The following is a 57,671-nucleotide window of genomic DNA, read 5'->3' as shown; positions in this document are numbered from 1 at the left end:
ATTTCCTAGTACATACGTACGCCCATAATCAGCTTCATAATCCTCAATGATAGGTCCAAAATCTAAAAATAATATATCGTCATTTTGCACACTAATATTAGGTGGATTTTCATCGTATGGATGTAAGGTGTTTTCCCCAACCCTTACGATTCTTTTGTGCCAGTATTTTTTAATATTAAATACTTCTTCGGCTAGATCATAAATTTTAGTATTAAGTTCTTTTTCTGTAATTCCTGATTGGATCAGATTTCTTTTTATGATCTCTTCAAAAAGTTCAGCTGCTATGGCTTCAGCTTTTTGTAATTCTGCTCGCTCTTTACTCATAAGTGAAAGATAGTTTACAACACTTTTATTTAAAAATGCTTTTAATGTTTTAAAAGATTGGTTTTAACTAAAGTGTTGATAATTAGGTTTTTTATTAAACAAAATGTTGTAACTTTCTGAAACCAAAAAGCTTAACCATGAAAATAAAACTACTTACCTTACTTTTATTAGTATGCAGTATGAGCTATGCTCAAACGAGGGCAAACGACGCTACTGCAGAAATTTGTGATGATCTATCTAATGATGGTGTCGAATTATTTGATTTTACCTCTTTAGAAAACGATATTTTAGGGTCACTTAATCCATCTGATTTTACGATTACGTTTTACAACAATATGTCTGATGCTTCAAATGGAGTTAATTTTTTTACTAATCCATCGAGTACTCCTGTAAGTATTCAAAACTCTCAATACTTTGCAAGAGTATTTGAGACTGCTACCGGAAGTTTTGATGTAGTTTCAGTATTTGTAATTTTATATCCAACGCCTTTGCCTACGACAGTTCAGGCAGTAACTGTATGTAGTGCACAAAATCCAGGTAGTGGCTTTTTAACCTCACGTGTTGATATAATTAATGAGATTAATGCCATAGCATCAACTAGTCCTATGATAGAAATATTCTTATCTCAGCAAGATGCAGATAATGATATTAATCCCATTTCCTCAAATGCGAGTATTCCCGTAAGCCCAAATGGTACCAGCATTTTTCTTAAGCAATATGGTGATCCTAATTTTCAATCCGATTGTTGGGTTATTGAAAATATAACCGTTTATCCTAGATTGTGTAACGCTACAAGTTCTCCGTTACCTGATTTATTCGAATGCCTAACTCCTGGTAGTAACACCAGCTGCTTCGATCTTTCTCAACAAGACTCGTTGATATTATCAAATTCAAACCCAGTTAACTATTCTATCTCTTACCATCTTTCACAAGTTGATGCAGATAATAATTCAAATCCAATAGCCTCACCATACTGTACAAGTTCTATTGATTTAATATTTGTTCGTTTTGAAAATATAGATGTAAACACAGTTGATACTTCTATGACATTTAATGTCATAGGTGTTCCCGAACCGCAAAATTATACTTTTCCTACTGTTGAAGGTTGTGATAGAACTGGATCTGGAATAATTGATTATGATGCATTCGCCATTTTAACGGAAGTACAATCACATTCTTTACCCAATGGCGTTGCCTCGGCCAATATTTCCTATCATTTATCTCAGCAAGATGCGGATGCTTCCATAAATGCAGTTGGCAGTCATGCTGGTTTTACAGCTTCTAATACTCTAAATACCATATTTGTAAGAGTAGAATATGACCCTAGTTTGTGTTTTTCTGTATTTCCTGTTAGTGTATCACAAACAAACAATTGTTTAGCAATTAATCCTCCAATTGATCTTACCGATTGTTTGGACTCAACAACTGGTTTAAGCTGCTTTGATTTGACATTAAATGATAGTGTAATTCTTGCAGGACAATCATCAAGTTCATTTACTGTAACCTATCACAATTCACTGTCAGATGCGCAGTCAAATGTAAATGCTATTTCAAATACAAATAATTACTGTGTAGCTACCGATCAACAAGTATATGTAAGATTAGAGGATAATCTTACAGGAAATTACGGTGTTGATTTTTTTAATCTTACAGTAGCTCCCACTTTAATAGATAATAATCATAACCTTCCTGACTTAGTAGAATGCGATGACGATCTTGATGGTGTCATTGACTTTGATCTAACAGAGAGTTCATCCCTTTTGTCCTCTTCAAATAGTGTTGAATTTTATTTAAGTTTAAATGACGCTCAAAATCAAGTGAACCCAATTGCTACACCAAGCTCCTATACTGTTGCAGGTATAGCATCATCGGCTTCTATTGATATTTTTATCAGAGAATTTATTCCATCAGGTTGCGATATTGTATATCCTATTGAATTAATTGCCAATGCAAATTGTAATTTTGCTTATAGATGTAGTGATGCTGTGGCCTTGTGTAACCAACTAGGGCAAGCGCAACCTAATGTATTCGGAAATATTTTTGCCGAAGCTGGTAATTATTATCCATTTTCACAATCATCGGGTCCTAGAAATCCATCTTGGTATTACATTCCTATTGAAACTAGTGGCTCTCTTACACTTGAACTGTACCAAAACACTTCACCTACCTTCAATGGTCAAGGATTAGATATTGATTTTGCAATTTATGGGCCGTTTACCAATCCTACTCAAAACTGTGGTTCCTTAACAGCAAATGACCTAATTGATTCTAGTTTTAGCCTAGCAATGCCGGAAATTGCTACAATTCCAAATGCTCAAGCTGGGGAATTCTATTTATTACTAGCCAGTAATTTTACGCAACAACCTGGGTTTTTAAAATTTGAAATAGCCTCAAGTTCAACGGCAACCGTAAGTTGTGACGGAATACAAATGAGATCAATACTTGATGTTAATGCAAATGGAGTAGTAGATAGCACAGATGTTCCTTTTCCTCTTGGAACGTTTGGGTGGGAATTGAACTCTAATGGATCTATCATGAACATTGCTACACCCGATGGAGAATTTGAAATATATGACATAGATCCTACCAATAGTTATGATCTTACTTACGATATTTTTTCAGCTTATAATACTTCATATACAGTAGCTCCAGCTTCTTATACTAATCAAACCATACCAAATGGCAGTGGTTTAACAACTCGTGATTTCTTAATAAGTGCAGTTAATAGTTATGAAGATGTAGCTATTTATATTATTCCTAATCAACAACCCAGACCTGGATTTACTTATACTGAAACCATTGTTTACGGTAATTTAGGTCCATTACCTGTTTCCATAGGGCAAGTACAAGTAGATGTCGATCCCTTAAATACAATTATTTCAGTGAGTGATCCTAATGCTACGGTTACGGGTAATCAAATAAATCTTAACTATTCAAATTTGTTGCCTTTTGAGTATCGAACTTTTGAAGTAGCAATGCAAGTACCTGTTATTCCAACCGTGAATTTAGGAGACATTTTATCTAATGACGCAAGTATTACACCTGTAGCCAATGATCTCACGCCTAATAACAATGTAATAAGTAGTAATCAAGTCGTAATCGGTAGTTATGACCCTAATGATAAAATGGAAAGTAGAGGACCGACAATCAATCTACAAGAATTTACAAACGACGATTATTTTTATTACACGGTTAGATTTCAAAATACAGGAACAGCTAGTGCTATAAATGTTAGAATAGAAGATGAGCTAGATGCTCAATTAGATTGGGAATCACTTGAAATGATATCATCCAGTCATCATTATTCTATGCAGCGTGTTGAAAAGGATGTGACTTGGAGATTTGACAACATAATGCTGCCAGATTCATTGTCAAACCCAGTTGGAAGTAATGGTTATGTTTACTTCAAAATCAAACCACAATCCGGCTGGACAAATGGAACGGTTATTCCTAATACCGCAGAGATATACTTTGACTTTAATCCTCCTATAATTACAAACACTTTTACGTCAACCTTTACAGTTCCTTTAAGTGAACCTCAAGTAGATCAACCGCAGTTCACTGTGTTCCCTAATCCTGCAACTAAACAAATAACGGTATCTTGGGAACGTTCTTTGGATAATGGTTTAATGCGTATATATGATGTTAGTGGAAAGGTCACGCTTTCGCGAAAGCTAAACAACCAGCATACAACAGTTAATATTGAGGAGTTAAGTGCAGGAATGTATTTCATCGAAATAGAGCATAACGGCCAGAAATATCAATACAAGTTGATTAAACAGTAAATAGGAGAGATATATAAAAATCAAAACCAGCTTAATAGCTGGTTTTGATTTTTTACTATTCAAACGTCTTAGTACTACCTGCGGTAAGTCGTCTTATTTCAGATAATTCTTCTTTAGTTAGGTCGCGATATTGTCCCACAGGAATATCAAGACTCACGTTCATGATTCGTATTCTTTTAAGCTTAGTAACTCTATAACCCAAATATTCACACATACGGCGTATTTGTCTATTGAGTCCTTGCGTGAGAACAATTCTAAAGCTTTTTTTTCCTAATTGTTCTACTTCGCATTCTCTGGTAATCGTATCAAGGATAGGAACACCACTTGCCATTCTTTTTATAAAACGGTCGGTTATCGTGTGATTTACATGAACTATATACTCTTTTTCATGACCGTTACGAGCTCTTAAAATCTTATTTACAATGTCGCCATCGTTAGTCAAAAAAATAAGCCCTTCACTCATTTTATCTAATCTACCTATAGGAAAAATACGAGTAGGATAATTTATATAGTCAATAATATTGTCCTTTTCTACACGAGTATCTGTCGTACAAACAATTCCTACCGGCTTGTGTAATGCTATATATACTGGTTTTTCTTTTTTACTACTTACTTTTTCACCATCAACGGCAACTTCATCACCAGGCAGTACTTTTGTTCCCATTTCAGGTACTTGACCATTAATAGTAATGCGTTGCTGTTCTATTAGTTTATCGGCTGCACGTCGTGAACAAAACCCTTGTTCACTGAGATACTTATTTATTCTTATTCCTTCCTCTTGTGACATGTTGCAAAGGTAGTGAAGTGCTATAATTAACTTTTGCTTGAGAGTCTAATCTTAGCTGGTTTGTAACATATTTACGTGATTTAATACTGATAAAATAAAAAATGCATCAATCAGAAACACAAACAGCGCATGGTTCCAACCAACCGCAAAATTATAGACCTAGCCAACAACATGATCAGGTTAATTTATTCAGTACCTTGTTTTTAGTAAAGGGAATCTTAAACTTACTATTGTCCTTATTGTTTTTGATTTATATAGGATTAGGAAGTTTTATGACTTTTATTCCAATAGAAAATCAAGAAACTCCTTTTAACCCGGGAATTATTTTTACAGTTGTTGGTATTATTGGATTAGTAATTTGTATTGTATTTGGGATCTTAACTATAAAAGCCTCTAATAATCTTAAAAAGAGAAAAGGATATACCTTTATTATAGTTATGGCAGTATTAAATGCACTTACAGGAGTTCTGGGTATTTTACTGTGTGTATTTACTATTATTGAAATTAGTAAACCTCATATTAAAACAACTTTTGAAGATAGCTAGTTATAAAATTAAATCACTTTAATTCTATATGGAAAACCGTATAAAAATCTATTATAAACCATCAGTTTTATACAACAATAGAATGATTGCGCTATTGTTTATGGGATTGGGATTAGTTCTATTTATAATCTCATTGATTTTTGATGATGCTAAGGATATAAGCTGGTTTAGTATAGGTTTGGGTGAATTTATTGTTGGTATATTAATGTTTGCATACCATAAATACGAGGTGTACAAACAGTATTTAACCCTTACAGAAACAAGTATAAAAAAGAATACTCTATTTGGTAAAGAAGTACAATTTAAAGATGTTAATCAGGTTAAGGAGTTTGCAAATGAGATTACTGTTATCTCGAAAAGTTCTCAAATTGTAATAGATACTGAAGTTATACAACCTGAATCATTGAAAAGATTAAAAAAAGCATTGCATAACAAAGGATTGTCAATAAATAAGATTGAGGTAAATTAAATTGCTCTTTTATTAATATCAGCTATTATTTTCAGATGATGATGAGTATGAATACGCAAAAATCTTAAAGTTTGTTTCTTATTTAAATCTTTAAATAGTGGATGATTAAAATGAGCTTTCTTGTGAGTGTTTTCACTTTTTGACAACAAGACTTGTATTGATTCTAGTCTTTTCAATAAGTCATCTTTTGAAATCTCCGGTAAGGGAACAACTTGTTTTGGAGCCTTACCTTTACCTCTGGGAATGTAACCAGTAAGCAATATTATTTTTTTCCAAAAATTAATTCTAGGGGAAAAGTCTTCTGGTTTGCTGGAGATGAGAGTTTCTAGAACGCCTTCAATTACTCTTAAACTATGATCGAGGTGCCAGTAGGTACCTTTTTTTGAAACACTAGCCGCAACTAAATTACCTTTATCCAGCTCTGTTGCTATAGTCTTTAATTGATCTTTAATACTCTTCATTAAAACACATTTAGAATAATAAAATCTTTATCTTGAAAATGATAAGGTTCACCAGACTTCTTATTTCTTATTGCGACTCCTAGAGGAGATTTTAAACTCAATGCAAAATAGCGTTGCTCATCTACCATTACCGCGCCTAGACCAGCGCTTATGTAGAAGATGCCGTTATGTAAAATGACTAAAGATCCAGTGGTAACTACATCCTGCTTTTTAAAAGGATCTATTTGTAAAAGTTCATTGAGTAAACGTATACTAGTAACCAATTGTGAATCAATAAGATTTTCTTGATTATGAATCATAGCACGGCCAGTCTCATATTTATCGCCTGCGCTACTTTTGGTTTCGTTGTTTTTTGCGTCTTGTAAATCTGATAGCTGTTTAGTCAATCTATCAATTTGTTCACCTATAAGCATCATACACTTATGATGAATTTTTTCCTTAGTTTTTAAATAATCACCTTCATTCATGTAAAGTAAATATACTCAATTAACCCTTAAATGAGAAAAGGCCAGTGATTAAGCAATCACCGACCCTTTCAATCTACCAACCAAGGTTTTAAATATCTTCTATGGTCTTAGTACAAAATCAATTGCGTGTACTACACCGTTAATACCTGTTACGTTAGTAACAATTACGTTAGTTTCAGTATTAGTTCCATCTGTAATTACTACACCATTTGTAGTATTGATAGTAAATGTTCCCATTGTAATTGGGTCTACAACATCACCATCCATGATTGCCTCAGCTCTTACAGCTGCGCCAGATACTACGTGATACAATAGAATATCACTCAAGTTATTTAATGCTAATACATCATTAATATTATTAAGTCCATCATTAGGATCTGCATCAATTAACGCTTGGAAAGCATCGTTTGTAGGAGCAAAAACAGTGAATGGTGGAGCAGGAGTTGCACTAGCATCTGTAGCAGATAATGCCGCAACTAAACCTTCTTGTGAAACTGCTGTAACTAAGTTACCGAAAGCTGGATTGTAGACAGCAAGATCAGCAACTGTAGGTAAAGGAATAACTGCATCCATTACGTGCACCACACCATTATCAACTTCTATATTTACTTGAGCAGTGTCAATAGCTGCATTATTTACGGTAAATGCTGATGCATCGATATAAGCATCCAGATTATTACCACTAGCATCAGTCGCCGATGTTTTTACATAACCATCAACTAGATCACCACTTCTATTAACTGATCCTAAAACATGATTAAGAAGTACGTTTCTTAAAACATCTGTTGGTACCGCATCTAGACTTGCAAATCCGTTAGCACTTAAAAAAGTAGCAAACGCCGTATCAGTTGGAGCAAATACGGTAAAAGTACCATTACCATCTAGAGTTGCATCTAGACCAGTTCTTTCTAGGGCAGCTCTTAATGATGTGAAGTTTGAGTTTGAAACAGTTAGGTCGTAAGCACTGTTATTTGAGTCAATGATGTTATCGTCATCATCGTCACAAGAGGTTAAGGTAAGTGAAGCTATAGCAAGAAAGCTAAATAGCAATGATTTAAGGTTTAAGCTTTTCATGAGTATTGTTTTTTATTTCACTTCAAAGAAACGAAAAGGTTTTCGTTATTTGTTTAATTATCTGTTAAAAAGATTAAACAAATTATAATAGAATGAAATTGAACCACTATAAAGAGAAAAGATACTAGAATGAGAACTGCACAAATAGTTGCATTATTTTTGCATCATGGCAAAAGTAGTAGTAGGACTTAGTGGTGGCGTAGACAGTAGCGTTGCTGCACACTTGTTAAAGGAACAAGGTCACGAAGTAATTGGTTTATTCATGAAGAATTGGCACGATGATTCTGTGACTATAAGTGATGAATGTCCTTGGTTGGAAGATTCAAATGACGCTATGCTAGTAGCGCAAAAATTAGGAATACCTTTTCAAACGGTAGATTTAAGTGAGCAGTACAAAGAGCGTATTGTAAATTATATGTTTGACGAGTATGCAGCTGGTCGCACGCCTAACCCAGATGTGCTTTGCAATCGTGAAATCAAATTTGATGTCTTTTTAGATATAGCTCTGGAGTTAGGAGCCGATTTTGTAGCAACTGGTCATTACTGTCAAAAAAGGACTAGTATGCTAGATGGTAAAGAAATTCACCACTTAGTCGCCGGTGCCGATCCTAATAAAGACCAAAGCTATTTCCTTTGTCAAGTATCTCAGGAACAACTAGCACGTACTCTTTTTCCAATTGGTCACCTGCAAAAGCCCGAAGTTCGTGAAATAGCAGCCGCCCAAGACTTGATTACGGCTGGTAAAAAAGATTCTCAAGGACTTTGCTTTATTGGTAAAGTGCGTTTACCAGATTTTCTACAACAACAACTCAAACCTAAAGTAGGAGATATCGTAGAGGTGCCAGCAAGTGTGAGCTTGCAAAAGTCGCAGGTGCCAGTTACCACTCTCGATAGTGACGATGAGGTTGATGTAATTACGCTTTCGCGAAAGCGTACCTATCAAAAAACCGATGGTAAAATAGTTGGTTCACATCAAGGAGCTCATTTTTTTACTCGTGGACAGCGCAGAGGTCTAGGAGTAGGAGGAACTCAAGAACCTTTGTTTGTGATTGAAACAGATGTAGAAACTAATACTATATATGTAGGTCAAAGTAAAAGTCATCCAGGTTTGTACCGTCGCGGTTTGTTTGTAAAAGAGAATGAAACGCACTGGATAAGACCGGACCTCGAAATAGCAGTAGGCGATAGTATGCCGGTGATGGCTCGCATACGTTACAGGCAAGAATTAGAACCTGCGATTTTGTATAGAAAAGAAAACGGATTGTACGTTATCTTTGATTATGAGCAAAGTGCCATATCTGCAGGACAATTCGTAGCTTGGTACTTAGATTCAGAATGTATAGGATCTGGAGTAATCGCATAATATGAAAAAATGGTTGTTAATCTTATTTTTAATAAGCTATGGGCTAGATGCCCAAGACTGGCACGCTTGGGTGTATTTTACTGATAAGCCTAATGTTACTAGCTCCATTAACAACCCATCTACCATATTAACAGCTAGGGCCATAGCACGTAAAGCTAGACATGGTATTGTAATTGATCAACGAGATGTACCTGTAAATCAACAATATGTAGCAGCAATTAAAAATGCTACGGGTATTTCATATAAGGCTCAATCAAAATGGTTTAATTGCGTACACGTTACTGGTGCCGAGTTAGACTTAAGAGCTTTAGAAAATTTGAGTTTTGTTGATAGAGTAGTGTTTGCAGATCCATCAAAAAGTATTTTATCCACATCTCAAGATAAATTTACTCGTATGTCCAGTGCTCCCTTTAATTATGGGAACGCCTCAAATCAAATAGTAATGATGGGATTGGATAATTTGCACAATCAAGATTACACAGGAGATGGTGTACATGTTGCGGTGATGGATTCTGGTTTCCCTAATGTAGATAGTATGTCTGGTTTTTCACAATTAAGAGGTCAGAATGGTATTTTAGGAGGTTATGACTTTGTAGATAGAAACGCTACATATGCTGATGATCATTTTCACGGTACTTGGGTATTAAGTACAATGGCTGGTCATATAACTGGTCAATTTGAAGGAGCCGCTCCTAATGCAAGCTATTGGCTTTTTAGAACTGAGGAAGCAGCTCAAGAAACGCCAGCAGAATTATCCTATTGGGTAGCAGCTGCCGAACGTGCTGATTCTCTAGGAGTAGATGTGATCAATACTTCATTAGGTTATCTGGCATTTGATAACGCTTCAGAAAGCTTGACTTACAATGATATGGATGGTCAAACTAGCTTTGCTTCACGTGGTGCAAACGTAGCTTTTGAAAAAGGAATGTTGGTGATTACAAGCGCTGGAAACTCAGGAAATTCGACTAATCATCCCTATATTTCTTCTCCTGCTGATGCACAAGGTGCAATCGCAGTAGGTGCTGTTGACGCGAGTAGTCAACGTACAGTATTTTCAAGTATAGGTCCTTCATTTGATAATCGAATAAAACCAGATCTTGCTGCTCAAGGTGGTAATACGGCTATAATAGATCACAATGATAATTTAAGAACTGCAAACGGTACAAGTTTTAGTAGTCCATTACTAGCTGGTGGCGTAGCTTGTTTACTAGAGGCATTTCCTAATTTGACTCCACAGCAAATAAGGAGTGCACTAGAACAAAATGCTAGTCAATCTAACTCGCCCGATAATCTTCTGGGTTATGGTATTCCTGATTTTGGCTTACTATTTCAAACTCTTTCTCAACTAGATCAATCTACCAAGGAAGTTAAATGGCACGTAGTGAATCAACACCTTTATTTAGATAAAGAATTATACCCCAAAATTCAAATATATTCTATTCAAGGACAGCTGTTAATAGATGCTGAAAATTCTGGTAGAATAGTTTTAACGGCTTTATCTAAAGGGATTTACCTTCTTAAAGTTGATGAGAGTGGTAAGTGGTTAAAAATCGTAAATAGATAAATTAACTACAACAGATTAGCCATTTGCAATTGTAGTTGCTGCGCTTTATCGCGGGCAGCTTTTTCAAAATCCTCATTTGAAGACGCGTATATTATTCCTCTGGAGCTGTTTATAAGCAATCCTACATTTGAAGACTTTCCATATTTAACGACATCTTCAAGAGAACCACCTTGTGCACCTACACCTGGTACAAGTAGGAACGAATTTGGAATGATTTTTCTAATATCGGTAAGGAACTCAGCTTTGGTAGCTCCTACAACATACATTAATCTATCACTATTATCGTATTGAGAGGCAGTCTGTAGTACTTGTTGATACAACGGCACACCATCAACTTGCTTAGTTTGAAAATCAAAAGCTCCCTCATTTGAAGTAAGAGCAAGGAGAATTGCGTATTTATTATTGAACTGTAAAAATGGTTCAACCGAATCTTTACCCATATAGGGTGCAATGGTAACACTATCAAATTCTAGATCTTCGAAAAAAGCTTTGGCATATCTTGTTGAGGTATTCCCAATATCTCCACGTTTAGCATCGGCAATCGTAAAATGATTAGGATAGTTTTCATTAAGATAATTAATTGTTTTTTGTAAAGCTTGCCAACCTTTTACACCATAGGCTTCAAAGAATGCAGTATTAGGTTTATAGGCTACACATAAATCATGTGTTGCGTCTATTATCGCTTTAGAAAATTCAAAAATAGGATCTTCTTTTTCTAATAAATGCGGTGGGATTTTATCTAAATCAACATCCAACCCTATACATAGGAATGATTTCTTTTTGTGAATTTCGTTGGTAAGTTGCTCTAGAGTCATTAGTTATGGTTTTTGATAAAGTCTGTTGAATTGATTTGCCTTGGTAGAAAGCATTGTATTAAAAAAAGTAAAGGATGGGTTATAGCCCATCCTCACTCATTTTCATTTTTTCTGTATTATCAACTAATTGTAATTCGTCAATAATTTTTTGAATATCACCGTTGATGATGTTATCAAGATCATAAAGCGTCAAATTAATTCTATGATCGGTCACACGTCCTTGTGGATAATTATAGGTTCTAATTTTTGCACTACGGTCACCGCTACTTACCATACTTTTACGGCGTTCAGAGTCGGCTTCCATTTTCTTTGCAAGTTCCATTTCATAAAGCCTAGATCTCAATACTTTCAAAGCTTTTTCTAGGTTTTTATGTGAGGATTTTTGATCCTGACAGCTTACAATCATTCCGGTAGGTTCGTGGTGTAATTTAATGGCACTGTATGTAGTGTTTACCGATTGTCCACCAGGTCCTGTTGAGGTAGTACGCTCAATACGAACCTCAGTCATATCTAGTTCTACATCAAACTCCTCAGCCTCTGGTAATACCATTACGGTTGCAGCACTTGTATGAACCCTACCTTGTGTTTCAGTTTGTGGTACTCGTTGTACACGATGTACACCAGCTTCAAACTTAAGAGTTCCATATACGTCCTCACCATTTACTTCAAAAATGATTTCTTTATAACCACCACTTGTACCTTCACTCACATCCATGACACTAGTACTCCAGCCTTTGCTAGAGCAGTATTTCTCGTACATGCGGTATAGGTCACCTGCAAAAATACTAGCTTCATCACCACCAGTTCCTGCTCTTATTTCCATTACTGCGTTCTTGGCATCTTCAGGATCTTTAGGAATAAGCATCATGCGTATTTCTTCTTCAAGCCCAGGAATAGCCTCTTTTGCTTCATCATGTTGCATTTGAGCCATTTCTACCATATCTGGATCACTTCCATCGGCAAGAATTTCTTTTGCCTCATCTAAATTTGCTACAAGCGTCATGTACTCCTCGCGCTTGTCCATCAATTTTTTGAGGTCTTTATATTCTTTAGTAAGTTGTACATATCGTTTTTGATCTGCGATTACATCAGGTTGAATGATCAAATCATTTACCTCGTCAAAACGATTTTTTACTATGTTTAATTTATCTATCATGGTCTATCTCAAGTCTTGCGAAAATAATCAAAATTCGCTCTAGTTGTAGTTATTACGCTTTCGCGAAAGCGTAATATTTAATACTCAAAAGTTCCAAACTCACTTTTTATGGTAAGTTTTTTCTTATCTGCTGCTTCAACTCGTCCAATAATCTGAGCATCCACATTAAAGGATTGGGAAATTTCAACGATTTGTTGTGCGATATCCTTATCTACATACAGTTCCATACGATGTCCCATATTGAAGACCTGGTACATTTCTTTCCAATCTGTGCCAGACTCTTCTTGAATCATTTTGAATAATGGTGGCAATTGGAACATATTGTCTTTTATGACATGTACGTTGTCTACAAAATGTAAAATTTTAGTTTGAGCGCCACCGCTGCAGTGTACCATCCCGTGAATGGAGGATTTATTTACATCGCTAAGAATTTTTTTGATAATAGGAGCGTAGGTTCTAGTAGGTGATAATACCAATTTCCCTGCGTCCAATGGACTGTTTGCTACTTGATCGGTAAGTTGTTTACTGCCACTGTAAACTAAATCTTCAGGAACTGCAGGATCGTAACTTTCCTTAAATTTTGATGCTAGGGTTTTATTAAAAACATCGTGTCTTGCACTAGTAAGTCCATTTGATCCCATACCACCATTGTATTCACTTTCATAGGTGGCCTGACCGAAACTCGCTAAACCTACTATGACGTCTCCAGGTTTAATATTTGCGTTGTCAATAACATCCTTGCGATTCATGCGTGCTGTTACTGTGGAATCCACGATAATGGTGCGTACTAGGTCGCCTACATCTGCTGTTTCACCACCAGTAGAGATAATTTCTACGCCGTGTTTTTTAAGGTCTTTAATGAGTTCCTCTGTACCGTTGATAATAGCGCTTATGACTTCGCCAGGTATGTTGTTTTTGTTTCTACCGATAGTACTAGACAGTAAAATATTATCGGTTGCACCTACACATAATAAATCATCAACATTCATTATAAGAGCATCTTGTGCAATACCTTTCCATACAGTGATGTCTCCAGTCTCTTTCCAATACATGTAGGCTAGGCTGGATTTTGTGCCAGCGCCGTCTGCGTGCATGATAAGGCAATGATCATTTGATCCCGTTAAATGATCTGGTACTATTTTACAAAAAGCTTTTGGGAATAATCCTTTGTCGACATTCTTAATAGCATTGTGAACGTCTTCTTTACCTGCACTTACACCACGCTGTGCGTATCTTTTAGAAACATCTTGACTCATGTTGCAAAGGTACTATTAGTTAGGTTGTTTTTTAGTATGAGATCTTCAAGTAATTTGATAGATATAAAACAGTTATTAAGAGAAATATGATACCACTACCTTATATGACTTTTATAAAAAAGCCCCAGAAAATTTCTGGGGCTTTTAGAGTTATTAAAGAATTATTATCTAGTAAATAATAATTCTCTGTATTTAGTTAAAGGCCAGATCTCGTCGTCCACCAATAACTCTAATTTATCACAGTGATAACGTATAACGTCAAAGAATGGCTTTACATTATCGCAGTAAGCTGCGGCCGTTTTTTCAGCATTCTTTTCGTTATTTGCTTTTTTACGAGCATCGGTCATGTCGGTAATTCCTGCATTGATTTTTTCAATGTGTTCTGAAATTGACTCGATAATGTTCATTTGCTCTTTAGCAATCTTCTTGAAATCCTTACCGTAAATTTCTTTTAAACCTTGAACGTTTTCAATTAAGGTGTTTTGATACTTTATAGCAGTAGGAATTACGTGGTTGCGTGCAATATCGCCTAGAAGTCTACCTTCTATTTGAATGCGCATTGCGTATTCTTCTACCTCGATTTCATATCTAGCTTCACTTTCAACTTTGCTCATGATATTTAGTCTTTCAAACAGCTCAAGTGACTGTTTTGAGACTTTTGCTTTTAAGGCAGTAGGAGTAGTTTTATTATTACTTAAACCACGCTTTTTAGCTTCTTTCTCCCATGCATCACCATATCCATCACCTTCGAATCTAATCTTTTTAGAGTCTTTAATGTATTCTCTTAATACATTAAAGATAGCCTCATCTTTCTTAAGTTTTTTATCTTTAATTAAAGAGTCAACTTCTTGTTTAAATTCGATAAGCTGGTCTGCAACGATAGCATTAAGTACTGTCATTGGATTTGCACAGTTTGCAGTTGATCCTACGGCGCGCAATTCAAATTTATTTCCTGTGAATGCAAATGGTGAAGTTCGGTTACGATCAGTGTTGTCTAATATTACTTCTGGTATTTTGCCTACAACATTAAGTTTAAGGTCTGTTTTTTCTTGAGGAGAAAGTTTACCATCAGTAACTTTTTCAAGCTCGTCTAAAACGTTAGTTAATTGAGAACCGATGAATACTGATATAATAGCAGGTGGAGCTTCATTTGCACCCAGTCTGTGATCGTTAGAAGCACTAGCAATCGTTGCTCTAATAAGTTCTTCATGTTTATAAACTGCCTTGATGGTGTTTATAAAGAAAGTTAAGAACTGCAAGTTTTTCATAGGTGTCTTACCTGGTGATAATAAGTTTACACCTGTATTTGTAGCAAGAGACCAGTTATTGTGTTTTCCGCTACCGTTTACACCTGCGAAAGGTTTTTCATGGAAAAGAACTGTAAAACTGTGGCGAGCACTTACTTTTCTCATCACGTCCATTAGAAGCGAATTGTGATCTACTGCTAGATTTGCTTCTTCAAAAATAGGTGCTAATTCAAATTGATTAGGAGCTACTTCATTATGACGTGTTTTCACAGGTATACCTAAAAGCATACATTCAGTTTCAAGATCACGCATAAAATTCATCACTCTTGAAGGAATAGATCCAAAGTAATGATCATCTAATTGTTGTCCTTTGGCACTTGCATGACCTAAAAGAGTTCTACCAGCTAGAACTAGATCTGGGCGTGAATTTGCAAGAGCACTATCGATTAAGAAATATTCTTGTTCCCATCCTAAAGTTGCAGTAACCTTAGATACGTTCTTATCAAAATATTTACAAACGTCCGTAGCTGCTTGGTCTATCGTTTGTAACGATCTAAGTAAAGGAGTTTTGTAATCCAGAGCTTCACCCGTATAAGCTACAAAAACTGTAGGGATACATAAAGTGGTACCCATGATAAATGCAGGAGATGTAGGATCCCAAGCTGTATATCCACGAGCTTCAAATGTATTACGAATACCACCATTTGGAAACGATGATGCATCTGGTTCTTGCTGTACTAATTGTCCACCACCGAATTTTTCAATCACTTCACCATCCATTTCCAATTCAAAAAAGGCGTCGTGTTTCTCAGCAGTTGCACCAGTTAATGGTTGAAACCAGTGCGTGTAGTGCGTAGCACCATTTTGTATAGCCCATTCCTTCATACCTGTAGATATGTGGTCTGCTACCTCACGGCTTATTTTAGAACCGTTAGTCATTGCGTCTAATACACTTTTAAAAGCTTCTTTAGTAAGGTGCTGTCTCATAGCAGCCTTATTGAAAACATGCTTTCCAAAAATCTCGCTACGTCTTGCTGGTTCATTAACTTGAACTGGTTTGCGATTCAAAGTTTCTTTGATCGCTTGAAATCTTAAAGTGGACATTTTAATAGATTTAATAAAAAATACAACGCAAAAATACTATAATAATATAACACACCCCTAAAAAATTAGGGGTGTGTTATTAACAAGACGTTATTTAATTGTAATAACCCTATTTTTTATAGGGATTGGTAGGCAAGGTAAATAAACAATACATAAAGGGATAATAAAATTATTCCCTTAATTCTTGTAAGAGTAAACCACTTAGGTAAATAAGCTAGTGGTAAAAGAATAAGTGCAAAGCCTAACATCCAAAATATATCATTGGACATTAAACTGGGAGCATCTTCTGGGACATTAATAGGAGTAATTAAAGCTGTAATACCTAACACTGAACCTATATTGAAAATATTTGAACCGATAAGATTACCTAGCGAGATTGCTTTCTCTTTTTTGAGAGCAGCAATGATGGATGCAGCAAGTTCTGGAACACTAGTACCTACAGCTACCATGCTTATGCCTATTATGCTTTTAGGTATTTCTAATTTTTCAGCGATGTCAATTGCACCAGTAACTAACCATTCAGAGCCTTTCCATAAAGCCAGTCCGCCAATAGTTAGGAAAACAATGATTTTCCACCATTGACTTTCTTGCAATTCTTCATCCATTTCCTGAGAATCTCTATTACCTTTAGTTGCTCTTCTTATTAAAAGAACTAAGAACAATACGATAAGTCCTAATAATAGAAGTCCTTCCCATCGTTCCAGCATGTTTCCTGTGTAAAGGCACAAATAAAGTAAAATGCTAAAAAGAACCATCCATGGCCAATTAAATTTAAAGAAATCTCTTTCTATGGCCAAACTGGAAATAAGAGCTGTAACTCCTAATACTAATCCTATGTTTGCTACATTGGATCCTATAACGTTTCCTAATGATAAACCTGGAGATCCATTGAGAGCTGCCTGCACACTTACTATGAGTTCTGGAGCGCTAGTGGCAAATGACACTACCGTTAATCCTATTATCATTCTTGATAGATTTAGCTTTAAGGAAAGTCCAACTGAAGACCTTACCAAGAATTCACCACCTACAATAAGTGCAATTAAACCAAGAAATAGATAAAGTATACTCATAATAATTAGTAATCTTAATGATATGAAAGACTATCTATAGACTAGTCTTTAGGTATATGCTTTTGCACAAAGTTATCAAAAGAGTTGGCGATGCTAGTATTAAACTTATTTGCATTATTCACAAGGCCGCTTTGCGCCTTATTATAAAGTTTAAGCTTTTTATTTACTTCATCAACTTTTTTATTAAAATCATCTACCATCTTCTTAGTCCTTTTGTTGGGACTAGTTTTATCTAAGGTTGTCTTTAACTTTTCAAAGTCTTTTTGATAAATAAGAAAATCAGTAATAGGAGCAATGTAAGTATCGGCCATTTTAACGTAATTCTTGAACGATTTATTTATCGCAAGAATCAATGATTTATCATTATTAAAACCCTTGTAGGTTTTTAATTTCTCAATACCAGCAAGAGCTTCTGTTTTAAGAGCATTGGCATTTTGTTGTAAGCCATTTACATCTTGTTTTTCTAACGATTCAAATAGATAGATCTCGTTTATTTTAACTTTAAAGTAAATTAGGAAAAGGTCGTTTTTATAATCAAATACTTCACCTGCCTTGCGCATTTTATTCCCTAACTCAGATTCTTCATCGGTAAAGTTTATGTTGTTTTTATTTCCAAATTCTTTTACAGCTTTTTCGTATTGTAGTTCAACTTCGGCGCTTTTTTCATCAAGAGCTTCTTGCGCTAGGATATAAGCTTCCATAGCATCATAAGATTCTTGTGCTATTTTTTCCAGGTCAATTACTTTTTCAAATTCTTCATTCATGATGTCAATCCTGAATTGCATGATTTTTAAAGTTTCATTTTTGTACTCATCTCCACCTACAGTTTCAGCTTTTTTAATTCTGTTCATAGAATTATTAATTGCTTTTATCAATTGCTGTTTTCTTTTTTGGATGGTTTTATCTCTCTTTGAATGGGCAACTGCTTGGGTAAGTTTCCAACTGCGTTTGGAGATGCTACGGTATTCCTTATTCATAAAGTTTAAGTATTCTCCCATGTCGTCGAATTGTTGCGCTTTCGCGAAAGCGAAACTCAAAAGAAATAATAAGGTTACAAATAGTTTTTTCATAGTTAATTATTAAAGTTGGTTAATATGTGAATGCTTTCTTGCACGTAAGGATCGGAAGATAGTTGTAATTTAATTTCTTCATTGTACTCCTGATCAATAGAATTGTATTTTAATATTTCGGTAGTGCTTTCGTGATCTTCAACGGTGAACAACGCATCAGTATAGGAAATCTCTAAGTCAGAAATTAATGAGGTTATTTCTTGATAATGTTTGAATACACTTTCCAATGTGAGATCAAATGATTTATGAAATAGTTGATCAAATTTTTCACGTTGAAGATTCATTTTTTTGAAAACATCATTGTTCATTGTTCTTTTTGTGGATGAGGAAATGATGTTATCTAAACCTAAAGGAGCATTAACGGGAATTCTACTTGCTGCTTGTACATCGGGAACTTCAAACGGTTGAGTGAAACTGGGAGCATGTGCTGTTGTATTTGTTCCGTCTGGCAACGCTACATCTGGAGTAATTCCTTTCTCATTATGTGACTTGCCGTAGATATTATAAAATGCTCCAGTGGTGAGTTTCATGAAACCGTCCTTAGGTTCATCCTCATTAACAGGTAGGACAACTTGCATTGTAGATTTACCATAAGTTGTTGAGCCTACAATCACAGCACGATTATAGTCTTTCATAACATTAGTAAACAATTCTGATGCAGAGGCACTGTATTTATTTACAAGGATCACTAGTGGTCCACTGTAAGCAGCTCCTCGATTAAAGTCTTTAAGGATTATGGGCTCCTCTTGATCGGTTGTATTAATTATCGATACTGGACCACGATTGATGAATAGACCAGCAAAGTCTACTGCTTCTTTTAAGGATCCACCGCCATTGAATCTTAAATCAATTATCAATCCTGTGATATTTGATTGGATAAGCTTGTAAATTTCGGCAGCAGCATCATTTGCCATTCCCAATCCATCTGGCTTTTCTAAATCTGTATAAAAGCTGTTGATTTTGAGATATCCTATAGATCTATCGTTTAATAAGTAACCTCTTAGAAAATTTGAAATTACAGGTAGTTCCCTTTTGTTAATAGTAGTTTCTTTTTGGTTACCATCTTTATCTTGTGTAATTAGAGTAATTGATTTTTGAGCCTCACTGTTGATTTTTTGATTTATTTCTGAGTTTGATAAACAATTAAAATCAAGTTCGATGTCTTCTGTTTTAATTGAAACCACTACATCGTTCTCTTCGGGTAACTCAGTTTTTTCATTTAAACCTGTGGATAGTAGTTCGCCAACGACCAGCTTGTTTGCCAGATTATCATCTTTCCTTAAAGAAATTCCAAAACTTTCTTGATTAAGACTAACCTCTTTTTCAAAAGACTCCTTTTCATTGATAGTAAAGTATCTTGTATGCTTGTCCTGAGATAAGCCTATTGCATTAAGAAAACTTGCCTCTATCTTACGTTTTACTTCTATAGGATTATTGATTAAATATTCTAACTGACAAATAGATTCGTTTACTGCGTTAATTCGGTGCTCCGATTCTTGTTCTGGGAATTTGTCTAGAGCGATGTCAAGCTCTTTAAAATTTGCTGAATGAGAAAAGAAAATGGATAATTTCAATTGTTTTGTCCAAACATTTTCTAGTTCATTTTTTGGTATCCAATAATTCTCAAGATTTTTTCTTCTTTTGACTTGTTCAATCGATGTGTAATCTGGTTTAGTGGTAAGAAACCTCGTAAGAAAATCGTGCTTTTTGATTATGGATTGTAACATCAAGTTTTCATAAAACTTGGTATTGATGCAATCTAGATTAATTAGAGAATTGAAATCTGCTTGTGCTTGATCTTGAATTAATTCAAACTGTTCTGAGCTTAGGAGTATATGGTCCTCGTCAAGTTGATTGACCAAAATTGTAGCCGCGCTAAGATTCCAGTTTTTCTCTTTGAACTGTGGATTATAATGATGTTGTTCTATTAAATCAATAACTCGTTTTGATCTCTGACAAAATTCACTTTGAGATTGAATTAATTGTACGTGAAAAAAAAGGACAATAAAGAGAGGAGTGAAAAAGGTTGGCTTCATGTTTTTCAAGTCTACAAATTTTGCAATTTGAAGTCTTCTATAGGTTGGTTAAAAACCAAAAATAAGGTATTTATAAAAATTTTCCCTTAATAAGTTTATAGGCAAGATGAGAAAAAAGGAACACTAGAGGTGACTGGTGTTCCTTATGTGAAATTAGAAACTATGATGTAAACTAAATTGTAATTGACCTTTTTGCCAATTTACAGTGGTTTGTTCCATAAAACCAATTTGTGCTCTAAGATTGTTTGAGAAAGAATAACCCATTCCTATGTAGGTACGATTGCGGTCAAAGAATTGCACACTACGACCATCTCCAATTTTACGTTCACCATTTATAAAAATCTCATTGTAAAAAGCTGTATAAATGGCTCCTTTACTTAGGTTTTTCTTATTCCATGGTATGTTAACAAATAGATTATAACGATATCTCGTTCTAAAATCTTGATTCTCTACCCATCGCTGCTCATATCTTATGCGATGCGTAAGTAATAATCTGGTGAAGAGAGATTGGTTAAACAAGGCTTCTTGATATATCCTGTTTTCAGAAACAGGCGCGTCTATATCGGTCCCAAAGCGTCCCGTTGTAATATTGGCATATCCTAAGGTAAGTTTAACACCGCTATTCTTTGGGGTATATGTAACTCCTGTTCTTAATAACAATTGTTCTCGATCGCCTAAACCTCTCCAGTCACGGTATTGGTAATCACCTTGAAGACCCCAATTCGATTCTTTAAATTCTGTATTCCAGAAATACATGTACCAAGCACCTAATTGATCTTCATCGGGACCTTGTGCATAAGTAGAGAAAGAGAGTAGTAATACTAATAGTAAGATAATTTTATTCATAGGAAAATATTGAGAACAACCCAGTCATGTAGTGACCGGGTTGTTTAAAAGTATAAATTAATTAGGATTATATGGTAAAGAGGACTGGTGAGCTACAATTCTTAGTTTTCCAGTTTTATCCTTTACATAAGCAAATGTATACTCCACTTTAGTTGTTGATCCTTGAAGGTCTGTAAAATAATAGTTACCCATAGCAATTGCCATTCTACAACTGTTGTTTATAATTCCAGTATTATCAAAGGTAACTTTATTATACGGCTTTATAGCAAATCCTTTGTCCTCTGGGTAAGCCTCATTACCTGCAACAAAATAGGATAAGGCTGCATCAAAGCTTGATCTAAATTGGTCATCCGACGCTAGAGTAGGTTTAAAAAGAACGCTACTTAGGTCATAACCGTACATGTCCTGTATAAAGTCTGCGGCTTCACCTGAGTAATCGCCTTGATCAGTATAGACTTTTCCTATTCTTACAATTCCCTGACCCCATAATTTTTGAGCCTCTATAACTTCTCGTTCTGTAATACATTCATCCGAATAAAGTAAAGGATCGTGATCTGCGTTTGTGTTCAATGCTTCTTTCTGATTGTCCTCAGAATTTGTATTCATTGAATCATTTTGTGGATTTTGGCAATTGTAAAGAGCTATGAAACTCACTATTGCAATCAGATTTAAAAGTGTCTTTTTCATTTTTTTAATTTTTGATGGTACAAATATCAGTTATGCTTTTATAAAAGATAGCAATACTATCATAAATGATTGTTTTACTTTTTAGTATAAAAGTAAGGTTTTGGTTGAGTTTTCCTTATTTATCAGCACTTTGTAGCATATAGGTTAAGAAGATATCTTACTTATTGATTTAACATTAGTTAATTAAATAGTAGGAAATGTATTAATATTACGTTTAATAAGAACTTCATCACGAATACTCTTGATTTGGTGAAGTGTCTTATTCTTGTTATCAATTATTTAAAGATGTTGATATTAACAAAAAAGGTCAAGCTAACTTTTACTGTAGTTAACCTGACCTTTATAAATTGAAGAAGTTTAAATTATTCTACTTCACATATACATCTAAATCCATTTTGAAATTCTGATTTTTGATACACATTTGGTTCGTAATCAAATAAAGGATTGTATTCTCCGGTTTGTGCGTATTCATTTAATTCAAATATGAATAATTGATCATCATCTTGCATTCTTTTGAATTCGTGAAAATCCCCATTATATCCATAAATCTGTTCTTTGTACCGTAATAGTTTATATTCTCTATCTAGTTTGTTTTGAGCTGCCTTCATTTCGGCAACTGTAGGTAACCTATACGTTACTTTTGAAGGAAATCTATCTCTTTTGCGAGCATTTTTACTTCTTATAGCATAGACAGCATTTACCACATCTGTACGCCATTTACAATACATTTCAGCCTGTTCTTTATTAATTTGTACAACAGGATGCCATTGGTACCATGGTGCGCTGGTGTAATTATCAACATTAAGTTTGTTATTGATTAACTCAAATGGATTTTCATGGCTCATTGCCATATAAAGTCTAGTGTTACCTGACCAAGGAATAAAAACGCTATCGGGTTTAACGCCATAACTAGGAAGGTTCTTTAGTTCTTCATGCCTTTTTAAAGACCAGTAATTCTCCAGATGATCTAAAAATTCATTGTACATTAAATTTGTGACCGGTACTTTATCTATATACAAATTATCGGTAAGTTGTATCGTTCCAGGTGGAGTAGAAGGGTCAACCTCTAAAGGGTCATATTTATCCATGTTTTTATATCCACTGCAATTAATTAGTAGAAATAATATGAATAATAAACCTAGTTTATTAGGGATATTAGATTTGATCATAAGTTGTTAAAAACAAAATATTAAAATTGCCTCAAAAATAGGGTATTAATAAAGTATTGAGCATTTTTGTAAACCTATTTATTCAACAACAAATAAACACCACAAATGAAGTTTTTTATTGACACTGCAAATCTAGATCAAATAGCTGAAGCTCAAGGTTTAGGGGTTCTTGACGGCGTAACTACTAATCCATCCCTTATGGCTAAGGAAGGTATTACTGGAGAACAAAATATTATCAATCATTACAAAGCAATTTGTGATATAGTAGATGGCCACGTAAGTGCCGAGGTTATTTCTACTGATTTTAAAGGTATGGTAGAAGAAGGTGAAAAACTTGCTGCGCTTAATGATCAAATAGTTGTTAAACTACCTATGATTAAGGACGGTGTAAAGGCTTGTAAATACTTTTCAGACAAAGGGATCAAAACAAACGTTACCTTAGTATTTTCTCCAGGTCAAGCTATTCTTGCAGCCAAGGCAGGTGCAACATATGTATCACCTTTTATTGGAAGGTTAGATGATATAAGCACAGATGGTCTTAACTTAATATCAGAAATTAGACATATCTATGATAACTATGGGTTTGAAACTGAAATTCTAGCTGCTTCAGTGAGACATACAATGCACGTTATTGACTGTGCAAAAATAGGAGCCGATGTTATGACAGGTCCTCTTTCTTCGATTGAAGGGCTTCTTAAACATCCTCTTACCGACATAGGATTAGAAAAATTTCTTGCTGATTACAAGAAAGGTAATTCTTAATAAGAAACTATAAAAAAACCCGAATCTAATGATTCGGGTTTTTTGTATAATTTCATTATCGGCTTAAGTAACCTAATAAGGTGGTTTCAATTTTATAATGAAACAAATTAATATTAGGGTCCATAATAATACCTCTTGAGCTTACTACCATACTGCGATTCTTTTTACTTAAAGCAAGCTGACTATTAATGGTTTTTGGATCTCTGATTTGATATTCATGTTTAGGATTAAATGCAAGCCTCTTATTTGCTTTATTCCATAAATCACTATTCGGATTGTCTATATTAATACCTATGAATTTGATTTCAGGATATTTAGTACGCAAATCTCTTATTTGATTATGAATTCTAATGGCATAGTCTTCATCCTCATAGCTCCAAAAGAAAAGAACACTCATTCGGTCAATGACTTCATTAATTTTGACTTCATTCTTTTCTGTATTGTACAGTTCAAAATTAGGAATCTCATTCCCAGGACTTAAGTTTATATAGGTTGATGCTAGACCATTTATTTGTGCAACTAGCTTGTCATTAGATGAAATCTCTGTAAAAACATCGATCATTGATTGTACCGTTTCATCACCCTTATGACTGCGTATGTAATTACGCACTTCTGCACTAGCATAAATGTCTTTCAGTTCATCAACTGTAAAAATGCTATCAATAACTTTTAATTTTTTCTTTCGGTAGTCCAGTGAGCCTAAGTGTACATCGGCGCCATTTCCTTTGTCTAAAGAACATTGATAAAGAGAAAGATTGCTTACCAGTGACCTTACATAGGAAGGAAAGGTATACATGTTCTGGTTATCAATGTCGTTTATATTAGTAGAATTGCGATGAGCGAAAAAGTTACTAGGTAGTCCTTTTGCTTGTAAAAAGTCCGTTTTACCAAAGTGTGTGTATGGGTAACGCTCTAATCTAGACCAGCCGTTCCATTCAATTAGTTTTTCTGCATCGGCTACAAATTTTGGATCAAACTCTTGAACTTTTGCGACTTTGAGTAACCGCTTCTTTTGCGCTTTGATAATGCTGTCTATATACTTCTTAAAGTCTTTTGGTTGTTGATTGTATCTAGCAGTAATTTGGTCATTTAACTGTTCTAGCTCGATATAAAGGTTTATTAAATAGTTGTTCTCTTTAGCTCTAGAACCCGTAAATGCAAGACTTTCGTCAAAGGATTTAGAATTAAATCTCCATTTTAAACTGTCACCTTTTTTAATGTAAACAGATTGATACTCGTCTCCATGATGAAAAGTGTACCATCCTGTTTTAAAATTATTATTTACAAATGAAAATCGTTGTTGTTCATCTAATTCAAGCGTATCCCTAAAATCTGAATAATTGTGAATAATCACAAATCCTGCTCTAGGGTTGACAACTTTTCCTCCTAGATAGGTGATATCTCGTTGTTTCTCCTCACAAGAAGTAATGATTACTAAAAGGAGTAATAGGTAACAAGAAAGTTTAAAAATGTTTTGCTTTCGCGAAAGCGTACTCATACACAACTCATTCACAGTAATTACAAATAAAGTAGTTACAGATAGGCTTACTCGTTAACAGCTTGTTAAATCTCTTGAAGAAAGTAATGCTCAAACTACATAGAATGAGTATTTTTGCAGCCTTAAAATTCAAGATTATGTTATCGGTTTCTAATTTATCGGTTCAGTTCGGTAAGCGTATATTATTTGATGAGGTAAATGTAAAATTCGGTGGTAGTAATTGCTACGGGATTATCGGTGCCAATGGTGCTGGTAAATCAACCTTTTTGAGGATTCTTACTGGGAAAATGGAGCCTACAAGTGGACACGTACATTTAGAGTCTGGTAAACGTATGAGTGTACTGGAGCAGGATCACAATGCTCATGATGAAGATACAGTGCTAGAAACGGTTCTTAAAGGAAATAAAGTCCTTTATAAATTAAAGGCTCAAATTGATGCATTGTACGCCGATTATACTGATGAAAATGCCGAAAAAATTGGAGAGCTTCAGGTAGAATTTGAAGAAATGGACGGTTGGAATGCCGATAGTAGTGCTGCATCGTTACTCTCTAATTTAGGTATAGGTGAAGAGTATCATTATACTCTCATGCAGGATATGGATGGTAAGCTCAAGGTACGTGTGTTACTAGCACAAGCTTTGTTTGGTAATCCTGATGTCTTGATTATGGATGAGCCTACTAACGACCTAGATTATGAAACAATCTCGTGGTTAGAGAATTTCCTAGCAAATTATGAGAATACGGTAATTGTAGTTTCTCACGACCGTCACTTTTTAGATAGTGTGTGTACTCACATTGCCGACATTGATTTCGGTAAAATAAATTTATACAGTGGTAATTATACATTCTGGTATGAATCATCACAACTTGCTGCTAGACAAAGAGCACAAGCCAATAAAAAAGCCGAAGAGAAAAAGAAAGAACTACAAGAGTTTATTGCACGTTTTAGTGCCAATGTGGCAAAATCTAAACAAGCTACTTCTCGTAAAAAGATGATCGAGAAGCTTAATATAGAGGAAATCAAACCTTCTTCTAGAAGATATCCAGCTATAATATTTGATCGAGATAGAGAAGCTGGTGATCAAATATTAAATGTAGAAAAACTATCTGGATCAATTGATGGAGAAGTTCTTTTTAAGGATATCGATATCAATCTTGCTAAAGGTGATAAGGTTATCATGTACTCTAAAGATAGTCGTGCGACTACCTTATTCTATGATATTATTAATGATAGAGTAGCTGCAGATTCAGGTAAATTTATGTGGGGTGTGACTACTACACAAAGCTACTTGCCTGTTGATAATGCAGAGTTCTTTGATACCGACATGAATTTAGTTGACTGGTTGAGGCAATATGCTCAAACCGAGGAAGAGCGCGAAGAAGTTTTCCTAAGAGGATTTTTAGGTAAAATGATCTTCTCTGGTGAAGAAGCATTGAAAAGTGCAAGGGTTCTTTCGGGTGGAGAGAAAGTACGATGCATGTTATCGAGAATGATGATGAAAAGAGCAAACGTTCTTATGGTTGATGAGCCTACCAACCACTTGGACCTTGAATCAATTCAAGCCTTTAATAACAGTCTAAAGAATTTTAAAGGAACCGTACTATTGACTACTCACGATCATCAATTTGCTCAAACAGTTGGTAATAGAGTTATCGAATTAACTCCAAATGGAGTAATTGATAGATATACCACTTTTGAGGAATATATGGACGATAAAAAAATCAAAGAATTGCGAGACAAGATGTACTCAAAATAGGAGTGCATTAAAGCAATAATCGGTTTTTTCTAATTTATTTATCAGCTCTTGATTTAAAAACAAGTTAAGGGCACACTCTTTGTATCATGCTTACAAAGTATATTGTAAATTTGTAAAGCATCGATTATGGGAATTTTACATCGCAGAAAAAATAAAAAGTACGATTATCAACCTCGTTATTACAAAAATGAGGATGGTGGAAGACCCTTTGAAATAAAAGGTAAGTTTGACGAGCACCGTAAAACCTTACAAAAAACAAAAGGCATAAAAGGCAAGTTTCAAGCAGCTGCAGATGATTATTCTAGCGGTATGGACGTTGCTGTTAAAAATCGTATTCTTATTATCATAGCTGTTCTTGTACTATTATTCCTTTGGTTCATCGATTTTGATTTTTCCATTTTTAGGTCTTAACAATACATGTCTGATATCATTAAACTATTGCCAGATCACGTGGCAAACCAGATTGCAGCTGGTGAGGTTGTACAACGTCCCGCTAGTGTAGTCAAAGAACTTCTTGAAAATGCCATTGATGCAGGTGCTACCTCCATCAAACTTATGGTTAAAGATGCTGGTAAAACTTTAATTCAAGTAATAGATAATGGTAAAGGGATGAGTATGACAGATGCAAGAATGGCATTTGAAAGACATGCTACATCAAAAATTACAACAGCCGAAGATCTTTTTAATTTAAATACAAAGGGATTTAGAGGAGAAGCTCTTGCATCTATAGCTGCGGTGGCTCATGTCGAAGTAAAAACAAAAAGGGACAGTGATAGCCTGGGAACGTTACTAAAGATTGAAGGATCCAAAGTAACCTCACAAGAACCTACTGTAACTGCAAAAGGAACCATGATAAGCGTGCGTAATTTGTTTTTCAATATTCCCGCGCGTCGAAAATTTTTAAAATCTGATCAAGTGGAGCTGCGTAATATTACTGATGAGTTTCATCGTGTTGCCATGGCTCATCCCAGTATACAATTTTCATTTGATCATAACGATAATTCTCTTTTTCAATTACCTACTAGTACTCTCAGACAACGTGTGGTTAATATCATGGGACCCAAATCAAATGAAAAACTAGTTCCCGTTGAAGAAGAAACAGAGTTGATTAATATAAGTGGTTTTGTAGGTAAACCCGAATTTGCAAGAAAATCTCGTGGGCTACAGTTCTTTTTTGTGAATGATCGATTTATAAAACATAGCTATTTTCATCATGCAGTAGTAAGTGCTTTTGAAGGGTTATTAAAAGATAAAGCGATACCTAGTTATTTTTTGTTTTTAACTGTCCCAGCAGATAGTGTTGATATTAATATTCACCCTACTAAGACTGAAGTGAAATTTGATGATGAACACAGTTTGTATGCTATTATAAGAGCTAGTGTAAAGCATGCCCTAGGTCAATTTTCAGTTCAAGGAATTGATTTTAATCTAGAACAACAATATGAAGTTCCCTATGAAGTAGCACGGCAATCACAAGCTGAAAAACCTCGAATAGAGGTTAATCCTGATTTCAATCCATTTAAAGACTCTGGTGCGTCTAAGGTTTCCAATAGTAATGTTGGATTCACTAGTTTTAAAAAGGAAAAGGCTCCTGTGTGGGAATCATTATATTCTGAAATGAATCAATCAACTGAGTTGATTGACGAAACTATACATCAGGAAGAAAATCCTCAATTATTTCAACGTGAGGAACATCAACAAAAACCTATTTTTCAATTACAACGCAAGTACATTGTAAGTACATTAAAAAGTGGTCTTTTGTTAGTGAACCAGCAACGTGCTCATGAACGTATTTTATTTGAGCAATTAAGTAAACAGCTTTCAAAAAACCATGCTGTAAGCCAGCAATTACTTTTTCCTGTTAAACTGAATTTTGCAGTACAAGAAGTGTTGCAGCTCAAGGAGCTTGAAAATCATCTTGAAGGAGCTGGATTTGTTTTTAAAACCTTAAAAGATAATGTTGTTGAGGTTGAAGGTGTGCCTTTAGAACTCAATGAAAATGATGTAAGAACAGTTCTAGAATCAGTGTTGGATAGTAAGGTCACAAGTGAAAAGGATACTTCACAACTCAGTTTGCAGTTAGCTGGGCAATTATCTAAAAGTATGTCAATTAAAACAGGAGCGATTTTAAGTGTTCAAGAAATGGAAACGATTATTAATCAATTGTTTTCATGTAGCGAGCCACAACTTACACCCGACCATAAAAAAATATTTATTAACATGACGAGCGAGTCATTAGATTCAAAATTTCAATAAGATATGTTTAATAACCTATTTAACAACCTCACACCAGTAGTTAAGAATTTAATTATACTTAATGTAGTGGTTTTTATAGGAACTGGTTGGGTAGCACCAGCTTTATACGATCCATTGGTACTTTACTTTTTTAAAGATCCCGAGTTTCAAATATGGCAAATTTTTTCCCACATGTTCATGCATAGTAAATATGGTCTAACACATATTTTCTTTAACATGTACGGTCTTATATTATTTGGTCCAATCATAGAACGACGCTGGGGTAGCAACAGGTTTTTATTTTTCTATTTAAGCGCAGGACTTGGAGCAGTTGCTTTGACTTATGGTTTTCAATATTTTGAGTATATGGATTATGTCAATGAAGGATTGAGCCGTGGTTATACAGTAGAACAAGTGGAACAAGGAATCTTTACAAGACAAGAACCTTATGGATGGAAGGTGATGAGCGGTATGGTAGGAGCGAGTGGTTGTTTATTTGGTGTATTAGCCGCGTTTGCCTTTCTATACCCTAATATAGAACTTATGATATTATTCATTCCGATTCCTATTAAAGCCAAATACCTTATAGGTATTTACGTGATTTATGAAACGTTATCAGCATTTGGTTTTATCACTTTACAGCAAAATGTAGGTCACGCAGCACATTTAGGTGGAGCGATTGTAGGGTTCATTATTGCATGGTACTGGAAACGTAATGATATGAATCAATATCGTATCGACTAATTTTTTAAAAGATGGACTTTATCAACGATTTTAAAAGACGTTATTCTGGGTTTGACACATCGGGTAAACTCATTGTGGTATTACTTATTTCAAGCCTATCAATTTGGTTGATTGGTAAGATTTCTGTCCCTGCTTATAACTATTTGGTATATCCATCGGGATGGAAACAACCGTTGTTTCAACCTTGGAGTGCCATTACTTACGCGTTTATTCATTCTAGTATTTTACATTTTGTGGGTAATGCAATCGGCCTGTATTATGGTGGCAGGTATTTTTTGAACCTATTTAAGTCTAGGCATTTTATTGCTCTTTTTATTTTAGGAGTCCTTGCTGGGGCTTTAAGCTTTACTTTAGGTACCTCGATTGCGCCTTATTTTTTTAACAAAGGTGGGATTGTAGGAGCAAGTGCAGGAGTTTACGCGATACTTTTTTTTATCTTTCATTATTTTGCTGAACAAGATATACGAGTACTCAGCTTTACTTTTAAATTAAAATATATAGGATATGCCTTACTGGCAATTGAACTAATAGGTGTTACTTCTGGTTACAATCGTGGTGGATCTCTTGCTCATCTGGCAGGTGCAGCCGTAGGTTTATACGCTTCCGCGAAAGCGAAACAAGGTAACATGATCATGGAACCTATTGCAGTCGTAATAGATACCATAAAAGGTTGGTTCGATAGATCTTCTAGTAAGCCAAATTCAAGTAAAATGAAAACTGTATACCGCAGTAAAAACAAAGTCAAAAACTCTCAAAAGCCCAATCAATCAGAGATTGATGCTATTTTAGATAAGATAAAGGAATCTGGTTATGATAGTTTATCTAAAAAAGAAAAAGATGTGCTTTTTAGAGCAAGTCAAGATTAAGATTTTACCTTGTAAGGACTAGGTAGCTCAATTTTATAAGTAACCGCTAGTAACCTGATAAGTATTACGGTAATAGCAGCGCTAGGAAAAGTCCAAGCTGCTGGAACTCCTAATTTTTTAAGTCCAAAATACATAAACCCTCCTATAATACAGGCTGTTGCGTATATATTACGACGGAAGAGAACTGGTATTTTATTAAGTAATACATCTCTAAGGACTCCACCAAAACACGCGGTTATACATCCTAAGGTAACACAAATAAGAGGCGGCAAACCTGCAGTTATTCCTATTTCTACACCTACAACAGTGTATAAACCTATACCAATAGCGTCAAAGAGAAATAAGGTTTTGCTTATTTTAACTAGGTATCTTCTAAATAAAAATGATATAAACACGCTGATTAAAATCGTGTAGATTAAATTGGGATTTGTCATCCATGATACGGGTTCAATTCCTACAAGTACATCTCTAATTGTACCGCCACCAGCTGCAGTTGCAAAGGAAACGATAATTACGCCAAAGGGATCTAGTTTGCGTCGCATTGCTGCACTTGCACCAGATATGGCGAACGCGACGGTTCCTAGAATGTCTACAATTTCAACAACCGTCATTATTTTGATGTTAAGTGAAAATAATCTTTTAATACAGTACGTACGAATTGTCCATCTTTGAGGTTGCTTTTAATTTGAAGTATGCTTTCAATTTTTAAACGAAGCTGATGTAAAACGTTGTAATCACGACTTTGACCAGCTAGTCTGTAGATTTCTTTTATTTCATTTGCCTGAATATCAGAAAGTAAGTGTGCATTGAGAAAAATAGGTTGATACCCTTCATCTACTTCTTGTAGAATTGTATGAGAAATGTTGACTGATTTTCTGGTGTTTATAACAATTGTTTTAGCCATCATGTCTCCTAATCGTTGCTGTTTATCAGTTAGGAGAATTGAAACTGTACCTACTGTGAACATAAAAAGCCATAAGTCAACCAATCTTACAATCCATCTAACAATAAAATCGCTCCATCTTGCAGGAGAACCATCCTCTTTAACCACTTTAATGCCCATTATAAATTTTCCTACCGTGCGACCATTAAAGATAATATGCATTATAAGGCTATATATAAAAATGGGGATCATGGAAAGCTCATATGCACCTATATCGTTGTCTCCGTCTAATACACTAATAGCGCGGTAAACGGTAAAAGTGAGTATAATTATATATGCAAATAGCACCAATGCATCGATAATAAATGCTAAAATACGCTTGCCTAATCCGGCGTATACGTATTCTATATTCACATTTTGTGCTGTATTTATTGCAGTGTTAGACATACTTTAATAAGTTTATAGCTGTAAAAATTATAAGCTATGCGCGAGGCAGCTTTTGTCAAGCAAAATAAGGAAAAATGGATTGAGTTTGAAAGGGCTATGGACGCAAAAGTTTCATTAACACCCGATCATCTTTCCAATTTGTATATCCAATTAACCAACGACTTGGCTTATGCTCAAACCTATTACCCTAATTCTAGTACTCTTAAATATCTAAATTCACTAGCTAGTCAAGCCCATCAGAAAATCTATAAAAACAAAAAAGAAAGTAGAAATTCTATTATTAAATTCTTTTTTCACGATTTTCCTCTATTCTTTTCTGGTTATCAAAAGGAATTCTTATACGCTGTAGGAGCTTTTTTAATAGCAATTTTCATCGGGACAATTAGTGCACTTAATGACGATAGTTTTGTGAGATTAATATTGTCCGATGCGTATGTGAATCAAACTTTGGAAAATATAGAAAACGGTAATCCAACTGCCATTTATCAAAATAGTGGAGAAGGTTCTATGTTTTTAGGAATCACCATTAATAACATTAGAGTTGGCATGTTATGTTTTGCTCTGGGTTTACTTACTTCTCTGGGTGCATTGTATGTCATTCTCACTAACGGTATTATGGTAGGAGCATTTTTTACGATGTTTTATCAAGAAGGAGTTAGTCTTGATTCGTGGCGAGTGATAATGTTACACGGGACAATAGAATTATCAGTAATAGTAGTTTGTGGTGCAGCAGGAATTATACTAGGTAATGGCATTTTATTTCCTGGTACTTACGAACGTCGTAGGTCGTTTATTGTTGCCGCCAAAGCAGGACTCAAGGTAGTCATAAGTACAATACCTTTATTTATAACAGCAGGATTTATAGAAGGTTTTATAACGAGATATGCATTTATGCCACCTGTGTTAAATTGGATTATCATCGCAATAAGTGCAGCTATTATTATTTGGTATTATGGTTTTTACCCACAATTTGTAAAAAGAAAAAATGAGCAACACTTACATAGAACCTAGAATTAACAGGGATTTTAGCGGGATACTTACAGCCTTGGTGGATTTTTTGAAGGCAGAATCTAAATCATTGTTCAGTGTATTTATCACTTACAATTTTATTTTAATCATTTTACTGTTCCTTACTAATTACATTGTAGATGCTGGTATTTCCAGTATCGTGGCTATTTCTACAGGAAATCTAGATGGTTATTTACTAGAAAATGCTCAGCAAAATAATGCTGTTACCTTGATAGGGACACTTGCTACCTATGTACTTACCGCTTTAATCTATATTTTAAATTCATCTTTGGCTGGATCTTACATGAAACTATATGAGGGGCAAGGCGGTACACCCGAAAAGAAACTAGTATTCAAAAGAGCCTTAGGAAAAATGTTAGGCAGTTTTGTAATTCTGTTTTTAGGGGCAATTTGTGTGATACCTGTTGCTATTGTAGGAGTTATAATGATTTTTATACCAATACTAGGACTTTTTGCCTTTGCAGGATTAATTATCACTTACTTTACTTGGATAGGCTTAAGTGTTTTTTGTTATGCGTATACCGATGAGATAAGCATGACTGATGCCATGGGTCGAGGTTGGCAACTCTTATTTTTTAAATTTTGGAAAGCATTTTTTACTTCGTTTGTAGCTCTTGTAGTTTTATACATACTTAGTATTCTTTTCCAAATATTGCCTGCTATGTTAATTGGATTCTATTCTATGAATTCAAACCTGGATAACATTGAACTACAAAATGATTTTTTCATTGAAGCTCTAAGCTTTCTTTTTTATGGTCTCAATAGTATATCGGGTATATTAGTAACTTTTATTTCCATGTTCATTTTTGGATTTATTTACCTCAATTTACACGAGTCCAAATACAATGTTTATCTTAAAACCCGTGTAGAACGTTTAGATGAATTAAGCGTATGAGAAAACTGATCTTTGTCATATTAGCATTGATTAATTCTTTCCTAGTTTACGGTCAGGATATACAAGATATTATTAGGGATATCGAATTGCAGCCTAATAAAATTGTAGACACATTAGATCGCAATTACGACAATCGGGAGATTAAACCTAAACATTATAAGGAAGAGCTGTCAAAGATTTACGATAGTGCCGAGTTTGAATACCAACGAGTTCAAGGTAGCGACTCTAATATATTCCGACGATTTTTGTCGTGGGTTTTGGAAGGTTTACGGGATCTATTCGGTTTTGAAATATCACCTTTAACAGCAAAAATTATAGAATATACTTTTTACGCACTTATAATAGGTGTAGTACTATATTTTTCTATTCGATTTTTAGGTACAGAAAAGCCATCATCTCTATTGGGTAAATCTCGATCTTCTGATGGGCCCAGCGTTTCTCTAGAAGATACACATATTACAGATATTGATTTTAACACATTAATAAAAGATAGTATTGCTGCAGCAGATTACCGCAGTGCAATTAGATATCAATATTTACTAGCACTTAAAATGCTAAGTGAAAGAGGTGTTATTGAATGGGATTTTCAAAAAACCAATTCAGAGTACTACCGGGAGATCCAGGATCAAGAAAATAAAACTTATTTTAAAAGAGTTTCAAATTGGTATGATTACGTATGGTACGGAGAGTTTTCTATAGATCAATCTAATTATGAAAAGGCTTTAGAGGATTTTAATTTACTTAAAAAAGCAAGTGCTTAATGGATAAAAAAAGTAAAAGATTACTCATTCTTTTTGGTCTGCTAGTCCTTGCGGTTTTAGTGATAGAAACAGCTGCACCACCACCGTTGAACTGGAAGCCTAGTTATACAAGTTATGATAAAATACCTTTCGGTAGTTATGTGTTTTATGATCAACTAGATGACTTATTTGTCAATGAAAAAGTTCAAGCAATAGATAAGGATCCTGTTCAGTTTTTAAAAGAAAATGACTCAGTTACAAATTCTAATTACCTGTTTATTAATGAGTATTTAGGGTTTGATAATTCTGAGGTTGATGACCTTTTAGAATTTGCTAGTCGCGGTAATAAAATTTTTATTTCTACAAAAAGTGTTTTTGGGGCACTTGCCGATACTTTAAACATTGAATCTAACGATACTTATGCTTATTATGAAGAGGATACAGTAAGAGTACGGTTAAACAACCAGTCCTTTAAAAACCGCAGTTACATTTATAAAAAGGGTAGTAGTTATAGATATTTTGTGAGTTACGATACAACCCGAACACAAGTATTAGGAGAGGTTCTTCCCTTTGAACCTATAAAAGGATATCTCAAAAATTTTATTGAAAATTCCGAAAACGAATCAGACAGCACCTTTACCAAAGTACTTGAAGACAGTAAAATAGTAAGTAAAGAGAGAGAAATTCCGCAAGCAAATTTTATTGAGACTAAAGTAGGTGATGGGGCTATATACCATCACCTTAATCCAATTGCTTTTACCAATTACTACATGTTACAAGATGGTAAAGAACAATACATCGCCGAGGTAATGTCCTACATGAACGACGGACCTGTTTTCTTTGACGATTATGGTAAGGCTGGTAAACGAATCATTGAAAGTCCATTGAGGTTTATATTAAGTAACGTTCACCTGCGATGGGCCTGGTATCTAGCGCTAGGAAGTATACTGCTATATTTTCTTTTTAAGTCAAAACGTGAACAACGAGCTGTTCCTGTGGTAGAGCCATTAGAAAACAGCACACTTAGTTTCACTAGGACAATAAGTAATATGTATTTAGAGAAGTCTGATTACAGCTCGATTGTGTCAAAAAAAATACGTTTTTTTCTAGAGCACGTACGTTCACATTATTACATTCCGACAGATAAATTAGATCAACAATTTATTAAAAAACTATCTGTGAAAACAGGGAAATCACTGGAAGAAACCACTCAATTTGTTCAATTTCTTGGATATCTTATGGGTAAAGGAGTTCACAATAAATACGAATTAAAGCAACTTAACGACCAAATAGACGCTTTCTTAAAATAAATATATGGAAGATCATCAATCACCACAATCACCTAACGAATCTTCAACTGGATCACAACCGGTTGAGCAGCACGTAGATCGTTTGGATAACGCTTTCGCGAAAGCGGAACCATCACAACCAGCTACCTTTTCAAACCGATTAGATCTAGGAGAAGTAGCTCAGGCAATCAATAGAATTAAAGCTGAACTGCGTAAAGTAATCATCGGGCAGGAAGAAATGATCGATTTACTTATTGTTTCTATTCTAGCCAACGGACATTCCTTGATAGAAGGAGTTCCTGGAGTAGCAAAAACTGTAACGGCTAAGTTATTAGCCAAAACGATGAGAGTAAACTTTTCGAGAATTCAATTTACACCCGATTTAATGCCAAGTGATATTCTAGGTACTAGTGTGTTCTCGATGAAAAATAACGAATTTGAATTCAAGCCAGGTCCGATATTTTCCAACATTATTTTGATTGATGAAATAAACCGAGCACCAGCTAAAACACAGGCAGCGTTATTTGAAGCCATGGCAGAACGTCAAGTTACTATAGATGGTAAAGAGTATAGTTTAAATGCGCCATTTTTAGTATTTGCTACTCAAAATCCCGTTGAACAAGAAGGAACCTATAGATTGCCAGAGGCGCAATTGGACAGATTCCTTTTCAAGATCAATGTGGATTACCCAAACCTTCAAGACGAGATAAGTATACTACTAGGTAATCATAATCGAGTTGATAAGGATCCTGAATCTTTAATAGAGCCTATACTCACGGCAGATAAAATAACAGAGTATCAAAATACGATCAAAAAAATCATAATCGAGGATAACCTTATCAGGTATATAGCTCAAATAACACTAAACACACGAGAAAACCCTAACCTGTATTTAGGAGCTTCTCCTAGAGCAAGTATTGCTATTATGAATGGATCAAAAGCATATGCAGCAATAATGGGTCGTGATTTTGTTACACCAGACGATATCAAGTATATATCAAAATCGGTATTGAGGCATCGTATTATTTTGACTCCTGAAAGAGAAATGGAAGGTTTTACCACAGATAAGGTGGTTGAACAAATCATAGACAGCATTGAGATCCCTAGATAGTGAAACAATTTTATAAAAATTTCTTTCTAAGGCAACGACTGTTTTTTATCCTAGCTGGTCTAGTAATTGCTTTTGTAATAAGCTTTTTCTTTACCAGGTGGCTGGACTATATCATCTTCGCATTTTATTGTTTGATAGGTCTTACAATTATTGATACACTCTCTTTGTATCTTAATAAATCAGGTGTTACCGCGTTGAGAGCAGTTCCTGATAAACTATCCAATAGTGACGACAATCCAGTTCAAATTAAAGTAACTAATCAATATACATTTCCTGTTCATATAAGAGTAATAGATGAATTGCCTATTCAATTTCAAAAAAGGGATTTTGAGATAAAAGGATTTTTAAAAAATGGAAATTCTACAGACTATACCTATACAGTAAGACCGGTTGATCGCGGTGAGTATTATTACGGAGGCCTTAATATTCACGTGCACACCATATTGGGACTCGTTAGTAGAAGATATGTGTTCAATCAAGAGGTAATGATACCTTGTTATCCATCATTTTTACAAATGCGTAAGTATGAGTTGATGGCTTTTAGCAATAGACTTATTGATTTTGGGATGAAGAAAATAAGGAGAATAGGGCACACGATGGAGTTTGAACAAATTAAAGAGTATGTGAATGGCGATGATGTGAGAAACATTAATTGGAAAGCTAGTGCAAAACGCAGTCAATTAATGGTAAATCAATATCAGGACGAAAAAGCACAACCTGTATATTCTGTTATCGATAAGGGTAGAGTCATGAAAATGCCTTTCGAAGGGCTCAAATTAGTAGATTACGCTCTTAATGCTACTTTAGTAATATCAAATATTGCTCTTAAAAAAGGAGATAAAGCTGGCATGTTTTCCTTTTCAAATAAGGTAGATAATCAAGTAATGGCTCAAAAAAAGGCCTCACAAATGAACTTGATTTTGGAAACCTTGTATAACTTGGATACTGATTTTAAGGAAAGTGATTTTTCTCGTCTTTATATAGATATCAAAAGGTCAATTACCCAACGCAGTTTATTACTACTCTATACCAACTTTGAAACCTTAGATGCGTTGTATCGACAATTACCTTATTTGCAGGCAATAGCGAAAAGTCACTTGCTTGTTGTAATCTTCTTTGAAAATACTGAACTAAGGGAGCTTACAGATAAAGAAGCAACTACCACACAAGAAATCTTTGACAAAACAATAGCTCAAAAGTTTGCTTACGAAAAGAAGCTTATTGTTAATGAATTAAACAAATTTGGTATTCAAACGATCCTTACGGAACCTCAACATCTTACCATAAACACGATCAATAAGTACTTGGAGATTAAGGCTAGAGGATTACTATAACAGGAGGATGCGACTAGTTGGAGAAATTGATTAGTTAAAAATTACTGTTGTTAACGCGAGTAATTGTTATAAGGTTTTTATGATTACACTTCTTGATACTGCTCCATTTTAATTCTTAATTGCTGTATGTCGTTTTTAAGTTCTTTTGCAATGGAACATAGCCGTTCACTCCATTTACGATCTTTTGGGGCAACCTTGAATGCTTTACTTATTAATTGAGTATAATGTTTTTCCTTTATCTCAATTTGTTTTTTAACTCGTTCTATCTCCTTTCCTGAATCCATATAACAATATTATAAAATATTGCAATTCAGTACTCTTGCGATTAAGTTAAACGTATACAAGGAAAACTTAATATTTTGTTTGAAACTTAAAAAGATGACTAAACAAAAAACCAGATCAATTAAGACCTGGTTTCTTTCCCCTTAAAAATGTTTTCCCTTAACATTGATACTGTAAAATTATATCCATTCTTAAAAAGTGATGTAAAATCAGTAACATGTTAGGGTTAAATTACTATTAAGTCTAGTCTTGCAAAGCAAATACTCGTTTTAAAAGGTCAGTACTACGTGAACTTACTTTATTTCTTATTTGTAGTTCTTCTTGTGCAATCATTTTGAAAACTCCTTCTAGAGCTTTTTCAGTTACATATTGAGTAAGATCTGGGTTAACATCATCAGTAAGTGGTAAAGAGTTGTATTTGGTAATCGCATTTGACCATAAGTCTGTAGCTCCTACCTTGCCTAAATTATTTTGAATTACCGGACTAAACTTCGCTCTTAACTCTTCAGTTGTTTTAGCTTCTAGATAACTGGTAGCAGCCCTATCATCACCTAATAGTATATTTTTAGCATCGTTAAAAGTAATTTCCTTTACCGCATTGGTAAAGATGGGTAAGGCTTCTTTAGTAGCATCTTCGGCAGCACGATTTAATAACTTCAAACCTTCATCTGCTATGGAGCTTAAACCTATTTTACGCAAGCCTTTATCTACTTTTTGCAGTTCATCTGGTAATAAAATTTTGACTGCTTCATTCCTGTAAAACCCATCCTTCTGCATGAGTTTAGTTACTTCTTTATCAATTCCTTGATCTAGTGCAGCTCTTAGTCCGTTTCCAATTTCGGCTTGAGATAAAGCGCCTCCTTGTGGTAGGTTGTTGGCGATATCTTGAAGTGTTTTACAGCTACTAACTACTAGTAGTAAAGCAAAGATTAAAGAGAATCTTTTCATGATAAATAATTTTTATAAAGATACAATTAGCCATGATTTTGGGCATCATCTTTGATACTTCTTTTAAAACCAAAATACCATGATTAAAAAAATTACTCTAGTTGTGCTTATTGCCTTTATTTCATCATGTTATTCCACTCAGGAATTAAGTAAGCGTACATCAACTGATATCATGTATTTCAATAAAAATACGTTTGAAGCAGAATATCAAAATAGGGTTCCAGGCGATACACAAAACAGCTTATGGAAAGATCTGTGTTTTCATGACAATTCAAAAAATCAGATAGGCTCAACTTTAAGTACGGTAGGACTTAAAATGGAAGGCGATAACAGGATTAAAGCTGTACTTTTTGAAAATAAAATCCCTCAAGATTCATTAATTCTCAAAGGAAAATTAAAAGATAAACTTTTTGTTATAAGAAAAGGTAGTTACGTGATACCCTTAATATTCGTAAATGGCTCTAGGACAAAGAAAACAGCCTTAGGCAATGATATCAACGGCGATTTAGTGTTACTTCAAAAGGATGCTGAATCATCTGCTATTCTAGGTGAAGAAGGACACTCTCAAGCAGATTTTGTCACCGCAACTTACATGCGTATTAATTAAATAAAAAAAGCACCTTGCTTTAGGTGCTTTTTATCATTGATCTATAGAACCCATAACTTTTTGGGCAAAGGCATTGGCAGCCTCAACACCTGACATTCCTTGTGCTACATTAGCATGGACCTCAAGTGCTCCACATATATTAGTGATAAGCTCACCTACCACATCCATTTCCTCATCTGTTACTGATCGATGTTCAGAAAAATGTTCTAACACTTCCAGTGTAGCTTCTAGCTGTTCTGGGGTAGTTCCTTTTTGTAAATGTCTAATTACTGGTAACTTCATTTACTAGGTCTTTAAGGTTTTCAAATTTGTTAGTTTGTACTTGGTTTACAAAACTTCCACCTTTGAAAGTAGCAAAGGTAGGCAAGTTGTCCACGGTAGCTAATTTTCTTGATTCAGGAAACTTTTCTGCATCAACTAGTATAAAAACAGTGTCTTCATTTTCGGCAGATAGTTTTTTGAATTTTGGTTTCATTAGTCTGCAGTTTCCGCACCAGCTCGCCATGTACTGCACAACAACCTTGTCGTTGTTACCTACAATTTCTTGTAAATTATCTTGATCTAAAGTTTGCATAACAATTTTTTTAAAAGCGCTTGTAATCACTTTTGTAGTTACAAGCGCTTGTTCTTAATTTTTAGTTTTGAGAAAAGTATTCTGCAGTTCCTTTACGGTTTGCAGTCATCGCTGTTTTACCTTCTTCCCAGTTCGCAGGACATACTTCACCGTTTTTCTGTACGTGAGAGTAAGCATCGATTAAACGTAAAAACTCATTTACATTACGACCTACAGGCATGTGATTGATTCCTTCATGGAATACTGTTCCTTCTTCGTCGATAAGGTAAGTAGCTCTATATGTTACATTATCACCTACAAGTACGTGATCGTCTAAATCCTCATTATATTCTACTTCAACATCTAGAATGTCTAATGTACCAGATAGATTACGATTTGAATCTGCAAGGATTGGGTATGTTACACCTTCAATACCACCGTCATCTTTTGGAGTGTTTAACCAAGCAAAGTGTACTTCTGGAGTATCACATGAAGCACCAATAACTATAGTGTTTCTTTTTTCAAATTCTCCTAGAGCCTCTTGGAATGCATGTAATTCCGTTGGACAAACAAAAGTAAAGTCTTTTGGGTACCAAAATAAAAGAACTTTTTTTCCTTTATTTTTTGCCTCTTCAAGTACATTTAATTTAAAAGTGTCTCCCATTTCGTTCATCGCGTCAACGTCGATGTTTGGAAATTGTTTACCTACAAATGCCATTTTTTATATTTAAAAATTAATTGATTTTTGATAAGACAAATTTAAGTTACGCTTTCGCGAAAGCGTGATTTTTTTTATCTTATATCAATATATGATTATAGAGTTTCCTTATGGTGTCAAATCAAAATAATAATTGTAACTTATTTTCTTAAAGGTGAAATTCTAACAGTTATAATAGACTACCTTTGCAGTTATTCTAAAGTTGATATCCATTTTAATGATATCAATGGTAATTACCCTATATGTTATTTAAAGATTTAGGCTTATCTGCTGCCTTGTTGAAAGCGATCGACAAAAAAGGATACTCACAGCCTTCTCCTATTCAGGAAAAAGCTATACCACAAGTATTAAAAGGAAAGGATGTTCTAGCCAGTGCACAAACGGGTACCGGAAAAACAGCTGGATTTACACTTCCATTGCTACATAGATTAGGAGAATCTAAAGCAAAAAAGAGACCAGTGCGAGCTCTTATTTTAACTCCAACAAGAGAACTTGCTGCTCAAGTATATGATAATGTAAAAGAGTACAGTGAGTTTTTAAACGTACGTAGTGCTGTTATTTTTGGCGGAGTTAATCAGAATCCTCAAGTTGATTTACTTAAAAAAGGTGTTGATGTTCTTGTGGCAACTCCAGGACGATTGATCGATCTTAATAATCAAGGTTTCTTAAAACTTAATCAAGTAGAAACCTTAGTTCTAGACGAGGCAGATCGTATGTTGGATATGGGATTTCTAAGAGACATAAAACGTATACTAGCCTTGCTGCCAGTAAAAAGGCAAAACTTATTATTCTCAGCTACATTTTCAAAAGAAATAAAAAAACTAGCAGCTAGTTTCCTTAATAATCCAGTGTTAGTAGAAGCAACTCCTGAAAATACTACCGCCGAAAAAGTAGATCAACTCATGTATAGAGTTGATACAAAACAGAAGCAAGACGTGTTAATCAATATGATAACCGAAGGAAATTGGTCACAGGTTCTGGTATTTACTCGTACTAAACATAGAGCAAACAGACTTGCTGAAAAATTGAACAAATCCAAAGTAACTGCAGCTGCTATACATGGTAACAAAAGTCAAGGTGCTCGTACAAGAGCGCTAGCTGGATTTAAAGACTCTAGTGTTAGAGTTTTAGTGGCAACTGATATTGCTGCTCGTGGATTAGATATCCCATTATTACCTTATGTGATCAATTATGAGCTGCCTAATGTGCCCGAAGATTATGTTCATAGGATAGGTCGTACGGGTAGAGCAGGCGCTAGTGGACAGGCAATTTCTCTAGTAGCTGGTGATGAGGTTTCTTACGTAAAGGGAATTGAAAAACTCCTAGATCAACGATTCGATTTTGAAATTATAGAAGGTTATGAACCAGATCCTAATGCGCCTACTGAAAAGCCTAAACCACAGCAGCGAGGTCGTAAGAACAACGGCAAGCGCAGTTCTTCAAATAGGAACAAGAATAACTCTTCACGTTCTAATCGCAATAAAAATCCTAAAGGTCCAAAACGTAATTAAACAAAAAACCTACACATTTGTGTAGGTTTTTTTTTAATCTTCACCAATGGTATCTAAGGTAGGTTGTTTGCCAGTTAATTGACGGATTTTAATTCTAAAAGCCGCAAATAGTAAGGTCATAAAAGGAGATAACCAGTTAAAAATGGCATATACAAAATAGTCTTTAACATCAACTCCTAAGGTTGAGCTTTGGTATGCACCGCAAGTGTTCCATGGTATAAGTACACTTGTAACAGTTCCAGAATCTTCAAGAGTACGTGATAGGTTTTCTGGCGCCAGTCCTTTGTCCTTATAGGCTTTGGCATACATTTTTCCAGGTACGACAAGAGCTAGATATTGATCACTTGCGGTTACATTAATAGCAAGACAACTCACAACAGTACTAGCAAATAATCCGAATACAGAATCGAATAATTGAAGCAATGCGCGACTAATTCTAGCCAATGCTCCTATAGCGTCCATTACTCCACCAAATACCATTGCACAAACAATCAACCAAATGGTGCCTAGCATACTTTCCATACCTTTTCCTTCAAATAGTCCAGTCAACTTGTCCTTGATTTTAGTATTATTGGTAATTGGATCTACACTGGTAGAAACTGTAATTGCATCCATGATAGCAAAATAAGCTGTAGCAGCATATCCAGTAGGCACTGCAGATAGCTCTAATGTACCTAGTTCAACGTCATCCTTGAGTATGGTTACTGTTTTGTTGGTAGTAAAGGAATCATTTTCACCACCGCTGGGTAAATTAAACACAACAGGTTCACTTAATACCACATCACTATCTTCAACAGGTTGTAGTGTATAAGTGCCTGGGTTTTGAAAGTTGTTGCTACTAGTGTTATCCCATTCTACATAGGATTTAAATTCGTCTTGAATTTCTGTAATTTGATATTTTAAACCGTTTTCATAAACGATGTGGTTTTGAAAGATTAAAGCAAATACACCTGCGAGTAAAGTTCCTAGAAGTAAAGCAATGAGCGGTGATACCTTTTTAACAATCATCGCAATAACAATAATCGGAACTAGAAATAACCACGCCGAAGTATTAAACGTAGCATCAATAGCTGCTTGATACTCGCTTACATCCACATCGCCAGCACTATCTATTGTAAATCCGATAAACATAAAGACGAACAAAGTGACTAATATGGTAGGAACAGTCGTATAAGTCATATACTTAATATGAGTAAATAAGTCGGTTCCTGCCATGGCTGGGGCAAGGTTAGTGGTGTCGCTTAATGGGCTTAACTTATCGCCAAAGTAAGCACCACTGAGAACAGCACCAGCTGTCATCCCAGCACTTATATCTAGAGCGCCTGCAATTCCTATTAAGGCGATACCAACTGTGGCACTCGTGGTCCAGCTACTACCAGTAGAAATGGAAATAACCGCACAAATAATAACGCAAGCAGTTAAGAATATAGATGGATTAAGCAAGTCCAGTCCGTAATAAATCATAGTAGGTATAATACCACTCAATAGCCATGTACCGGCAAGAGCACCTACCATTAATAATATTAAAATGGCTCCAGTAGTAGATTTTATATTCTGTGCTACTTCTTCAACCATTTTCTTATAACTCACTCCATTAAAGGAGCCCACAATTCCTGCAACGGCAGCTCCTAGTAAAAGAACAAATTGATTACTACCACCTAGTGAATTATCACCGTACAAGTACACGTTTACAGCTAGCATGAGCACAAGCGCAATAACAGGAATAAGTGCTTCAAAAATGCTTAATTCTCTGTTTTCAATAATTTTCTCGTCTTCTTGATTGATGTTTTGGCTTTCCATAAACGTTATTCAGTTTTTAGGTAGTTACGTCGCAATATACTATTAAATGGGTAATTGTATATCACGCTTTCGCGAAAGCGTAAAATGTAACTTTCCTTATCCATTACATAGAAGCAGCGCCACTAGAAATTTGAATAATAATGTAGCTAAAGAGAACCTTAATAAATGGATAATAAATAACAATAAAGCAAGTTCTGATAAACGCCTTTTTAAAGTTACATTTGTTGTAAATAATATGAACTATGTCTGAAACTGTTGAAAGAATAAAATGCCTAATTATAGGTTCTGGTCCTGCTGGATACACAGCGGCAATATATGCAGCTCGTGCCGATATGAAACCGGTTGTTTATACAGGTATGGAACCAGGTGGACAACTTACCACAACAACCGAAGTAGATAACTTTCCTGGTTATCCTGAAGGAATTGATGGGCCATCTATGATGGTAGATTTACAGAAACAAGCTGAACGTTTCGGTACCGAGGTTCGTTTAGGAATGGTTACTGAAGTTCATTTTGCTAGTGAAGAAGGTGGTATACATACTGCAATTATCGATGGTAAGACTAAAGTACAGGCAAATACTATTATTATATCAACTGGAGCAAGCGCCAAATATCTAGGGCTACCTAGTGAACAAAGATTGCGCGGTGGTGGAGTAAGCGCGTGTGCAGTTTGTGATGGATTTTTCTATCGCAATCAAGATGTTGCCATAGTAGGCGCAGGAGACACTGCTGCAGAAGAGGCAACCTACCTAGCTAATATTTGTAAGAGTGTGACAATGCTAGTACGTAAAGACTACATGCGCGCCTCAAAAGCGATGCAACATAGAGTAAATAGTAAAGAAAATATAACGGTGCTTTACAACAGTGAGGTAGATGAGGTACTGGGTGATCAAGTCGTAGAAGGTTTGCGCATTGTGAATAATCAGACTAATGATAAGCATGAAATAGCTATTACAGGTTTGTTTATCGCAATAGGGCACAAGCCAAATACAGATATTTTTAAAGGCCAACTAGATATGGGTGAAGATGGTTATTTAATCACTGAACCTGGTACGACTAAAACCAATATTCCAGGAGTATTTGCTAGTGGTGATGTTCAAGATAAGATTTATCGTCAAGCGATAACAGCAGCTGGTACTGGTTGTATGGCAGCTCTAGATGCAGAACGTTATCTTGCTGAGGTTGGTGTAGTGGAGGAAACTATTGCTGGTGATTATCACGTAGAATAGATTCTCAACTTAGTGTATAATAAAAAATGCGTTTGATCTATCAAACGCATTTTTTATTTGTAGCAGTAATGCTATCTATGATTTCTTAAGTATTGCTTTACCAGAGAATTCTTCAATCTTGATATCCGGCGAACCGTAAAGCGTGATTTCTGTACTGTTACTAGCGTTAATTATGATGTCATCGGTAGCGTTAATTTCAACTCTTGAACTATTTGAACTACTTAGTTTAAGGTTGTTAACAACTAGGTTTTTACCTTCTAACTCTGCTCTTTCTTGAATAGTAAGTTCTCCATTTTTGATGTCACCTTCAATACGTGCATCAGCGCGATCTTTCATATTATATTCTAGAAAATTGTAATTGAATAGGGCTTTAATGTTTGCGTTACCTTTAAAATTAATTTTAGCTTGATCTCCAGATAGGTTGAGTTCTAACTTTGTACTATCATCGGCATTGAGTTCTAGGTTTTTAACGTTTGCAGTCATATAAACCTCGGCATCGTTATCAACATTCAAAATTAAGTTTTCAAAGTTTAAAGCGGTTACACTTGTCAACTCGCCATCGTCTGTCACATGAATCTTATTAAGTTCGGGCCCATAAATGATTCTAAATTTCATTTCTTTTTTTGAACGAATTCTTGCAGTTGTATTTATCATTAATTTACCGTTCTCTATAACTGGTTGTAAATATTGGTGCAAGTTTGAATCTGTAGTGATTTCAATTTGTGTGGCAGCGCCTGGAACGATTTCTACCTCATAATCTGAATTTATTTCAAGAGATTCGAATATTTCAATCGGGCTAATTTCAGTTGTTACTTCACGATTACCTTTTACTTTTTCTAGATCTTGTCCTACACTTACTGTAGCCGTTATCATCACTAGTATTAGGAGTATATTTTTCATATAGTTCATATTATGATTCAAAAGTAAACAAAAACCGCTCCAATTAAATGAAGCGGTTCTCAAATACTATGTTACAATCACAAAACATAGTACAACAACGATTTTTCTTTTTCATTAAATCATTAGTCTTGGTATTGCCATTCGTTAACTTCTGGATCGTTTAAAGTCTTTGAAGTAACGCTATCCTTGACTACTTCATTATTTTGAGTTGTCACTTTTTTTTCTTCATTGATCACAGGACAGTCTATACAAATAGCTTTACCATTTTTCACTTGATAAGTTTTTTCATTATCGTACAAATCAAAGGCATCGTTACTGATACCATTGCGATAGCGGTGAATAAAATCATCATCCCAATTGAATATTGTGCCTTCTGGTAAGGCGATAATTGCATCTACTCGTTGCTGGTTAAGCCTTTTATTTTCGCGTAAAGCGAAATAATTATCAAGAGTTAACGTGCTATCGGTAAGCTCATATTTATAGATAATATTATTAGCATTTTCCTTGGCCTCGTCCATAGTTGATCCTGCCGCCTTGTAATTAAGGGTAATGCTCGCAACCGAGTCTGTTGTTGAGGTTACTGCTACACGTACATCACGCGATAGCACTTTTGGTCCTTCATCGTCATAAACAATTTTTACATTGTTTGCGTTGATGCGTACTTGATCGGTAAAGTCTGTTTCAATAACGTCAAGAAACAAGGTTTTTTGTGGTGCCACGGTAAACTTCTCTTGTTTAGCAATAGATGCTTTAATAGCTTGGCTACTAGCAATTTTAGTGGTTATGAACACCATTCCTATTACTGATGCTATCCAGATACCTGCAAGTGCAACCTTAGCGGTGGTACCTATACTGCGCAAGTTAGATACTAAAAGCTTAAGTCCTAAAATGGCTAATACTAATAGTGGGATTCCTACAAGAAAGAATACAGCAAGTGTTGCCCACCAAATATTAACATCGGCAGGAATACCTATGTCCAAAATATCGGCTGCTTGCATACCGTCTATAGAGATACTTCCTGCGGTTACTAGTGATATCAATAAAGCAATTATACCTATTGATGCTGCTAGAAAAATACATAGTCCAATCAATTTGACTATGGCCTTAAAGAATCCTTTAATAATTCTACCTAGAGCTCCAAAGAATTTTACGGTACCACGTTTACCTTTTTGACCTACCACACGGTAGCCGGCGTCGGTCTTTTCATCGGCTACTGTACTAAAATTTTCAAATGAATTTTGCTCTTCAATATTAGAAATGTTCACTTCTTTACCTTGCATGGTAAGTCGCTGCGCCGTAGTCACTGCATCAGGTACAAAGATCCACATAATTACGTATACAAGAACAATCCATCCTGCACTGAAAAAGGCAAGTAGTACCCATAAAATACGTACCCATATCGCATCTATGTTGAAGTAATAGGATAACCCAGAACTTACACCACCTATATAACCATTTTGCGTGTCTCTAAAAAGCTGTTTACTAGGTCCAGCAGATCTGTGTTTGCGTTTTGGATCTTCAAAGATTTCCTCATCAACTTCATAATCTTCTGGTTGTCCCATGATTTCAATCACGTCTTCTACATGATTGATAGAGATAACTTGTTGATCATTGGCTCTTTTTTCCATGAAAAGTTCTGCGATTCTAGATTCGATATCACGCATTATTTCATCGGCGCCACTGGTGCCACTAAAAGATCTTCTTACCGCGCTCAAATAGCGTTGTAAACGGTTGTAGGCGTCCTCATCTATATGAAAAAACAGCCCAGCAAGATTTATATTTATTGTTTTGTTCATGATTTCTTAGTTTTTGAGTTGGTAACCATATTTACAGCGTTTTTTAAGTCTTCCCAGGTACCGGTTAATTCTTCTAAAAATATTTTTCCTGTTTCAGTAAGTCCATAATACTTACGTGGTGGTCCACTTGTTGATTCTTCCCATCTATAAGATAGGAGACCAGCATTTTTAAGTCTGGTTAATAGTGGATAAATCGTTCCTTCAACTACCAGCATTTTTGCATCCTTAAGAGTTTCTAATATCTCTGCAACATAAGCATCGTCCTCTTTAAGGATAGAAAGAATGCAGTACTCAAGTACGCCCTTGCGCATTTGCGCTTTTGTGTTTTCTATCTTCATATAATTTTATTTTTTAATCTCTTCCTGCTCAATTTGAGTAGAAAGAAAATTAATGGTTAAAGGATACTGGTACAGTTCACCTTCTTGAGATTTAACTGCTGCTTTTATACTGCAAACTAGATCCAATATGGCTAGAAATAGAATTCCTGTACCACATATAATACCGCTAGATACTATAAGGTTAAAAGTTCCCATATTATTAAAAAACGGGAAATCATTACCGTCCATCGCTTCCCATAAGCTAGGACCACCAGATACAATGGAACCTATTATAACGCTACCACCTAAAAATGCAAGAGCAAATGTGTATAATGTCATGCTTAATTGAAAATTAATGGCCTGCTTACCATTAAAGTCTATAAAAGGAGACTTCTTTGAGTTTATCATCCAAAGTAGCATGGGCAGGATGAAATTGCCCAACGGAAATAGCCATTTGCCAAAGGTGAGTAAATGAATACCCGTGGCTATGTTCCTGTGGTTTTTCTCGATTGATTTTTCCATAGCATATTAATTTCTTATGCAAATATATATCTAAAAGATAGTATTATGCAATACAAAGTACCATATATTTTTTAATTGCACTGTGTTTTTTTAATGTACGCTTTCCCGAAAGCGCAATAAATACAAGCTCTTTCCTTACATTTGTGGGAAATGTTAAAATTATGATTACTCCTTCAAAAATTAATACGTTCACCTTTTTCAAGCTACCTAGTTGTTGGTGGACAGGAGTTAGGGTTAAAGAAATCGACAAGCAAAGTTGTGTAGTAGGAGTGAAGCACCGATGGTTTAATCAAAACCCTTTTAAGTCTATGTATTTTGCTGTTCAAGCCATGGCGGCCGAGCTTTCTACGGGTGCACTTGTTATGTCTTATATTCAAGAAAGCAACGCCAAAGTAAGTATGCTTGTGGCTAACAATAACGCAACTTTCACAAAAAAAGCCACAGGAAAAATTACTTTTACTTGTAACGATGGTTTAAAAATTAAAGAAGCAATTGAAAAAACGGTAGAAACTGGAGAAGGTCAAACCGTATGGATGCAAGCTCAAGGATTAAATGAAGATGGTGTGCAGGTGAGCTTATTTAATTTTGAATGGACTGTCAAAAGAAAATAGGTACTTTTCTTGGACTAATTTAAATCAGATACCTAAAAATTGAAAGCACGTATTCATAAACACACCCTAGAATTTAAAAGTCCTGCGGGAACTTCACGAGGTATTCTTAAAACCAAGGATACTTGGTTCTTAATTCTTGAAAATGAAAATAAAAAAGGAATAGGAGAGATTAATATGTTTCGTGGGTTGTCCTATGATGATAAACCTGGTTTTGAACAAAAATTAGAATGGTTGTGCGATCATATTCATTTAAAACCATCCATCATACTTGAGGAATTACTAGAATGGCCTGCTATTAGATTTGGTTATGAAACCGCATTAAAATCTTTTCAAAGTACAGACTGTTTTGAGTTGTTTCCTAGTGTTTTTACTCAAGGTGCAGATAGCATTTCTATTAATGGATTGATATGGATGGGTGACCAAGAGTTTATGCTAGACCAGTTAGAAGAAAAAATGCAAACTGGTTTCTCTTGTATTAAGTTGAAAATAGGTGCCATAGATTTTGAAAAAGAGCTACACTTATTACAAGTGATTAGATCACGTTTTTCTGCTAATGAGATGACAATCAGAGTAGATGCTAATGGAGCTTTTTCAATTGAAAACGCCATGGAAAAATTAAATCGATTGTCCGTGTATGACGTACATAGTATTGAACAACCTATAAAGCCTGGTCAATATGAATCAATGGCGCAACTTTGTCAAAATACGCCAGTTCCTATTGCCCTTGACGAGGAATTAATTGGGTTGCATACAACGGAAGAAAAGCAAAAATGTTTGGATTTAATAAGTCCTCAATTTATTATTTTAAAACCAGCTCTAGTTGGTGGATTTCAAAGTTGTCGCGAGTGGATCAATATAGCTGAAGAGCGAAATATTGACTGGTGGATGACCAGCGCCCTAGAATCTAACGTAGGTTTGAATGCTATTGCACAGTTTACATATACTTTAGGTGTAACAATGCCGCAAGGTTTAGGTACTGGTGGACTTTTTACAAATAATATTGATGCACCTTTGGAAATTAAAAAAGGAGAATTATGGTGTAACAATACAACAAATTGGAACACCAACTATTTAAATTTATAAAATGTATATAGAACAAGGTTACAAAGGAAAGTTAGGCATTTGGAATGCTTTTATTCTACCAGTAGGTTTTATTTTATTAATGACTTTCAACTATTTTGCTACCAAAGCATTTTTAGATGAATCTGGTGAGTCTACTAGCGAGATTATGCAAACTATGATTGATCAAATGGGTACATTACCATTTTTGGCCATCAACTTAATGGTTTTTGTAATCGGATTGATTATTGTCTTTATTTGGGTAAAGTTCATCAATGGTCAATCTTTGACCAGTTTTACCACTTCTCGTTCAAAGATTGATTGGAAACGCATATTTACCATGTTCTTTATTTGGGCTGTTTTTCAAGGTGGAATGATTTTTATGACAGCTCTCAATGCTCCAGAAGATTATGTCTATAACCTTCAATGGGATAAGTTTATTCCTCTTGTGATTTTGTCGTTATTAATGTTTCCATTTCAAACTAGTTTTGAGGAATATTTATTTAGAGGTCAATTGTTACAGGGATTAGGTATAGCTACTAAGAGTCGTGCTATATCGTGGATTGTTACTTCGGTATTATTTGGATTAATGCATGCCGCAAATCCTGAAGTAGAAACATTAGGACCAGTTGTTATGGTTTTTTATATAGGTACAGGTCTACTCTTAGGAGCGATGACTTTGCTCGATGAAGGGTTAGAGCTGGCACTAGGTTTTCACGCGGCCAATAATATCACAGCCGCATTGCTCATGACAAGTACATGGACAGCCATACAAACCGATTCTGTATTTATAGATATGTCCGAACCTACTTTCGCGTGGACAGATACCTTGTCTATTTTTATTGGATACCCTATTTTATTAATTATATTAGGTAAGATTTACAACTGGAAAAATTGGAAAGAAAAACTATTCGGTCGCGTACTGGATAGAAAAGAATTTTTTGAAAAAGAAGGCACAAATGATCCCCAAAGTACACCCGAGTTTTAAATTAAATGGTCGCTCATTAGATCACGAAGGTCTAATGATAGTTGCCTATAGCTATGTGAAGGAAGGTGACGCCTGGGAAAAAGAGGTGGGAGACTTTTTACTTAACTGGCTGGATGATTTTGAAGTTCTCACGGTTAATACCAGTGGTTCTACTGGACAACCAAAATCTCTTAAAATTAATAAACAATTCTTTTTAAACAGTGCAGCTATAACTGCTAATTATTTTGATCTTATACCAGGAAAACAAGTGTTGTGTTGCCTGCCATTACAATACATTGCTGGTAAAATGATGTTTATAAGAGCAATTCAACATGGCTGGCATTTGGATTGTGTTGAGCCTACAAGTCAGCCCTTAAAAAAGGCTGAGAAGCGCTATGATTTTACGGCAATGACTCCTTTTCAATTGTCACAGTCATTGGACAATATTCATAAAAGTCGTGTCACGTTATTAGGCGGTAGTCCGGTAACTGCAACCCTTGTGGGGCAACTACAAGGCAAGCACAGTAGGGTTTATCAATCTTACGGTATGACCGAAACATGCAGCCACGTCGCGATTAGACAATTGTACCCACATTATGAAGCTTGCTATACAGCAGTAGGTAAAACTACCTTTTCATTAAGTAAGGATCAAACACTGGTAATAGATGCTCCACAAGTATCACCTGATTTACTTACTACCAATGATCTTGTTTTATTGCATAATGAGCAGAAATTTGAATTGCTAGGCAGACTAGATGACGTTATTAATTCGGGTGGTGTAAAGTTACATCCATCAAAAATTGAGGATAAATTATCCAGTCAAATCTCAAACCGTTTTTTCATAGGTAGTTTACCCGATAATGACCTTGGTGAACAGGTAGTATTAATTGTAGAAAGCGAATCTTCTTTTGATATTGATTTTAACGATTTAGATAAGTTTGAAATTCCTAGGGCTATTTACTTTTTGCCGACTTTAGTTGAAACTAATACCGGTAAAATCCAAAAAAAGAAATCAATAGAACAGGCACTTCTGCATGCATCCTAACAATATTCATCAAGAAGATTATCCCTTTAATGAACTAATTAAAGCTCATCCACCTTTATACAAGTTTACAGTCCAGTTTCAGGATAAACCATCTATAAACTTTAATGATCCTTTAGCTTTAAAGGCTCTAAACAATGCTTTGTTAGTACACTATTATGGTATAACACCTATCGAATATCCTCATGGATATTTGCTAGCACCAGTTCCTAGTCGTGTAGACTATATACATCACATCGCAGATGAGGTTAAAGCAGGAGCAAAGGGACTTGATATAGGTTGTGGAGCTACAGCCATTTATAGTTTATTGGGAGCAAGTTGCTACAATTTTATTATGATTGGATCAGAGGTTAGTGAGAAAAGTTACGCTTTCGCGAAAGCGAATACCAAAACAGTCCCTTCAATAGATATAAGACTACAATCCGATCGAGGAAGTATCTTCAAAAATATTATTCATAAAGGAGAGTATTTAGATTTCACGATTTGTAATCCACCATTTTTCAGTAGTGAGCAGGAAGCCATGAAAGCCTTTCAACGAAAAGCTAAAAATTTAGGAGGCGATAGAAAACACAACTTCTCGGGAACCGCCGATGAGTTATGGTGTAACGGAGGTGAAGCACTCTTTATAAAAAGGATGATCAAGGAATCGATTGATTATAAAACTCAGGTAGGTTTGTTCTCAACCTTAGTATCTCAAAAAGGACATATAGCTAGGCTTGAAAAACTTTTGACAAAAAAACAAGCAAATCACTACGTGAAAAGTTCAAAAATAGGTTCCAAGGTTGTTCATTATTTGTTTTGGAAATTTCGTTGATTCTTTTAGGAACTTTTCTATATATACCTAGTCATTTAATTAACCAATCAAATATCCATTGAATCTATAATCAAACTAACTTTGTTGTATTACAATAAGATTATGTTTGGTTTATTCAAAAAGAAGACAGAAAAGGAGAAGCTTCAACAGGAATATGCACGATTGATGAAAGAATACCATAAACTATCTACTACAAATCGTGCGGCTAGCGATGCCGCTTTCAAAAAGGCAGATGATATCGCTAGAAAATTAGATGCATTGAAGTAATCATGGAAGCTGCATCTACCACTCTTGTTCCCTTAGAAATAAGAGCACTATTACCGTTTAGGATACACAAAGCTTCAAAACTTTCTGGTGGAGATATAAATGAGGTCATGCTCATTGATCAAGGGGCTATTCAATATGTTTTAAAGTATAATGATAAGATTCAATCTCCTAAAATGCTCAAGCGGGAAAATGATGGTTTACAACTGCTTAGAAAGTCAGGTACAATAAGAGTTCCCTTAGTTATCGCTCAAGGCGAGAGTGCTACATATCAATATCTACTATTAGAATATATTACTCCAGATGCTCTAAATAAAAAGGATGAATCAAACCTTGCGATACAATTAGCTGCTTTGCACGATTGCACTGATGAGTTATTTGGATTAGAAGAGGATAATTATATAGGAAGCCTGCCTCAATATAATTTACAAACTGAAAGCGGTACACAATTCTTTTTACACCAGCGATTGGTCCCGCAATTCGAACTAGCTGTGAGTAATGGTTTTGAATTAAAAGGGATAGAAGGATTGTTTAAAAAAATGGAACGTCTAATCCCATCGCAAAAACCTGCTCTTATTCACGGCGATTTATGGAACGGTAATGTGATTTTTACTTCAAATGGACAGCCGGTTTTAATTGATCCTGCTGCTCATTTTGGCCATGCAGAAATGGATATTGCTATGATGAAACTTTTTGGTGGATTTTCTGATAAGTTCTACTGGATGTATCATGAGGTGCGTACGCCTTTACCAGGTTGGGAGGAGAGAGTACCATTATATCAATTGTATTATCTACTGGTTCATCTAAACTTATTTGGTACTGGTTATTTAAACCAAGTACAACAGTGTATAAATAAGTATGTTTAAATAGGAGTTTAGACTAGCCCTGCAGTTTCTTTGCTATTACATCGGTCGCTTGATCAAGCATTTTGTATACATTTTCAAAACCTTGTTGACCACCGTAATAAGGATCTGGTACGTCAAGTCCTTCTCCTGGAAAAAGCTCATCAAGGATTTTGACAACTTTATTGGCATGTTCTGGAGTAGGAGCAAGAGCGGTGACATCACGAAAGTTTGAATCATCCATCACATAGATATAATCAAACCTATCAAAATCGTCAACAGTAAGTTTTCTACATTTTTGATTAGTAATGTCCAGTCCGTTTTTTCTAGCTACCTCAATTGATCTATTGTCAGGTTGTTCTCCCACATGACCGCCGTAGGTACCAGCGCTATCCACTTCAAATTTTGTAAAGTTTAATTTTGACCTCATGATTCCTTCTGCAAGAGGTGAGCGACAAATGTTGCCCAAACAAACCATTAATATGCGCTGTTTATCTGACATGTTAGTCTGCTAGCTTTTTTTGTAAGTCTTGCACATATTTATTGAACTGCTTGTCAGTAGATGCTAAGTTTTCAACGGTTTTACAAGCATGTAATACCGTAGCATGATCTCTTTTCCCTATTTGAGAACCTATACTAGCTAGAGAAGCTTTGGTCATTTTTTTGGCAAAATACATAGCTAGTTGTCTTGCCTGAACAATGTGTCTCTTACGGGTTTTTGATTGAAGTGTATCTATATCCATCTGAAAGTAATCACTTACTACTTTTTGGATTTGATCAATTGATACTTCTCTCTTAGTATTCTTAACGTAATTCTCAACAATTTTACGAGCTAGGTCGATGGTGATATCCTTACGGTTAAAAGAAGAATGTGCAATTAAAGAAATTATTGCTCCTTCTAATTCTCTAATATTAGTTTTTATATTTTCCGCTAGATAATGAACGATATTATCATCCATTTCTACACCATCTCTGTATAATTTGTTTTGGATTATGGAAACTCTCGTTTCATAATCGGGATGATTAAGCTCTGCACTAAGTCCCCATTTAAAACGGGAAAGTAAACGTTGTTCAATATCCTGCATATCAACAGGCTTCTTATCACTTGTAAGAATTACTTGTTTACCGTTTTGATGCAAATGATTGAAAATATGGAAGAAAACATCTTGAGTACCAGCCTTTCCAGAGAAAAATTGGATATCGTCTACAATAAGAACATCTATAAGTTGATAGAAATGAATAAAATCATTTCTTGTATTCTTACGTATAGATTCAGTGTACTGTTGTATGAATCTTTCTGCGCTTATATAGAGTACGGTTTTATCTGGGTAGTTTTCCTTAATACCTACACCTATAGCATGTGCCAAGTGAGTTTTACCCAATCCTACTCCTCCAAAAATTAATAACGGATTAAAACTAGTTCCTCCAGGTTTGTTAGCTACAGCCATACCTGCGTTACGAGCCAGTCTATTTGATTCTCCTTCAAGAAAGCTATCAAAGTTATAAGAAGGGTTAAGTTGGGATTCAACTTGAACATTTCTTATTCCAGGAATAATAAATGGATTTTTAAGTTCTGGGCTTTTAGTTTTGACTGGAGCATCTACATTTTGAGAGTCGGTAAAGTTGCGCTTACTACTAGGTATTTTTTCGGTAAAAGCTTCCATTCCTTTTGCAGGGTTCTCCATGCGTATCGCATAGATTAATTTTGCATCGGATCCTAATTCTTTAGTAAGAGCAGTTTTAAGTAAGTCTATATAATGTTCTTCTAACCATTCATAGAAAAAACGACTAGGTACCTGAAGGTGTAAAGCATTATCAGTTAATTTTACAGGCTTAATGGGCTGGAACCAAGTTTTAAAAGCCTCGGGCGCAATATTGTCCTGAATAAAAAGTAGACAATTGTCCCAAACCGATTCTGCTGTCAGTGTCATAAAAGTCGTATTTTTATAGTTAAAATTGATGCGAACTTGGGATGAATAAAGGTTGGTATATTTCAGTCCCTAA

General features: G+C 35.1%; 57 protein-coding genes (1 of these 57 running past the window's edge). 27 read left to right on the top strand and 30 right to left on the bottom strand.

All coding sequences use genetic code 11. From position 1 onward, the window contains the following. On the bottom strand, positions 1-324 hold the 5' end (the start) of the coding sequence (locus I5168_RS00285; RefSeq protein ID WP_431472115.1) for a M24 family metallopeptidase. It extends 351 nt beyond the left edge of the window; the window shows 324 of its 675 coding nt (coding positions 1-324); it begins with the start codon at positions 322-324; its stop codon lies beyond the left edge, outside the window. A gap of 137 nt (positions 325-461) precedes the next feature. Here I5168_RS00285 and I5168_RS00280 point away from each other — a divergent pair, with 137 nt between their 5' ends. Next, a complete protein-coding gene (locus tag I5168_RS00280; RefSeq protein WP_431472114.1) occupies positions 462-4,109 on the top strand; it encodes a T9SS type A sorting domain-containing protein in 3,648 nt (1,215 codons plus the stop codon). Between the two features lie 55 nt (positions 4,110-4,164). Here the strand turns inward: I5168_RS00280 and rluF are convergent, their stop codons facing one another. Then, positions 4,165-4,896, bottom strand: a complete 732-nt coding sequence (gene rluF, locus I5168_RS00275; RefSeq protein ID WP_105018493.1) for a 23S rRNA pseudouridine(2604) synthase RluF — start codon at positions 4,894-4,896, stop codon at positions 4,165-4,167. 101 nt (positions 4,897-4,997) lie between these two features. Between rluF and I5168_RS00270 the strand changes: the two genes are divergently transcribed. Continuing rightward, positions 4,998-5,441, top strand: a complete 444-nt coding sequence (locus tag I5168_RS00270; protein ID WP_431472113.1) for a hypothetical protein — start codon at positions 4,998-5,000, stop codon at positions 5,439-5,441. Positions 5,442-5,469: 28 nt separating this feature from the next. Next, positions 5,470-5,910: a hypothetical protein gene (locus I5168_RS00265; RefSeq protein WP_431472112.1), complete on the top strand. Its 441-nt coding sequence runs from the start codon at positions 5,470-5,472 to the stop codon at positions 5,908-5,910. On the opposite strand, the gene I5168_RS00260 is transcribed toward I5168_RS00265, so the two are convergent. The 3 genes from I5168_RS00260 to I5168_RS00250 all read right to left on the bottom strand — a co-directional run bounded on the left by I5168_RS00260 (position 5,907) and on the right by I5168_RS00250 (position 7,912). Beyond that, the gene (locus tag I5168_RS00260; RefSeq protein ID WP_431472111.1) at positions 5,907-6,371 is read right to left on the bottom strand and encodes a hypothetical protein; all 465 of its coding nucleotides are present in this window, start codon (positions 6,369-6,371) and stop codon (positions 5,907-5,909) included. The two genes, I5168_RS00265 and I5168_RS00260, sit on opposite strands and share 4 nt — an antisense overlap. Continuing rightward, on the bottom strand, positions 6,371-6,838 hold the full coding sequence (locus tag I5168_RS00255) for a transcription elongation factor (RefSeq protein ID WP_431472110.1): 468 nt from the start codon (positions 6,836-6,838) through the stop codon (positions 6,371-6,373). Before I5168_RS00255 ends, I5168_RS00260 begins: the two co-directional genes overlap by 1 nt. Before the next feature lie 99 nt (positions 6,839-6,937). Next, on the bottom strand, positions 6,938-7,912 hold the full coding sequence (locus I5168_RS00250) for a fasciclin domain-containing protein (protein ID WP_085774289.1): 975 nt from the start codon (positions 7,910-7,912) through the stop codon (positions 6,938-6,940). 166 nt (positions 7,913-8,078) lie between these two features. Between I5168_RS00250 and mnmA the strand changes: the two genes are divergently transcribed. Beyond that, entirely contained in the window at positions 8,079-9,275 is a 1,197-nt protein-coding gene (gene mnmA, locus I5168_RS00245; protein ID WP_431472109.1) for a tRNA 2-thiouridine(34) synthase MnmA, read from the top strand. A 1-nt stretch (position 9,276) separates the two neighbouring features. Next, on the top strand, positions 9,277-10,839 hold the full coding sequence (locus tag I5168_RS00240) for a S8 family serine peptidase (RefSeq protein ID WP_431472108.1): 1,563 nt from the start codon (positions 9,277-9,279) through the stop codon (positions 10,837-10,839). A 5-nt stretch (positions 10,840-10,844) separates the two neighbouring features. Here I5168_RS00240 and pyrF read toward each other — a convergent pair whose 3' ends face one another. The 10 genes from pyrF to I5168_RS00190 form a co-directional block, all read right to left on the bottom strand. Continuing rightward, positions 10,845-11,654, bottom strand: coding sequence for an orotidine-5'-phosphate decarboxylase (pyrF, locus tag I5168_RS00235; RefSeq protein WP_060522984.1), 810 nt, complete (start codon positions 11,652-11,654; stop codon positions 10,845-10,847). 79 nt (positions 11,655-11,733) lie between these two features. Continuing rightward, positions 11,734-12,810, bottom strand: a complete 1,077-nt coding sequence (prfA, locus tag I5168_RS00230) for a peptide chain release factor 1 (protein WP_060522983.1) — start codon at positions 12,808-12,810, stop codon at positions 11,734-11,736. A gap of 77 nt (positions 12,811-12,887) precedes the next feature. After that, complete coding sequence (locus tag I5168_RS00225) at positions 12,888-14,066, bottom strand: AIR synthase related protein (RefSeq protein ID WP_431472107.1); 1,179 nt, start codon at positions 14,064-14,066, stop codon at positions 12,888-12,890. A gap of 164 nt (positions 14,067-14,230) precedes the next feature. Next, complete coding sequence (locus I5168_RS00220) at positions 14,231-16,417, bottom strand: glutamine synthetase III (RefSeq protein WP_060522981.1); 2,187 nt, start codon at positions 16,415-16,417, stop codon at positions 14,231-14,233. 116 nt (positions 16,418-16,533) lie between these two features. Continuing rightward, complete coding sequence (locus I5168_RS00215) at positions 16,534-17,487, bottom strand: calcium/sodium antiporter (protein ID WP_431472106.1); 954 nt, start codon at positions 17,485-17,487, stop codon at positions 16,534-16,536. A 41-nt stretch (positions 17,488-17,528) separates the two neighbouring features. Continuing rightward, positions 17,529-18,557, bottom strand: coding sequence for a hypothetical protein (locus I5168_RS00210; protein WP_338350297.1), 1,029 nt, complete (start codon positions 18,555-18,557; stop codon positions 17,529-17,531). Between the two features lie 2 nt (positions 18,558-18,559). Beyond that, complete coding sequence (locus I5168_RS00205; protein WP_431472105.1) at positions 18,560-20,593, bottom strand: S41 family peptidase; 2,034 nt, start codon at positions 20,591-20,593, stop codon at positions 18,560-18,562. A 153-nt stretch (positions 20,594-20,746) separates the two neighbouring features. Next, a complete protein-coding gene (locus tag I5168_RS00200; protein ID WP_431472104.1) occupies positions 20,747-21,439 on the bottom strand; it encodes a DUF2490 domain-containing protein in 693 nt (230 codons plus the stop codon). 57 nt (positions 21,440-21,496) lie between these two features. Beyond that, complete coding sequence (locus I5168_RS00195; protein WP_042278981.1) at positions 21,497-22,126, bottom strand: phosphoribosyl-AMP cyclohydrolase; 630 nt, start codon at positions 22,124-22,126, stop codon at positions 21,497-21,499. 362 nt (positions 22,127-22,488) lie between these two features. Continuing rightward, positions 22,489-23,214: an SUMF1/EgtB/PvdO family nonheme iron enzyme gene (locus I5168_RS00190; protein ID WP_431472103.1), complete on the bottom strand. Its 726-nt coding sequence runs from the start codon at positions 23,212-23,214 to the stop codon at positions 22,489-22,491. A gap of 186 nt (positions 23,215-23,400) precedes the next feature. Between I5168_RS00190 and fsa the strand changes: the two genes are divergently transcribed. Beyond that, on the top strand, positions 23,401-24,057 hold the full coding sequence (gene fsa, locus I5168_RS00185) for a fructose-6-phosphate aldolase (protein WP_042278983.1): 657 nt from the start codon (positions 23,401-23,403) through the stop codon (positions 24,055-24,057). A 55-nt stretch (positions 24,058-24,112) separates the two neighbouring features. Here the strand turns inward: fsa and I5168_RS00180 are convergent, their stop codons facing one another. Continuing rightward, positions 24,113-25,570 (bottom strand): hypothetical protein, encoded by a 1,458-nt coding sequence (locus I5168_RS00180; protein ID WP_431472102.1) that lies wholly within the window; start codon positions 25,568-25,570, stop codon positions 24,113-24,115. A gap of 122 nt (positions 25,571-25,692) precedes the next feature. Here I5168_RS00180 and I5168_RS00175 point away from each other — a divergent pair, with 122 nt between their 5' ends. The 5 genes from I5168_RS00175 (at position 25,693) to I5168_RS00155 (ending at position 31,157) form a co-directional block, all read left to right on the top strand. Beyond that, a complete protein-coding gene (locus I5168_RS00175; protein ID WP_042278988.1) occupies positions 25,693-27,312 on the top strand; it encodes an ABC-F family ATP-binding cassette domain-containing protein in 1,620 nt (539 codons plus the stop codon). A gap of 126 nt (positions 27,313-27,438) precedes the next feature. Beyond that, the gene (locus I5168_RS00170) at positions 27,439-27,723 is read left to right on the top strand and encodes a riboflavin synthase subunit beta (RefSeq protein WP_085774300.1); all 285 of its coding nucleotides are present in this window, start codon (positions 27,439-27,441) and stop codon (positions 27,721-27,723) included. Positions 27,724-27,729: 6 nt separating this feature from the next. Then, on the top strand, positions 27,730-29,568 hold the full coding sequence (mutL, locus tag I5168_RS00165) for a DNA mismatch repair endonuclease MutL (protein WP_431472101.1): 1,839 nt from the start codon (positions 27,730-27,732) through the stop codon (positions 29,566-29,568). A gap of 3 nt (positions 29,569-29,571) precedes the next feature. After that, a complete protein-coding gene (locus I5168_RS00160) occupies positions 29,572-30,291 on the top strand; it encodes a rhomboid family intramembrane serine protease (RefSeq protein ID WP_105018510.1) in 720 nt (239 codons plus the stop codon). An 11-nt stretch (positions 30,292-30,302) separates the two neighbouring features. Next, positions 30,303-31,157: a rhomboid family intramembrane serine protease gene (locus I5168_RS00155; RefSeq protein WP_042278993.1), complete on the top strand. Its 855-nt coding sequence runs from the start codon at positions 30,303-30,305 to the stop codon at positions 31,155-31,157. Here I5168_RS00155 and I5168_RS00150 read toward each other — a convergent pair. Beyond that, positions 31,154-31,768: a trimeric intracellular cation channel family protein gene (locus I5168_RS00150; protein ID WP_060522969.1), complete on the bottom strand. Its 615-nt coding sequence runs from the start codon at positions 31,766-31,768 to the stop codon at positions 31,154-31,156. The two genes, I5168_RS00155 and I5168_RS00150, sit on opposite strands and share 4 nt — an antisense overlap. Then, positions 31,768-32,487, bottom strand: coding sequence for an RDD family protein (locus I5168_RS00145; RefSeq protein WP_431472100.1), 720 nt, complete (start codon positions 32,485-32,487; stop codon positions 31,768-31,770). The genes I5168_RS00150 and I5168_RS00145 overlap by 1 nt, the downstream gene beginning before the upstream one ends. Positions 32,488-32,523: 36 nt before the next feature. Between I5168_RS00145 and I5168_RS00140 the strand changes: the two genes are divergently transcribed. The 6 genes from I5168_RS00140 to I5168_RS00115 are packed head-to-tail and all read left to right on the top strand — an operon-like array spanning position 32,524 to position 38,885. After that, the gene (locus I5168_RS00140) at positions 32,524-33,498 is read left to right on the top strand and encodes a stage II sporulation protein M (protein ID WP_338351083.1); all 975 of its coding nucleotides are present in this window, start codon (positions 32,524-32,526) and stop codon (positions 33,496-33,498) included. After that, a complete protein-coding gene (locus I5168_RS00135; RefSeq protein ID WP_431472099.1) occupies positions 33,473-34,411 on the top strand; it encodes a hypothetical protein in 939 nt (312 codons plus the stop codon). Before I5168_RS00140 ends, I5168_RS00135 begins: the two co-directional genes overlap by 26 nt. Next, positions 34,408-35,172 (top strand): DUF4129 domain-containing protein, encoded by a 765-nt coding sequence (locus tag I5168_RS00130; protein WP_167341618.1) that lies wholly within the window; start codon positions 34,408-34,410, stop codon positions 35,170-35,172. The genes I5168_RS00135 and I5168_RS00130 overlap by 4 nt, the downstream gene beginning before the upstream one ends. Next, positions 35,172-36,461 carry a DUF4350 domain-containing protein gene (locus I5168_RS00125; protein ID WP_431472098.1) on the top strand — a complete coding sequence of 430 codons (1,290 nt, stop codon included), beginning with the start codon at positions 35,172-35,174 and terminating at the stop codon, positions 36,459-36,461. Before I5168_RS00130 ends, I5168_RS00125 begins: the two co-directional genes overlap by 1 nt. A 4-nt stretch (positions 36,462-36,465) precedes the next feature. After that, positions 36,466-37,551 (top strand): AAA family ATPase, encoded by a 1,086-nt coding sequence (locus I5168_RS00120; protein WP_431472097.1) that lies wholly within the window; start codon positions 36,466-36,468, stop codon positions 37,549-37,551. Beyond that, positions 37,551-38,885, top strand: a complete 1,335-nt coding sequence (locus I5168_RS00115; protein ID WP_431472096.1) for a DUF58 domain-containing protein — start codon at positions 37,551-37,553, stop codon at positions 38,883-38,885. Before I5168_RS00120 ends, I5168_RS00115 begins: the two co-directional genes overlap by 1 nt. A gap of 83 nt (positions 38,886-38,968) precedes the next feature. Here I5168_RS00115 and I5168_RS00110 read toward each other — a convergent pair whose 3' ends face one another. Together I5168_RS00110 and I5168_RS00105 are read right to left on the bottom strand one after the other, a co-directional pair. After that, complete coding sequence (locus I5168_RS00110) at positions 38,969-39,169, bottom strand: hypothetical protein (RefSeq protein ID WP_105018519.1); 201 nt, start codon at positions 39,167-39,169, stop codon at positions 38,969-38,971. A gap of 241 nt (positions 39,170-39,410) precedes the next feature. Continuing rightward, entirely contained in the window at positions 39,411-40,115 is a 705-nt protein-coding gene (locus I5168_RS00105; RefSeq protein WP_105018520.1) for a DUF4197 domain-containing protein, read from the bottom strand. A 79-nt stretch (positions 40,116-40,194) separates the two neighbouring features. Between I5168_RS00105 and I5168_RS00100 the strand changes: the two genes are divergently transcribed. Beyond that, entirely contained in the window at positions 40,195-40,722 is a 528-nt protein-coding gene (locus I5168_RS00100) for a hypothetical protein (RefSeq protein ID WP_338350159.1), read from the top strand. Between the two features lie 33 nt (positions 40,723-40,755). On the opposite strand, the gene I5168_RS00095 is transcribed toward I5168_RS00100, so the two are convergent. From I5168_RS00095 to I5168_RS00085, 3 genes are all read right to left on the bottom strand, one after another. Beyond that, positions 40,756-41,004: a DUF6952 family protein gene (locus I5168_RS00095; protein WP_167341624.1), complete on the bottom strand. Its 249-nt coding sequence runs from the start codon at positions 41,002-41,004 to the stop codon at positions 40,756-40,758. After that, a complete protein-coding gene (locus I5168_RS00090; RefSeq protein WP_042279006.1) occupies positions 40,985-41,296 on the bottom strand; it encodes a thioredoxin family protein in 312 nt (103 codons plus the stop codon). Before I5168_RS00090 ends, I5168_RS00095 begins: the two co-directional genes overlap by 20 nt. A 61-nt stretch (positions 41,297-41,357) precedes the next feature. Continuing rightward, the gene (locus tag I5168_RS00085) at positions 41,358-41,993 is read right to left on the bottom strand and encodes a peroxiredoxin (RefSeq protein WP_042279009.1); all 636 of its coding nucleotides are present in this window, start codon (positions 41,991-41,993) and stop codon (positions 41,358-41,360) included. Between the two features lie 242 nt (positions 41,994-42,235). Here I5168_RS00085 and I5168_RS00080 point away from each other — a divergent pair, with 242 nt between their 5' ends. After that, positions 42,236-43,504, top strand: a complete 1,269-nt coding sequence (locus I5168_RS00080) for a DEAD/DEAH box helicase (RefSeq protein ID WP_431472095.1) — start codon at positions 42,236-42,238, stop codon at positions 43,502-43,504. Between the two features lie 33 nt (positions 43,505-43,537). On the opposite strand, the gene I5168_RS00075 is transcribed toward I5168_RS00080, so the two are convergent. Next, the gene (locus tag I5168_RS00075) at positions 43,538-45,304 is read right to left on the bottom strand and encodes a Na+/H+ antiporter NhaC family protein (protein ID WP_105018523.1); all 1,767 of its coding nucleotides are present in this window, start codon (positions 45,302-45,304) and stop codon (positions 43,538-43,540) included. 242 nt (positions 45,305-45,546) lie between these two features. On the opposite strand from I5168_RS00075, the gene trxB reads away from it, so the two are divergent. Further along, the gene (gene trxB / locus I5168_RS00070; RefSeq protein WP_060522960.1) at positions 45,547-46,533 is read left to right on the top strand and encodes a thioredoxin-disulfide reductase; all 987 of its coding nucleotides are present in this window, start codon (positions 45,547-45,549) and stop codon (positions 46,531-46,533) included. Between the two features lie 75 nt (positions 46,534-46,608). On the opposite strand, the gene I5168_RS00065 is transcribed toward trxB, so the two are convergent. From I5168_RS00065 to I5168_RS00050, 4 genes are all read right to left on the bottom strand, one after another. Next, positions 46,609-47,433 carry a GIN domain-containing protein gene (locus I5168_RS00065; protein ID WP_167341626.1) on the bottom strand — a complete coding sequence of 275 codons (825 nt, stop codon included), beginning with the start codon at positions 47,431-47,433 and terminating at the stop codon, positions 46,609-46,611. A gap of 122 nt (positions 47,434-47,555) precedes the next feature. Then, positions 47,556-49,229: a PspC domain-containing protein gene (locus I5168_RS00060; protein ID WP_105018527.1), complete on the bottom strand. Its 1,674-nt coding sequence runs from the start codon at positions 49,227-49,229 to the stop codon at positions 47,556-47,558. After that, positions 49,226-49,567, bottom strand: coding sequence for a PadR family transcriptional regulator (locus I5168_RS00055; RefSeq protein ID WP_042279016.1), 342 nt, complete (start codon positions 49,565-49,567; stop codon positions 49,226-49,228). The genes I5168_RS00060 and I5168_RS00055 overlap by 4 nt, the downstream gene beginning before the upstream one ends. Before the next feature lie 6 nt (positions 49,568-49,573). Then, positions 49,574-50,068: a DUF4870 domain-containing protein gene (locus I5168_RS00050; protein ID WP_042279017.1), complete on the bottom strand. Its 495-nt coding sequence runs from the start codon at positions 50,066-50,068 to the stop codon at positions 49,574-49,576. A 158-nt stretch (positions 50,069-50,226) separates the two neighbouring features. On the opposite strand from I5168_RS00050, the gene I5168_RS00045 reads away from it, so the two are divergent. The 7 genes from I5168_RS00045 to I5168_RS00015 all read left to right on the top strand — a co-directional run bounded on the left by I5168_RS00045 (position 50,227) and on the right by I5168_RS00015 (position 55,691). Next, positions 50,227-50,679 (top strand): DUF4442 domain-containing protein, encoded by a 453-nt coding sequence (locus I5168_RS00045; RefSeq protein WP_042279092.1) that lies wholly within the window; start codon positions 50,227-50,229, stop codon positions 50,677-50,679. Between the two features lie 39 nt (positions 50,680-50,718). Next, positions 50,719-51,762 carry an o-succinylbenzoate synthase gene (locus I5168_RS00040; protein WP_431472094.1) on the top strand — a complete coding sequence of 348 codons (1,044 nt, stop codon included), beginning with the start codon at positions 50,719-50,721 and terminating at the stop codon, positions 51,760-51,762. Between the two features lies 1 nt (position 51,763). Next, positions 51,764-52,726 carry a CPBP family intramembrane glutamic endopeptidase gene (locus tag I5168_RS00035; protein WP_167341629.1) on the top strand — a complete coding sequence of 321 codons (963 nt, stop codon included), beginning with the start codon at positions 51,764-51,766 and terminating at the stop codon, positions 52,724-52,726. Beyond that, positions 52,680-53,750: an AMP-binding protein gene (locus I5168_RS00030; RefSeq protein WP_431472093.1), complete on the top strand. Its 1,071-nt coding sequence runs from the start codon at positions 52,680-52,682 to the stop codon at positions 53,748-53,750. The genes I5168_RS00035 and I5168_RS00030 overlap by 47 nt, the downstream gene beginning before the upstream one ends. Then, on the top strand, positions 53,740-54,561 hold the full coding sequence (locus tag I5168_RS00025) for an RlmF-related methyltransferase (RefSeq protein WP_431472092.1): 822 nt from the start codon (positions 53,740-53,742) through the stop codon (positions 54,559-54,561). Before I5168_RS00030 ends, I5168_RS00025 begins: the two co-directional genes overlap by 11 nt. A 102-nt stretch (positions 54,562-54,663) precedes the next feature. Continuing rightward, positions 54,664-54,828, top strand: coding sequence for a Lacal_2735 family protein (locus tag I5168_RS00020; protein WP_042279021.1), 165 nt, complete (start codon positions 54,664-54,666; stop codon positions 54,826-54,828). Between the two features lie 2 nt (positions 54,829-54,830). Next, the gene (locus I5168_RS00015; RefSeq protein WP_431472091.1) at positions 54,831-55,691 is read left to right on the top strand and encodes a fructosamine kinase family protein; all 861 of its coding nucleotides are present in this window, start codon (positions 54,831-54,833) and stop codon (positions 55,689-55,691) included. 13 nt (positions 55,692-55,704) lie between these two features. Here I5168_RS00015 and I5168_RS00010 read toward each other — a convergent pair whose 3' ends face one another. Beyond that, positions 55,705-56,169, bottom strand: a complete 465-nt coding sequence (locus tag I5168_RS00010; protein ID WP_244895665.1) for a low molecular weight protein-tyrosine-phosphatase — start codon at positions 56,167-56,169, stop codon at positions 55,705-55,707. 1 nt (position 56,170) lies between these two features. Next, the gene (gene dnaA, locus I5168_RS00005; protein WP_431472090.1) at positions 56,171-57,598 is read right to left on the bottom strand and encodes a chromosomal replication initiator protein DnaA; all 1,428 of its coding nucleotides are present in this window, start codon (positions 57,596-57,598) and stop codon (positions 56,171-56,173) included. Positions 57,599-57,671 lie beyond the last annotated feature (73 nt).

Source organism: Nonlabens sp. SCSIO 43208 (genome assembly GCF_050703575.1).
GTDB classification, from domain to species: Bacteria; Bacteroidota; Bacteroidia; order Flavobacteriales; family Flavobacteriaceae; genus Nonlabens; species Nonlabens tegetincola.
This window is presented reverse-complemented; position numbering and strand designations above follow the sequence as displayed.

What these genes read in the sequence shown, in the direction of transcription:
- I5168_RS00225 (WP_431472107.1), bottom strand. Translation starts at nt 14,066, where the DNA reads ATGAGTCAAGATGTTTCTAAAAGATACGCACAGCGTGGTGTAAGTGCA.
- pyrF (WP_060522984.1), bottom strand. Translation starts at nt 11,654, where the DNA reads ATGACTCTAGAGCAACTTACCAACGAAATTCACAAAAAGAAATCATTC.
- I5168_RS00175 (WP_042278988.1), top strand. Translation starts at nt 25,693, where the DNA reads ATGTTATCGGTTTCTAATTTATCGGTTCAGTTCGGTAAGCGTATATTA.
- I5168_RS00150 (WP_060522969.1), bottom strand. Translation starts at nt 31,768, where the DNA reads ATGACGGTTGTTGAAATTGTAGACATTCTAGGAACCGTCGCGTTCGCC.
- I5168_RS00035 (WP_167341629.1), top strand. Translation starts at nt 51,764, where the DNA reads ATGTATATAGAACAAGGTTACAAAGGAAAGTTAGGCATTTGGAATGCT.
- I5168_RS00085 (WP_042279009.1), bottom strand. Translation starts at nt 41,993, where the DNA reads ATGGCATTTGTAGGTAAACAATTTCCAAACATCGACGTTGACGCGATG.
- I5168_RS00105 (WP_105018520.1), bottom strand. Translation starts at nt 40,115, where the DNA reads ATGAAAAGATTCTCTTTAATCTTTGCTTTACTACTAGTAGTTAGTAGC.
- I5168_RS00065 (WP_167341626.1), bottom strand. Translation starts at nt 47,433, where the DNA reads ATGAAAAATATACTCCTAATACTAGTGATGATAACGGCTACAGTAAGT.
- I5168_RS00280 (WP_431472114.1), top strand. Translation starts at nt 462, where the DNA reads ATGAAAATAAAACTACTTACCTTACTTTTATTAGTATGCAGTATGAGC.
- I5168_RS00145 (WP_431472100.1), bottom strand. Translation starts at nt 32,487, where the DNA reads ATGTCTAACACTGCAATAAATACAGCACAAAATGTGAATATAGAATAC.
- trxB (WP_060522960.1), top strand. Translation starts at nt 45,547, where the DNA reads ATGTCTGAAACTGTTGAAAGAATAAAATGCCTAATTATAGGTTCTGGT.
- I5168_RS00210 (WP_338350297.1), bottom strand. Translation starts at nt 18,557, where the DNA reads ATGAAAAAACTATTTGTAACCTTATTATTTCTTTTGAGTTTCGCTTTC.
- prfA (WP_060522983.1), bottom strand. Translation starts at nt 12,810, where the DNA reads ATGATAGATAAATTAAACATAGTAAAAAATCGTTTTGACGAGGTAAAT.
- I5168_RS00205 (WP_431472105.1), bottom strand. Translation starts at nt 20,593, where the DNA reads ATGAAGCCAACCTTTTTCACTCCTCTCTTTATTGTCCTTTTTTTTCAC.
- I5168_RS00055 (WP_042279016.1), bottom strand. Translation starts at nt 49,567, where the DNA reads ATGAAGATAGAAAACACAAAAGCGCAAATGCGCAAGGGCGTACTTGAG.
- I5168_RS00100 (WP_338350159.1), top strand. Translation starts at nt 40,195, where the DNA reads ATGATTAAAAAAATTACTCTAGTTGTGCTTATTGCCTTTATTTCATCA.
- mnmA (WP_431472109.1), top strand. Translation starts at nt 8,079, where the DNA reads ATGGCAAAAGTAGTAGTAGGACTTAGTGGTGGCGTAGACAGTAGCGTT.
- I5168_RS00250 (WP_085774289.1), bottom strand. Translation starts at nt 7,912, where the DNA reads ATGAAAAGCTTAAACCTTAAATCATTGCTATTTAGCTTTCTTGCTATA.
- I5168_RS00120 (WP_431472097.1), top strand. Translation starts at nt 36,466, where the DNA reads ATGGAAGATCATCAATCACCACAATCACCTAACGAATCTTCAACTGGA.
- I5168_RS00110 (WP_105018519.1), bottom strand. Translation starts at nt 39,169, where the DNA reads ATGGATTCAGGAAAGGAGATAGAACGAGTTAAAAAACAAATTGAGATA.
- I5168_RS00080 (WP_431472095.1), top strand. Translation starts at nt 42,236, where the DNA reads ATGTTATTTAAAGATTTAGGCTTATCTGCTGCCTTGTTGAAAGCGATC.
- I5168_RS00025 (WP_431472092.1), top strand. Translation starts at nt 53,740, where the DNA reads ATGCATCCTAACAATATTCATCAAGAAGATTATCCCTTTAATGAACTA.
- I5168_RS00140 (WP_338351083.1), top strand. Translation starts at nt 32,524, where the DNA reads ATGCGCGAGGCAGCTTTTGTCAAGCAAAATAAGGAAAAATGGATTGAG.
- I5168_RS00125 (WP_431472098.1), top strand. Translation starts at nt 35,172, where the DNA reads ATGGATAAAAAAAGTAAAAGATTACTCATTCTTTTTGGTCTGCTAGTC.
- I5168_RS00220 (WP_060522981.1), bottom strand. Translation starts at nt 16,417, where the DNA reads ATGTCCACTTTAAGATTTCAAGCGATCAAAGAAACTTTGAATCGCAAA.
- I5168_RS00265 (WP_431472112.1), top strand. Translation starts at nt 5,470, where the DNA reads ATGGAAAACCGTATAAAAATCTATTATAAACCATCAGTTTTATACAAC.
- I5168_RS00010 (WP_244895665.1), bottom strand. Translation starts at nt 56,169, where the DNA reads ATGTCAGATAAACAGCGCATATTAATGGTTTGTTTGGGCAACATTTGT.
- I5168_RS00075 (WP_105018523.1), bottom strand. Translation starts at nt 45,304, where the DNA reads ATGGAAAGCCAAAACATCAATCAAGAAGACGAGAAAATTATTGAAAAC.
- I5168_RS00095 (WP_167341624.1), bottom strand. Translation starts at nt 41,004, where the DNA reads ATGAAGTTACCAGTAATTAGACATTTACAAAAAGGAACTACCCCAGAA.
- I5168_RS00090 (WP_042279006.1), bottom strand. Translation starts at nt 41,296, where the DNA reads ATGCAAACTTTAGATCAAGATAATTTACAAGAAATTGTAGGTAACAAC.
- I5168_RS00215 (WP_431472106.1), bottom strand. Translation starts at nt 17,487, where the DNA reads ATGAGTATACTTTATCTATTTCTTGGTTTAATTGCACTTATTGTAGGT.
- I5168_RS00260 (WP_431472111.1), bottom strand. Translation starts at nt 6,371, where the DNA reads ATGAAGAGTATTAAAGATCAATTAAAGACTATAGCAACAGAGCTGGAT.
- I5168_RS00060 (WP_105018527.1), bottom strand. Translation starts at nt 49,229, where the DNA reads ATGAACAAAACAATAAATATAAATCTTGCTGGGCTGTTTTTTCATATA.
- I5168_RS00015 (WP_431472091.1), top strand. Translation starts at nt 54,831, where the DNA reads ATGGAAGCTGCATCTACCACTCTTGTTCCCTTAGAAATAAGAGCACTA.
- I5168_RS00270 (WP_431472113.1), top strand. Translation starts at nt 4,998, where the DNA reads ATGCATCAATCAGAAACACAAACAGCGCATGGTTCCAACCAACCGCAA.
- I5168_RS00255 (WP_431472110.1), bottom strand. Translation starts at nt 6,838, where the DNA reads ATGAATGAAGGTGATTATTTAAAAACTAAGGAAAAAATTCATCATAAG.
- I5168_RS00190 (WP_431472103.1), bottom strand. Translation starts at nt 23,214, where the DNA reads ATGGATAAATATGACCCTTTAGAGGTTGACCCTTCTACTCCACCTGGA.
- dnaA (WP_431472090.1), bottom strand. Translation starts at nt 57,598, where the DNA reads ATGACACTGACAGCAGAATCGGTTTGGGACAATTGTCTACTTTTTATT.
- I5168_RS00135 (WP_431472099.1), top strand. Translation starts at nt 33,473, where the DNA reads ATGAGCAACACTTACATAGAACCTAGAATTAACAGGGATTTTAGCGGG.
- rluF (WP_105018493.1), bottom strand. Translation starts at nt 4,896, where the DNA reads ATGTCACAAGAGGAAGGAATAAGAATAAATAAGTATCTCAGTGAACAA.
- I5168_RS00240 (WP_431472108.1), top strand. Translation starts at nt 9,277, where the DNA reads ATGAAAAAATGGTTGTTAATCTTATTTTTAATAAGCTATGGGCTAGAT.
- fsa (WP_042278983.1), top strand. Translation starts at nt 23,401, where the DNA reads ATGAAGTTTTTTATTGACACTGCAAATCTAGATCAAATAGCTGAAGCT.
- I5168_RS00170 (WP_085774300.1), top strand. Translation starts at nt 27,439, where the DNA reads ATGGGAATTTTACATCGCAGAAAAAATAAAAAGTACGATTATCAACCT.
- I5168_RS00160 (WP_105018510.1), top strand. Translation starts at nt 29,572, where the DNA reads ATGTTTAATAACCTATTTAACAACCTCACACCAGTAGTTAAGAATTTA.
- I5168_RS00130 (WP_167341618.1), top strand. Translation starts at nt 34,408, where the DNA reads ATGAGAAAACTGATCTTTGTCATATTAGCATTGATTAATTCTTTCCTA.
- I5168_RS00020 (WP_042279021.1), top strand. Translation starts at nt 54,664, where the DNA reads ATGTTTGGTTTATTCAAAAAGAAGACAGAAAAGGAGAAGCTTCAACAG.
- mutL (WP_431472101.1), top strand. Translation starts at nt 27,730, where the DNA reads ATGTCTGATATCATTAAACTATTGCCAGATCACGTGGCAAACCAGATT.
- I5168_RS00050 (WP_042279017.1), bottom strand. Translation starts at nt 50,068, where the DNA reads ATGGAAAAATCAATCGAGAAAAACCACAGGAACATAGCCACGGGTATT.
- I5168_RS00200 (WP_431472104.1), bottom strand. Translation starts at nt 21,439, where the DNA reads ATGAATAAAATTATCTTACTATTAGTATTACTACTCTCTTTCTCTACT.
- I5168_RS00155 (WP_042278993.1), top strand. Translation starts at nt 30,303, where the DNA reads ATGGACTTTATCAACGATTTTAAAAGACGTTATTCTGGGTTTGACACA.
- I5168_RS00195 (WP_042278981.1), bottom strand. Translation starts at nt 22,126, where the DNA reads ATGAAAAAGACACTTTTAAATCTGATTGCAATAGTGAGTTTCATAGCT.